Origin of the sequence: Lysinibacillus mangiferihumi (assembly GCF_003049665.1) — a bacterium.
GTDB classification, from domain to species: domain Bacteria; phylum Bacillota; class Bacilli; order Bacillales_A; family Planococcaceae; genus Lysinibacillus; species Lysinibacillus mangiferihumi.
The window spans coordinates 57672-115342 of record NZ_PYWM01000015.1 but is presented as its reverse complement, the minus strand read 5'-3'; the positions used below and the strand labels follow the sequence as shown (position 1 = coordinate 115342).

Here is a 57671-nt window from a genome sequence, read left to right as displayed (position 1 = left end):
CCACTTTTACACACCCAAGACCTAGCAACACTTGAATTTTTTATCAATTCATTTTTGGAGGAGCTCCATGCTTTAGCAAAACCGATTCAAATTGTATTTGATGATTATCATGTAATCGATAATCCGGTAATTCATCAACTTATGACACAATTTATCGAGTACTTACCTTTAGAGATACACGTCTATCTAACGACTCGAACAACCCTAGCCCTCCCTATTGCTAAGTGGCGTGTGAAACAATGGTTACAAGAATTCGATGCGGATCATTTACGCTTTACGTTCCAAGAAACGAAGCAATTTTTTTCCTGCAAACAGGTAACACCACTCAATCAACAATTTTTACAACAAATGTTGGACAAAACGGAAGGATGGGTAGCGGGCCTATTATTAACACGCTTGGCAAATGAACAACAAGTAGACTTATTCGATCATATCGCACAACCGTTTATTTCCGAGTTTCTATGGCAAGAAATCATTCAAAACCTTCCGACAACAACGCAAAAATTTCTTATAAAGACTTCCCTACTGCACGAGCTAGAACCAGCGATATGTGACCAGCTAACAAAGCAGTCAAATAGCCTTGAACTGTTGGAAAGTTTAGAAGCAAAAGGTCTATTTATTATTCGTCTCCAAACAAAAAAGCCTGTTTTTCGCTACCATCATTTGTTTGCCGAAGCTTTACAAGTAGAACTAAATAAACAGTATTCCGTGCAGCAAGTACAGGCTATTGTCCAAGAAGTCTCACATGCTATTTACAATCAAGGAAATTATCATTCTGCCATTGAGCTTGCACTTCAATATGAACAATATAACCTAGCTGCTTTATGGATTGCAGAACATCTTGTCCAGCTATACGCTTCCGGGCAAACGACAACATTCATGCGCTGGTTGCATCAACTTCGAAGTGCTCATTATACCGTTTCTTATGAAATGCTTGTTATCGGCTTTTTAACTTCTATAACAACAATGGACACAAAAATAGCTACTTCTCTAATGGAGGAGCTTGAAATACGACAGCATGTAGAACAATGGATGGCGCAAGAAGAGCATGCTGCAATGGCCTATATATATGAAAGCGCAAAGGCGTACGCCATTGTCGCTTCCGGCGGAAATTTACAATTGGTAGAAGAGATTATGTGCAACCTGCTCGCTAACGGTCCTGCTCCTTCTCGCTGGGATAATGTTCCGATTCCCTATAATATTTTTGAATATAAGATTTCACGTACAAGTATTGGCTCTAAAGGAAAACTGCAACTGTTTGAAGAAGGCGAAGCTGTTAGCAAACTTTTTCGAGAAACAACATTACAAACTGCAAATGTGACAGCATTTAGTTATGGGGTTGCTGCTGAATCTTTATATGAGCGAAGTTTCATAGAAGCAGCCCAAAAAGAGTTGGAAATCGCCATTGCATTAGGTCATCAACATCAAGACCCAGGTTTATATATCCCTATGTATTTACTTAAAGCGAAAATATACGCTCATCAGCAACAGACAAATACAGCCCGTATCATGTTGTCTCAGGTGTTAGAAGATGTTTCGGAAAAACATTGGCAAACGTCGATTCAAATTATGCAAGCCTATTGTTTTATCGTCGATGGAGATAGCCAAAACGCAGAGATGCTCTTACTGGCAACAAAAACAAAGCAACCATTTTGGCAGCTCGTTTATGCTCGTTTATTGTTATTAAAGGACACACCACAGGATGCACTACCAGTAATCATTCAAGTTAAAACAAAGGCACAGCAAGAGGATCAAGTTGCAACGATGATAGAAGCAACAGTACTAGAAGTTATTTGTCAGCATCGTTTAGGAGACACTGCTATTGCATTAGATATTTTACATAAAGTATTGCAATTGGCAGCTAAATACTACTATGTTCGGACATTGGCAGATGAAAAAGAGCTACTCCCCCTTCTAGAGCAATATTTTCAATTAGAATCATTTGCAGCCAAGTGGAATCCCTACCCAGACTATTATTTTAATTATTTACAAAGCTGTACAACCAATGTAGTTCGTCATGAAGTGTTGACACCGCGTGAAAAAGAGGTATTTGATCTGTTAGCCAAGGGTGGAACCAATCGTGAAATTGCTGACATGCTAAATCTATCGGCTGGTACTATTCGCGTTTATTTGTCTACTATTTATCAAAAACTAGGTGTAAAATCGCGTTCACAAGCTATCCTCCTTGCCAAAAAGTAATAAAAAGCAACTAACCGCTCTTGAAAGCTGGTAGTTGCTCTTTTTTGTCAACTTATAGACGACACGCAAAAGCTGCATAATTCATGAATGCACATGCTATATTTTGTCGTAAAAAAGAACTGTTCCACTTTGAGAAACAGTTCTTAATATATTATTTTTGAATAAACATTTGAGACCAATAGTTGCCGTCTTTTACAAAGCCAACTCCGATATGTGTGTAGCTTTTGTTTAAAATATTTGCACGGTGTCCTTCACTATTCATCCACGCATTTACGACTTCAGAAGCTGATTTTTGACCTTTGGCAATATTTTCTCCAGCTGCTTTATACGTTATGCCAAATTTCTTCATCATTGCAAATGGTGAACCATACGTTGGGCTAGTGTGGTCAAAGTAATTTTTATCATGCATATCTTGAGATTTATATTTTGCTACTCGTGATAGCTCCCAATCTTCTTTTAATGCAGGCAGACCTGCTTTCGCTCGTTCCGCATTGACAAGTTTCACTACTTCTTGCTCTACAGAAGCTTGTTCATTCGTTGGAATATTAATTTTTTGACCTATATTTATTTGATTTGGGTTTGCTAGTTGGGGGTTTGCATCTATTAATTCTTGTACACCTGTTTGTGTTTTTACAGCAATTTTCCAAAGAGAATCGCCTGCTACTACTGTATATGAATCAGCGGCCATTGCGCTAATTGGTACTAATAAGGATAGTGATAATACGGATGCCATCGCTACTTTTTTTACTTTTCTAAACATGTAAATCATTCCTTCCTGTTTTGCTCTATATTTATGGTAAATAGATTAGTGAAATAATGCATCACTAAATATTTGGAAGGATTTTTACAGTTGTATGACATTTGAAATAATTGACGAATAGATTACGAGTTTATCAGTGTTTATTCTCAACTTGTCAGTAATAAAATTGAAATATAATTGTAACAGGAATATATTACTACAAGATTTTAAACAGCAAAGGCACCATTTCAGTCATGAACTTCATGATAAATGGAAAACTTCCCGCCCCACATTAATTGTTTGGGTGACTGGCACTAAACAATATTGCACACTGCAATAGACATAGATTGACCTGCCAGACTCCCCCTTGCAAAAAACAAGCCGATAAATAACCCTGACATCATTAAGTTTTGTATAAACGCAGCATATATCCCTTGCATATCATGAAGTTCATGCGAGAGCACCAAAATAACTAAAAAGCTTGTTGCCAATGTAAAAAGGAAAGATGTATAAAAAAGTGTTGTAGACATTGTATTTTTAAATTCTTTGCGCCCATATATTAAATACTGCCACATAATTACAAGGTCAAGGACAAACCAACTAAACGTAATGATTCTTTGAAAATCATTGTGTGGATATATAAACGTAAAGATAAACTCCCATGAAATATTGGCACAAATTGCAACCATCGGCATACCATAATGCTCATCCTGAAAGCCACGTTTTATAATAAATATGTATGTCACTATCCAAAACAGACACATGCCTATTGACAAATTAAGAGAAAGTAGCCTTGATTCATACACACACTCCTTTTTACTTGAATGTTGGTAATGTAACCTCTACTTTGCTACTGTATGATAAGGTATGAATCTATTATGTCTGTTTAAAGAAAGTCCATTTTTTATAAGTAAACACAGTGAGGTCAAATAGCCTGTAACACCAGATACATATTGCATAAGCTATACATTGGCAATCTAATCCGATATAGTTAAACGGGGTGATGATATGAAAACTAAATTTTATTACAACAATAAGCAATTCATAGCAGGAACTACCTTAAAGGACGTTTTGGAACTTGAACAAAATAATATGGCACTACATGTCTGCACAAGTACTGAGGATGTGTTAAGCAATCGAAAGAAATTAGCAGCTTCGTTGCAATGTGATATCAATGATTTTATATGTACTCAACAAACACACAGTGCTAATTTTTATCGTGCAACTGTAGCAGATAAAGGTTTAGGCGCGCTGAGGCAAGATACAGCCATTGCCAATACCGATGCACTCTATACATTTGACCAAGATGTAATGCTTTGTACTTTTACTGCTGATTGTGTACCTGTTATTTTTTATAATGAACGTAGTGGTGTCATCGGTGTCATTCATTCTGGCTGGCAAGGAACAGTCAAGGAAGTGACATTGAAACTTTTCCGTCATTTAATAGAACAAGAGCACTGTAATCCACAGGATTTCCATGTTCAAATTGGCATGGCACTTAGCCAGCAAAAATTTGAGGTTGATGGCGATGTCTATGAACAATTTAATCGTCTAGGCTATGCCGATAATTTTATGTATTTCAATGCTGACACAAACAAGTATCACATTGATAATCAGCAAACTGTGAAAAAGCAATGTGAAATTGCCGGCATTCCGTCACAACAAATTACGATTGATCAAACATGTACGTATCTTAGTGAAGAAGGTTTCTCCTACCGCCAAGACAAAACATGTGGCCGACATGTAAGCTTTATTATGCGAAAATCATTCTAAAAAAAGGCAATTTATCACTTTTTCAAATGATAAATTGCCTTTTTATAGCTTTCAAGCCCAGTAGTGTTAATGATAGTTGTAAACATATACCTGTCTATAGCGGGACTTTCTTCAATTGAGTTTTAGGTATATAATAAATACTTGTGTCTTGCTTATCCTCTTTGAGAACACAAGTCAAAATAACCTTCGCTATTGAAATCAAATTATCTCATCTTTTGTTCCTTCCAAAATATAAAATGAATAAAGTAAAAGTTGCAAATAAGAATACTATAATGGTTGTCGCTCTAGGGAAATAACCATTTTGGACTTGATGAAAAATTTCTATTAATGAAAAAGATAATACACCAAATATGATAAGTATTACTAAAATAAAATGTATCTCTTTTTTATGTTTCATGAAACCCGTAACCCACTCGCTCTTGCTGTCACCCATTCACCTGTTGCACTTGTCGTATATACTATTTTATCATTCTTAATTTCGTTAACAGGCGAAACATGCACAGATGTTTTTGAATAAATCTGTTTACTTAATAAATTTTTCTGGCTTACAAAAATATCATCTTCATTCATATCAATAATTGTTATGAAATATTCGACAAGTTCTTTAGCTACATTATCTATTTTATATTTATTAGTAGTTACAGCTTCATTTTCAATTTGCTCCTCATATAAAAAAAGGTCCCCATTTTCTAGTGTTTTATACACTACTTCTTTATCCGTAAATTTAATAATTTCCAATATGACAAAACTATCATCTTCCAATTCTTCTGAAAGAGGTATAGCAAATGACTTAGCTGGTACAAAAGTTAATGTAACTGTAGTGAATACAACTGTAGTTATGTAAATTATTGAGTTTCTAGCAAAAAAGTAAAATGTTTTTTTCATAGTACCATTTTCCTTCCCCTTTCTTAGAAAATATTCAATAAATTACTTTTTGAATAATCAGTTTTTTTATTTATAAAATAATATACACTCTTTAGTTTTTCAACAATTTTGTATGTTTTTCTTCAATTCTTTTCAAACCCTTTAAACAGCAATTTACTGTATTTATAAATCAGCCACATTAAAACTTTTGCCATTAGCCAATTCCCTTATTAAACTTCAGATCGATATATAAAAAGCCAAAAGCACTCCTTTGTTACATTGCTTAAACTTTCATTAAGTTCCTAGTTTCTACTATTTAAAATGGAGGAAAAACATAATTACGACATTATTACTTACTAAATTAGAATTGCCAGACAACGCACCTGATTTAATTGAACGAAAGCAGTTCAATAATCTTCTACAGCATCATACTTATAAAAAAATGACGATTTTACGTGCACTAGCACTCTATGGGAAAACTACCTTTTTAAGTAGCTGGTTAAAAAATAAAGAAGAGGCTATTGCTTGGGTTTCACTTGATGCTGCCGATAATGATCCCATTCGATATTGGACATACGCGGTGCATGCTGTTGCCAAAGCTTATCAGGCATTCCGTCACAACAAATTACGATTGATCAAACATGTACGTATCTTAGTGAAGAAGGCTTCTCCTACCGTCAAGACAAAACATGTGGCCGACATTTAAGCTTTATTATGCGAAAATCATTCTAAAAAAAAGGCGATTTATCACTTTTTCAAATGATAAATTGCCTTTTTATAGCTTTCAAGCCCAGTAGTGTTAATGATAGTTGTAAACATATACCTATTAATAGTGGCACTTTCTTTACTGAATCAGTTTATTTTAATGTCCCTGTACTAATGATGGATGTTTTCACCTGTACATCAATTGCTACTTTACTAATAATCTCCCGCTTCTTTTCAGTTGTCCATTTTCCGCGATGGTACATTCGGAAATATTCACTAAGACCACTTGGATCTACTTGCCATTCATTGAGTTTATCTAAAAACTTTTTAATATCTTGCTCCAACTCTTTATTCACGTCTTTTTCTAAATCCGCTAAACTTTCTATGGTAAATAAATCATTTTCTCGTGCACCTTTGTATTCACTTAATGTTCCTTTGATTGTTAATGCTATCGTGAGTTTAGGTGAATGCATATTTTTATTGCTCTCAATATGCACATCATTTTCCACTAAGTCAATCAATAACTTTTCTTTGCCATGCCCCTGTTCCATATTAATATCCAATGGCGCAAGATTTTTTTTCCCTTGAATTGCCTGAATAATGAGTGCCTCATTTGGCGTGATCAATTCAATCATCTGGTTACCTTTAAATACAGCAATCCCTTTTATTTCGATTTTGTCACTATTTTTATCAATAAACGGTATAGTAGGATCAAATACCGGATTCGAAATGGTATACATAAAATCATGGATGTTCGTATTAGGATTAAATGCTGTATTAATGCTAGGTTGCAATAAATCGTTTAAATAGAAATTAATATTCGGTTTATCGGGATAATTATATTTCAGCATTTCCTCTCCTTTTTCCTTCACAATGGCGATAAGTACTTTATTACCAACTTCGGCATTTCGGTATAAATGCTGAAGCACTTTTCGAATATTGCCTTGACGTGCGAACTCTTCATTAAACAACACAACGCGTAACTGATTAAAAACAATTTTTTTGTCTGAAAGTTTTTCTATTTCCACAATGCCATTTGAAACAAGCTCCGTAGTCACAGAAAAAGTTTGCGTACTACGTTGCGCTTCAGGTGAATATTGAGGAATGGCGACGGTTAATTTCATACTATCCTTATCAATATAATCAAATGCGATAATGCCCACCATTCCGACATCTTCAAGCGGAACTTTTATTTCTTTTTCCGTACAGGCGGCTAAAACGAATAGTTGGATACAAAGAGTTACATAAAGAAGTTTTCTGCTCATACTTGCACCTGCTTCTTTTTTCGAAGTACATAAACCATCATTAATAATACTGGCCAAAGAATTAACATATAGCCAACATAATTGGCACTTGTAAATAATTTATCTTGAAATTCTCTGGAAGATGGCATTTTTACAACAAAGAAAATAATCGCAACTAAGATGTACAAATAAACATTACTTTTTTTAGATACTAAAGTCTCTACCCCTTTTTTTGCACACCATAAATAGGCAGCCACTGTCGATAAAATTAAAAAAACCCATAATGTAATGCCAAAAATATCAATTCTCTCAATAAACGAAAACTCTCCAGCTTTAAACAAGTTTAGTACTGAAAATTCCACATATTCTAGCTGCCATTCAGAATAATACATAACACTAATCGCTGTCGTAATAAAACAAAGTAAGATACTAATCCAAATGCCAATTAACGAATGACGGAATGCTTTTTTCTGATCGACAATGTAGGGAAAATAAAACATGACTAATTCATAACCTAGAACTGATAAATACCCTCTTTTTAATGCCTCATAAAAGTCATTTACACTAAAAAAATTAAATAGAGGTAAAAAGTGACTCATATCGCCCTTTTCAAATGCCCAATGTGTAAAATATAGAAAACCTATCGTTAGAAAAAATGTCATGATACAAAAACGGGCAATTGATTTAATGCCTCCACTGACAATATAAATAAGCAATAATAAAAAACAAAAAACAGGTCCCGTAATGGTTTGTTCTTGAAGAGCAGTACTTTGAATTAGATGCATATAATTACTAATAATACCTGCAATAAAAACGAGAAATTGAATAACGAAAAAAAGATTGATACATTTCCCTAACCATTTACCTAGTAGGATTTCATTGATACGAAATAGGTTGTCATTTGGAAATTTAGAATTAATCCAAATCATTGGGTAAAGTGTAACACTTGCAATCACACCAAAAATCAATGGCATCAATGCTTGGCTATAGCCTAAAGAACTAAGTTGCTGAGGCAGGGAGAGAATACCAGTACCAATCATGACGCTTTGTGCTAAAAACACAACATGATATGCATTTAATAACTTTTTCTTGCTCTTACCTGTACTCAACTAAAACCACCTCAAATGCTACAAAAGCTGTTATTTTTTTTGTGCTCTAGAAATACCCTTCTTAGTTTTTAAATATTTGGTTGGAAATCGAATAATACTATCGAATAAATCACTGGCATTACGAGGAACAACCGGTGACATATACGGTGTTCCTAATGAATTTAATCGTAATAAATGAGCAAATAGCCATGCAAATGCTAGCATTAATCCGTATAACCCAAACAGACCAGCAGACAAAATAAAAATATAACGAATAAATCTACTTGTATTACTCAATAAAAAGATCGGTGGTAAAAATGACAGTAAGGCAGATGTCGCAACCAATACAATTAGAATATTACTAAGCAATCCCGCTTCAACAGCTGCTGTACCGATCACGATACCTCCAACGATACCAATCGTTTGACCAACTTTAGCAGGCATTCGCGAACCTGCTTCACGCAGCACTTCAATAATTAATTCAATAAACAATACTTCTATTAGTGGCGGAAATGGAACTTTACTTCTGGATTCCTGAAGATTTAACAAAAGCTCATAAGGTAATACTTCAGGATGAAATGTTAAAGCAGAGATATACATCGGCGTAATCATAATGGTTAGGAAAAAGCCAAAAAATCGAAGCATTCGTAATAATGAGGCTGTTGTCCAACGGTTATAATAATCTTCGACCGAAACAAACATTTCAAAAAAGGATGTAGGACAAACAATCGCAGCCTGACTATTGTCCATAAAAATCACGATTCTTCCATCAATAAGATACTGACTAACACTATCTGGTCGTACGCTCATATAATGCTGTGGGAAAGGAGATAACGGATTATCTTCAATCAGTTGCTTGAGCTCTGATATATCTGTAAAAAAAGGGAATTGTATTTGATTGATTCGCTCTCGCAGCGTGTCTAAATTTTCTTTATTTACGATATTGTCTATATATAAAATTGAAATTTTAATATTGGTTTCCGTTCCTACAGTGCGTGTTTCATTTTTTAACATTGGATTTTGAATCCGTCTTTTTACTAATGAAATATTGGTCTCTAATGATTCAGTAAAAGCATCTTGTGGTCCAATAACTGTTGACTCTGTTTCTGTATTTGTAATCGAACGTGTAGGGGCACTATAGGTGTCAATCACTCGTAGTTGCGCTGTTTTATGAAAAAACAATAAGGTTTGGCCTGCATCTAATTTTTGCAAAATCAAATCCACATCATCTAATTCTAATGCTTCAGATACTTGAAAAATTTGATTAACATGGTTCGCTAACGGTATGAAAACCATCGATTGTAATGTCATTTTCTCGATAAGAGAAGAGAAATAGATAATTGTAGCATCTCCTACATCCGTAACCATCTCTTTTATAACGACATCATCAATTTCTTGAACCTTGTCCTTTATCTGGTCAATTACTTGCTGTTCTCTTTCTTCCATGCCATTCCAACCCCCGTTAAACGCCTGTATGTATCATGGACACAACATATTTCTTTATGTAGCTTATCCCTTTTTTGAATAACTATGTATGAAACCTCTCTAAAAAAATCTTGATTCTACTATAAAAAAAGGATGTATCTCAAATTAAAGAGATACATCCTTTTTCGATTATTTAGTACGCTTGTCAGCAGGTCTTTCTTTTCCAATACCAAACACATAATAACTAAGTGTTACAAGTATCAGGAAAGCAATCCCTACAATTAACGAAACACGCGTATCCTCATTAAACCACATACCGATAAGCACCATAACTAAAAACGCGATGGTTGCGTAGTTTGTCAAAGGAGCTAAAGGCGTTTTAAATGGGTGGTTTTCCATTTGCGCTGCTTTTACTTTTCTAAACCGAATTTGACTAATTAAAATAATAAACCAAGGAATCATCCCAGGAAGTACGCTGGCACTATAAACATAAACAAATAGGTTTTCTGGTGCAATATAACTTAAAATAACACCAACGACTAACCCAACTAATACGCCAGCAGTACCTAAAATGGGAACACCGTTATTTGAAATCTTTGCAAAAAACTTAGGTGCTTGACCATTCATAGCAAGTGTATAAAGCATACGTCCCGCACTGTAAATACCACTATTACAGCCACTCATAGCTGCTGTAATTACGACAAAGTTAATAATACCAGCCGCTGCCGTAATCCCTACCTTAGCAAAAGTAGCAACAAACGGACTACCAATCGTTCCTAACTCATCCCACGGGTAAACCGTTACAATAACAAAAATCGCACCGATATAGAAAATTAAAATGCGCCAAATAATACTTTGGATAGCATTGGTAATGGTTTTTTGCGGATTTTTTGCTTCTCCAGCCGTAATCCCGATAAGCTCTACCCCTTGGTAAGCCGCCACGACTAAAGATAATGCAAAGAAGAAACCTGTCCAACCACCTGTGAAGAAGCCACCATGTGACCACAGATTGGATAAACCGATTGGCATACCGTCATTTCCAAACCCAAAGAAAATAAGGCCAACACCAGCCACAATCATAAGCACAATTGTGACGATCTTAATCATTGCAAACCAAAATTCGAATTCCCCAAATGATTTAACAGAAATAAAGTTTGCTACACCTAGTATAACCATAGCAATTAACCCAGGAATCCATGCTGGTAAATCAGGATACCAATATTGCATATATGTTCCGACTGCTATAATTTCAGACATCCCAACGATAACCCACTGAAACCAGTTACTCCACGCAGTTAAATAACCCGCCAATGGGTGAATATATTTATAACCGAATGTTGCAAAAGATCCAGTACTTGGCTCTACATAGAGCATCTCACCCATAGCTCGCATGATGAAAAATATAAAAATGCCCGAGATAGCATATGCAAGGAGCACGGATGGCCCAGTCCACTGGATAGCGCTAGCGGAACCCATAAATAGGCCTACACCAATCGTACCACCTAGAGCGATCATTTGAATATGTCGCGCCTCCAGCCCTCTCTTTAATTCTTTGTTTGCCACTTGAATACGCCTCTTTCTATCTTAATATAAGAACGATAAATTACTTTATAAATAATAATAAATTCTTCTCAAAAACACAAATGTATTTTTAGGAAAAACAATATTTTTTAAATTTTAATATAATAAATACACGATTTAATACCCTCTTTGAAAACAGTTTTACCTAGACACTACTAAAGAAGTCAACAATCCATATGTATCAAGTTATAAGCACATAATAAATGTTCTATAGAAACAGACATTCTTAAAATTACTACCTGCTTTTCCCATGTATAACGCACGCTCAATTACTATATTAGTAGCGTAATAATATCGTTAAAATTCCTTCTCTTTTTAACGGTATTAATATTTCGGAATATTCATAATTATCATTTTTATACTAAAAACCTTCTTTCTTTTCTTTAGATTTTAATATTTCTTAAAATTCGACCAATTTCACTTCGAATTCGTAAAAATAATTGACCTGAATGTCAAAAAAGTATAAGATTTTTACATATTTCTAAGAAAAAGAGGCTTTCATGTGAGAAATTTATTATTTAGAAGAAAAAATATAGCGGATTTATTGAAAAAGGAAGGAACCATTCAGCTCAAACAATCGTTAGGTGCTTTTGACCTGATTTTGCTTGGGGTTGGCGCAATTGTTGGCACAGGGATATTTATCTTGCCTGGAACGGTGTCAGCTACCCATGCAGGGCCAGGAATTGTTTTTTCATTTATCATAGCCGCTATTGTTTGTGCATTAGCAGGTATGTGCTATTCTGAGTTTGCTTCAAGCGTACCTGTCACAGGGAGTGCCTATACGTATGGCTACATTGTATTTGGCGAAATCGTTGCTTGGCTAGTTGGCTGGGCACTGTTATTAGAGTATGGATTAGCCGTTGCAGCGGTCGCAACTGGATGGTCATCGTATTTAAGTGCGCTCCTTGCTGGCTTTAATATATCGCTGCCAACAGCAATCTCAGGGTCATTTAACCCTGCCGTTGGTACGTATATCAATTTACCTGCCATCGTTATTATTTTTGCCACAGCCTTTTTCTTAATGCTAGGCATAAAAGAATCCACTCGATTAAATTCCATTATGGTCTTTTTGAAAGTGGGCGTCATTTTACTATTTATTGGCGTTGGTGTATTTTACGTGGAACCCACAAATTGGCAACCGTTTCTACCATTTGGCGTAAGTGGTGTATTAAGTGGCGCTGCCCTTGTATTTTTCGCTTATCTTGGATTTGATGCTGTTTCATCAGCAGCTGAAGAAGTAAAAAATCCCCAACGTAATATGCCAATAGGTATTATTGGCTCCTTATTAATATGTACAGTTCTTTATGTTGTTGTTTCACTTGTATTAACAGGTATGGTGCCCTACACTGATTTAAACGTTAGTGATCCGGTCAGCTATGTTATGCAACTTGTTCATCAAGACTGGATTGCGGGTATTATTTCCCTTGGTGCAGTAGTCGGTATGATGACGGTTATCCTTGTCATGTCCTATGGAGGGACACGCTTGCTATATGCTTTAGGTCGTGATGGTTTACTGCCAAAAAGTATGGCTGAACTGAGTCCTAAGTTTAAAACCCCTGTAAAGAACACTTGGGTATTCGCTATCCTTGTAGCCTTTTGCGCTGGCTTTGTCCCGTTATCAAAGCTTACGGAACTTGTCAATATGGGGACGCTAGTAGCTTTCACAATCGTTTCGATAGGCGTCATTTATTTACGCAAAAACAAAAATATTCCATCAGGTGGTTTTAAAGTACCGTTCTTCCCTGTACTACCGATTCTGTCATTCTTGATGTGCTTATTTTTAATTTCCCAGCTATCTATTCATACATGGATTGCTTGTGGACTTTGGTTTGTATTCGGTTTAATAGTGTACTTTGTATATGGCCGAAAGCATAGCACGATGAATTAAATGCGTGCCAGTCACTCAAACAATTTGCAAACAATTTAAAAGCTGTGTTGCCCTTGTGGAAACGCACAAAACGTAAGCCGCAACAATCTGCGTGGTAGCAGAGGTTGCGGTTTACGCAATAGCTATTGCAATAAGGTTTGTTCCTGAAGTTTTGCGGCGAAATATTTGCGGGCATCCGCTGTAAGAATTTGCAAATGTACAACTTCTTCCTGCCGTGCAAACTCTACAAACATGCCACTTAAGTTTTCATAGACATATTGTATTTTAAAGCCGCTGTCTAAAAAGTCATCAACTTTCTTTATTTCTTCCGTACTTTGTAAAAAATCTGACATGCGCTCACCCCTTCTCTCTACTAATCAGCACCTTTTATTTCTAAAAGTGGTTCCGTTTAATCTACTGTCTCCACGTCATCTGAGCCACCTGTGGGCTGTGGCATCCAATCTTGCCCAAAAAGTTCATCCAAGTTATGACCAACTGTAATCCCTAAATACTTCGCATCACTTGGATCTTCTAATTCAGCTTGAGGATACTTTTTAAACCACCAGTACTTCGCTAACACATAGTAAACCAACGCTCCAACGATAAAACCAACTAGTGATGAATAAGCAGAGAAAATATTTGCAATAACACCGCCGATAACCCAAGCGATTAAGCCAGCTAAATTAAAGCCATTCATATATTTGAATTGACCGTTTAGCTCATACAAATCTTTGACATTGATGCGTCGTTTTCGAATTAAATAATAATCTGCGTATAAAATACCAACAATGGCTGTTAAAATACCACCTATAATTAAGAGCGCATTGACTAAAACATTAAATAAGCTCCATGGCTGTGCAAGAATTCCTATTACACCCGCAATTACAACGCCAACCCAGAACGGTACTTTTGGGCCGCCAATATTAGAGAAAATAGTAGCTGCTGGAATCACATTAGCAGAAGTATTCGTTGACCATTGTGCTAAAACAATCATTAATAATAAAATTCCAAGTATCAAGCCACTTGCACTTTGCTGTAATGCATTGATTGGATCTGCAGATGCTACAGCCATATAACAAACGGCGCCTATTGTAACGATAAATGTATTGGTGATGGGCATGACAATTAAAGAACCGACTAACTGGGTTTTGTTCCGTTTAAACCAGTTGCGCTCATTTTTTGGTGCTTTAAAGAAGCGAGACAATGATGGCATATCAGCGGCTAACGTAGCCCAGAATCCCATATTTGCCATGATAACAATCATAAAGGCTGTAAAAGCCGCTACACCCGTAGTTGGCGTCTCAACCCAAGACCACACATCTTTGCCTTGTGTTGTGGCCGCATCTGCTAATGTTATATACATCCAGCAGGAAATTAAAATAATAATGGGCGCCGCTAAATCTGCAAATCGCTCAATTGATTTAATACCTAACGAAGTATTAAGTAATTGTAGGGCAGCAAAGACTAGAAAACATAGAAACCAATTATTAAAACCAAAAAGTAAATTGAGAATGCCATTGATAGCCAGAGCTCCGAAATAGGTGTTTATACCAAACCAACAGGCTGCTGTCACGCCTCGCACTAACGATGGAATATGTGTTCCAAATGTACCGAATGGAGCACGCATATATACAGGAAAGGATAAGCCATGCTCAATCCCGATATCACCAATTAATGTCATAAATACACCGATTAAACAAGAGCCAATCAATGTAGCTAAAATAACCATTGGCAAAGGTAAACTCATAATAGCAGAACCACCAATTGCAAATGCGGCTAGTACAATAGCCATTCCTATCCAAATGACTGCAAAACCGAATGTTCCAATATTTCTTTGTTGATGTGTCACTGGAAGTAAATCAGGGGATTTCAAATAATTCCTGTCATGTTCCATACATTTCGCTCCTTTTTGAATAGATTATGCATCGGCACAAGGAATCCGAATAACGTTCGTACCATGTACTGACAGCATGCATTTATCCAGACATCGAATCATTATCCCCTGAAATCTAGCATTTTGTTCCAGTTAGCTCTTACATGGGGAAAATGCTCTACTGAATAAACGAGATTTCCGTGACAACTCCATGAGGCTTTCCTCCCTTTTCGAAATCATTCGTAGGAAGGTGGAAAAACAGTTAATCATTACACAGTTGAACCTTTTATTTAGATAGACTATTCATTAACAATTGACGCTCATTCCAAGTCATTGGCGCAATAGCGGATTGTCTTTCGACCATGGATATTGCTCCATCAACCGGACAGACAATCGAACATAAATTACACCCAACGCAATCTTCTTCGCGAACCTTTAGCATTGGCTGCCCATTTTCCGTATACAAATCGATGCATTGATGGGACGTATCTTCACACGCAATATGACACTTATTACAGTTAATACATACATCATTATTGATTTCTGCAACAATTTTATAGTTTAAATCTAGATTGCCCCAGTCTGAATAACGAGGCACCGAGCGACCAACTAATTCCTTTACCGATGCAATTCCCTTATCATCTAAATAATGATTTAGTCCATCAATCATATCTTCGACAATACTAAATCCGTGGTGCATGGCTGCTGTACAAACTTGCACACCAGTTGCACCCATTAACATAAACTCTGCTGCATCTTGCCAATTGGAAATACCACCTATACCCGATATCGGAACCTGAATGTGAGGATTACGAGCACACTCTGCTACCATATTGAGTGCGATCGGCTTAACTGCTGGACCACAATAGCCGCCATGAGCACCTTTACCTGCAACATGAGGTATCGTATTCCATGTATCTAAATCAACACCTGCCAAGCTGTTGATTGTATTAATCATACTAATAGCGTCCGCTCCGCCTCTTGTCGCCGCTTCTGCTGTTACTGTTATATCCGTTATATTTGGCGTTAGTTTCACAATAACTGGCGTACGTGCTACTTCCTTCACCCAATACGTTTGCTTTTCCACCAATTCAGGTACTTGACCAGAGGCGGAGCCCATTCCTCGTTCTGCCATGCCATGTGGACAACCAAAGTTAAGCTCAAGACCATCTACCCCCACATCTTCTACGCGTTTGACAATTTCATGCCACTTTTCTTGCTTTGGTTCTACCATAAGGGAAGCAATAATGGCGTGATGAGGATACCTTTTTTTCGTTTCATAAATCTCTTTTAAATTTACCTCCAACGGGCGATCGGTTATTAATTCAATGTTATTAAAACCTGCCACACGTTGCCCGTTATAACTAACCGCTGCAAAACGTGAAGAAACATTTAAAATCGGTTCACCCAATGTTTTCCAAACTGCCCCACCCCATCCTGCTTCAAATGCACGCTGCACTTGATAGCCTGAGTTCGTAGGTGGTGCGGATGCGAGCCAAAATGGATTGGGTGATTTTATCCCCGCTAAATCTATTCGTAAATCTGCCATGTCACTGCCCCCCTTATGCAATCTCGCTTGGTTTTCTTAAACGTTCATGAATCTTATAAGCAGCATCTTTTCCTTGTTGAACCGCTGTTACAACCATTGCCTCTCCTTGTCCGTTGCCAAAAACAACATCCCCACATGCAAACACTTTTTTATTCGATGTTTGCATCGTCGTTTCATCAATATCAACAACGCCATTTGTATGCTGTAAGCCAAATGCTTCAATTAATGACACAAAACGCGTTTGACCAATTGCTTTAATAACTGCATCCACCTTTAAAATAAAATTGGATCCTGCAACCTCTTCTGGTCTTTGACGACCATCTGCTCCTACCTCACCGAGCTTCATGTGAACGCATTCAATGCCAATCACTTCACCTGCATCATTGCCGATGATTTTTTTCGGCGCTGTTAACCATTGAAACTCCACGCCATCTTGCTTGGCAAATTCAAATTCAAATTTGTATGCGGTCATTTCTTTTTGCGTTCTTCTATAAAGTATTTTCACATTATCCGCACCTAATCGCACGGCACAAGTAGCACCATCAATTGCGGTATTCCCAGCACCAATAACTGCAACACGTTTCCCTACTAAATCAGTTGGAAGCGCTCCCACTTTTGTTTGTTTTACAAATTCAATGGCATCATGCACGCCTAACAGACCTTCTCCTTCAATGCCCAGATGTGGCACAGCCCCCATACCAACTGCTAAAATGACACTGTCATATTGTGCTAATATTTCTTCTGCAGAAATGTCGCTACCTACTGTCGTATTTGTTTGAATGTTCACACCGAGTTTGACAATTTGCTCGACTTCCCAATCCGCTACCTCATTTGGTAAGCGAAACGACACGATACCATAGCTTCCTAAACCACCTGCCTTTGCTTCAGCCTCATAGATTGTGACACTATAGCCAAACCGACTAAGCTCACGCGCCGCCGAAAGACCAGCTGGACCCGCTCCAATAATGGCTACTTTCAGTCCATTGCTTTCGCCTTTCTTAAATAGCTGTGCACCTGTCTCCATCGCCCAATCTGTCGCATAACGCTGTAGTTCTCCGATTTTTATTGGCTTTGTTGAGGAATTTAACACACATGCCCCTTCACAGAGCTCTTCTGTTGGACAAACTCTTGCACAACTTGCCCCAATTGGGTTTGCTTCTAATATAGTAGTGGCAGAACCCTTCATATTCCCTGATGCAATTTTTTTTATGAAATTTGGGATTTGAATGCTTGTTGGACAAGCTTTAATACAGGGTGCATCATAACAATAAAGGCAACGATTTGCTTCTTCCAGTGCCTCATTTTTTGTCATTCGACTTGTTAACTCAACAAAATTACGCTGAAGTAGCTTGGTCATTGCATGCTCTTGCATCGGAACCATTTCCACATCCCCCTCATGTGTTCTTGTTGAACTTGCCATTGTTTAATAGCCGATTGTTTTGTTCTCCAGTCAAAACAATCGGCCATGTATTACCTATTGCTAATTACACTTTGCATCATTGTTTAAATCCTGCTTGAAAGGTGCTACATTGAATGTGTGACAACAGTGTTGAAGCCACACGGAATATTTGCAAAAACAAGTTAGATTTTTATCGTTTCCGCAGTCGTTTTCAGTTGGCGTTTGATATAGCGACCACTGCCTAGTACACCAACAAATTCTTTCTCTTTAATAACATATTCCCCACGGACAAGCACAGTAACCGGTTCACCAGTCACTTCCCAACCTTCATATGGATTGTAGTCCACATTCATATGGTGGGTTTTTGCTGAAATTTCGCGTTTTACATTAGGATCAAAAATCACGATATCTGCGTCAGAACCTATAGCAATTGTCCCTTTTTGTGGAAACAGACCAAAAACTTTTGCAGCATTTGTAGCAATCATATCCACAAATTCATTGACTGTTATTTTCCCTTTGGCAACCCCTTCTGAATATAAAATACTAAAGCGATCTTCAATAAACGGTCCACCGTTCGGAATTTTAGAAAAATCATTTAACCCTAATTGCTTTTTGCCGTTAAAACTAAACGAGCATTGATCTGAACCAATTGTTTGTAATTGCTTCGCTTTTAAGGCATTCCATAAATGCTCCTGATGGTATTTCGGACGAAGTGGCGGTGACCATACATATTTCGCCCCTTCAAAGCCTGGTTGTGCTAAAGCAGACTGGTCTAATGTTAAATAAGGTGGACATGTTTCGCCGTAGACGTTATAGCCTTTTTCACGCGCTGCGATAATCTCGTCTACCGCTTCTTTACAAGTTACATGGACCACATAAAGCGTCGCACCTGCTATATGCGCTAGTTCAATGGCACGTTTTGTGGCTTCTCCCTCTAATTGTGCTGGACGCGTAAGTGCATGATAAATCGGTTCTTTATGTCCCGCACGTCTTGCCTCTTCGACAAGCTCATCGATAACTGAGCCATTTTCACAGTGCACCATAACAATAGCACCAACATCTTTTGCAATTTTGAACGCTTTAAAAAGCGTGCGATCTGTCGCTTGGAATTCTTTTGCATAGGCCATAAAAACCTTTACAGAAGTAATTCCTTCTTGCTCTAGTAACACAGGTAATTCCGCTTCTGTCTGTGGTGTTAAATCGCCAATCATTAAATGGAATCCATAATCAATTGCAGATTTCCCTTTTGCTTTTTCATGCCATTTTGCAACAGCAGTAGAAAGTTTCTCTTCACCTGCTGTTAAACAAAAGTCTAAAATCGTTGTGGTGCCGCCAAACGCAGCCGCTATCGTACCCGATTTCCAATCATCGTCTGTTACTGTATTATTAAAAGGCATATCTAAATGGGTGTGCGGATCAATTCCTCCTGGCATTACGTATTTACCAGTAGCATCAATGATTTCCGCACCTGCAACAGATAAATTTTTACCTATCTGTACAATGATTCCGTTCTCAATAAGAATATCTGCTTCGTAGACATCTGAAGCAGTTGCGATTCTTCCACCTTGAATGATTTTTTTCATACTATCCTACCTTTCGTGGTCGATATTCAAGTAAACTATTTTCACTTTCTTCTTTTAACTTGATTCATTGCAGCATCACTTTGGCAGCTTTCTAGTTAGTAATAGAGACGTAACAATCATGATAAATTTCAAATTTTAATGTAAGCTGTACGTTTGCCCCATACTGTATTTTGTTTGCATCGTTAATACTGTTTCGAGGAGAATATCTGCTCCCTTTGCGCAATCTTCAAATGAAGTTTCTTCCTCCTCGCAATGACTCTTCCCATTAATACTCGGTACGAAAATCATTGCTGAAGGTATCATCGTGGCTATATATTGCGCATCGTGCCCTGCTCCGCTAAACATTCGATGAGAGGTATAGCCAAATCGTTGGCAAGATTTTTCGATTTCATCACAAATTTGTCGATCAAATAATACTGTGTCTCTTCCCCACAGTTTCACAGGTTCTATACGACACCCTTTGTCTTCTGTAGGCAAGTTTTTCAATACTTCCTCGACCTTTTGCATAATAGCAGGATTTTGATGCCGTGAATCAATTGTAAACGTCACTTTATTTGGTATAACGGTATGAATATTAGGTAAAACATGCATCCGCCCAAAGGTAAATACTAGTTGCTCATCAATCTTGCCAAGCTGTTCATGTAAAAATACCATTGTTTTTGCGGCAACAATCATCGGGTCTTGGCGCATTGCCATCGGTGTTGTTCCTGCATGATTGGATTGGCCTGTAAAGGTAATTTCATAACAAACCATTCCTAGTACCCCTTCAACAACACCTATCTCCATTTGCTTTGCTTCTAAAACGGGCCCTTGTTCGATATGGAGTTCAATATAAGCAAGGGCTTCCTTTAAGCGATGTTGTTGCTCACCCTCATAACCACTAGCTTGGAGTGCAGCTTGAAAAGTCATGCCATTGTTATCGACAGACTGTAGCATTTGGGCTTTTTCAAATTTTGCAGCAATGACGCCTGAGCTCATCATCGCCGGATCAAAGCGAGCCCCTTCTTCATTCGTAAAATTCACAATCATTAATGGCACATCTAACTCTATTTCATTGTCCTTTAATGTTCGAATTGCTTCCAAGGCTGTTAACACACCTAAAACACCATCAAACTTTCCACCCTTTTCAACTGAATCTAAATGAGAGCCCATAACAATTGGCGGAACTTCTTTTTTGCCTGGTAGTATCGCATAGATATTGGCCATATCATCTACTTTGATTTCCATCCCTAATTCTTCACAACACTTACAAAAATAATTTCTAGCTAAAATATCTTCTTTCGAAAGAGATAAACGCGTGACACCACCGTTTAAAGTAGCTCCAAACTGACTAAATTGTTCAATCGAATCTTGCAATCGTCTACTATTACATTTATACATATGCAAGTCCTCTCTTTCACAGTAGTTACTAAACATTCTAAAATAGATAAATTTTATGAGATATGGATATAACACTAAAAAAATATGTGCATCTGCACATGATATATGGTAAGTTATGTTCATAATAAGGGGGGAAACGATGGGAACGATTCGCAAAATTGTGGAGGGAGTTCAATTCCCTATGCTTACATTAGTAGCTGGACATAGTGGTTTACATCGAAGAGTTACAGGTATTAACGTAGTAGAGAGCATTGATTTAATTATGTTTTGTCGGCCAAATGAATTGGTCGTCACGACAGGTATTAACTTATCACAGCAGGAAGATTCCTTAGAACAACTCGTACAGTTAGCTTATAGCAAAAAAGTAGCAGGATTTATTATCAATATCGGCCCTTATATTTCTGCCATTCCTGAATCTATCATCGCTTTTGCTAACGAGCATGATTTCCCTGTTTTTCAAATGCCTTGGCATTGCCGCGTAGCTGATTTATTAAAAACTACTTTTCAATTTATAGCTAACCATCATCAAGAACATTCCATTGAAGAAAAGGTACTTTTCAATTTACTTTTTCACTCCAAAAAACAGATGGATACGACGAAAGTACAACTGGCGCAACTTGGATTCCCACACGGGAGAGAACTTGCTATCATCACTTGCACAACAATAGGTACACAATCTAGCATTGACCGCTATGAAGTGATGATCCAATTTGCCTTTCAACATCGTTATAAACGCTTTTTAAAACTAAAACATAAAAATCACCTCATTTTTTTAATTGACCGAGCGCAAATTAATACACCGAACATCCCCTTCTCAAAAGTAGTTGAAGAAATCTATGAAAAAATCAAACAAAAAAATGGCTTTCTCGATATCATTATTGGCAAAGGAAACTTTCAAAAAGAACATGAAAATATACGTAAAAGCTATGAAGAATCGTTAACCGTTATCCAATTAGCACAGCTTCATAACAATCGTTTTTTGTACAAATATAAAGATATCGGTGCCTACCAAATTATTATGGCCGTACAAAACCAGCCATTAATGCAATCCTTTAGCCATGATATTCTAGGTCAATTACGACGATATGATGAACTGCACAATACGGATTATGTAACATTTTTACGCATATTCCTCGAAGAAAATGGAAGTACAAGTAAAATTTCCGAACGGCAATTTATTCACCGTAATACGGTTCTATATAAAATCAAAAAAATAGAATCACTGCTAGATATGGATTTAACAAATTCATTTACCAAAACCAATCTCTACTTAGCATTTTTAATTGAAGATGTCTTAACACATCAATAATGAATGAGATACTAAGTCCATACACCTCGTTTTATATATCAGAATTTTCGATTAATAGATAACCCTTCTAAATTATTTTTCCTATTCATATAAAGTATTATTGACGTAGCCTTTAAACGTCATAGATTATCCCCATCTGTTGCTATAAGGGAAGTTGCGACAATAGGGTACTAGCAAAGTTAAACAGATAAAGCATAACAAAACTACTTATTCGTCGCATCGTTTTTACAATGAATAGAGTCATAATACCTTATGTAATGTTTTTAGTGCATATAAACGAAGGAGGAATAATGAGGATGGTAACGAATACAGACGTAAAAGAATTAGGGCATTTTATTAATGGCACCGTAGTGGCGGGTCAAAGCGGGCGCTTTTCTAATGTCTATAACCCGAGTACAGGAGCTGTCATTGCCCATGTCCCACTTGCTACAAAGGAGGAGGTTCAACAGGCAATCGCTACTGCTCAAAATGCCTTTCCAGCTTGGCGCGCACTTTCAGTTGGCAAACGGGCGGAGATTGTACTGAAGTTTCGACAATTACTAACAGCACGTATGGATGAATTAATTGACATGATTTGTACTGAAAGTGGCAAAACGATTGAGGATGCTAAGGGTGAAATTATACGCGGTTTAGAGTCAGTGGATTTGGCAATTAATGCTCCTCATTTAGTTAAAGGGGAATATTCGGTCAATGTAGGCGGAAACATTAATGCCTATTCTACAAAAGCGCCCCTTGGCGTTGTAGCGGCAATTTCTCCTTTTAACTTCCCAGTGATGGTGCCACTTGCCATTACAAGCATGGCAGTTGCAGTAGGAAATGCCGTTATTTTAAAACCGTCTGAACGTGTTCCTTGCTCTGCCCTCTTGCTTTCAGAGCTGTGGAAGGAAGCTGGCTTGCCTGATGGGATTTGGACGGTCATCAATGGTGATAAAGAGACGGTAAACGAATTATTAGAAAATCCTTCTGTTGAAGCGATTTCTTTTGTCGGATCAACACCAGTTGCTGAATATATTTACGCAACAGGCTCAAAATATGGAAAACGAGTAACAGCATTAGGTGGTGGTAAAAACAATATGGTGGTCATGCCTGATGCCGATTTGGAACAAGCTGCAAATGCCTTTTTAGGGGCGGCATATGGGGCGGCTTCTCAACGTTGTATGGCGATTTCGACAATTATTCCAGTCGGTGATACAACAGCTAACAAGCTTGTTAAAATATTAGCCGATAAAATTGCCAATTTAAAAGTAGGCCCTTACACGGATCCAGAAGTAGATTTTGGTCCTGTTATTACACAACAATCGAAGGACTCTATCATCGGCTTTATCGATCGCAGTCTTCAAGAAGGTGCTACAATCGTGTGCGATGGTCGCCAACCAGACATCTCAAAAAACTCTAAAGGATTTTACTTAGGGCCAACTCTATTGGATAACGTCAAGCCAGGGATGGAAATTTACGAACAGGAAGTATTTGGACCTGCACGAAATGTCGTACGTGTACAAACATTGGAAGAGGCGATAAGCTTAATTAATAACCATGAGTTAGGAAATGGCGTCACGATTTTTACAAATAATGGTGCTGCTGCGCGTAAATTCACTTCTGAAATAGAAGTTGGGATGGTAGGCGTTAACGTACCTATTCCAATTCCCGTTGGCTACCATAATTTTGGTGGCTGGAAACGTTCAAAATTTGGCGAAGGTCATATGTTTGGGCCAGACCAAGTACGCTTCTTTACAAAGGCTAAAACAATTTCCGAAAAATGGTTTGAGGATACGAACGAGTCTGCATCCTCTTTTGCCTTCCCAAGTAATAACGACTAATAGGAGGAGCCGTTTCATTTTTTTGAGGCGGCTTCTTGTTATTAAAAAACTGACGCACCCAAAGGGCCATCAGTTTTAAAAAGCTTACATTTTTTTATTTCCTGAATCCTTTTTCTTCGCTTTTGGCACGTCTGTAAAATCGGCTTCTTCCCCAGCTTCCATACCATAACTCGGATTGTTGTGAATACGAGTATGTGCATCGAAGTCTTCTTCCTCATCTAAACGCTTCATAAGGATTGGGATTGATATAAGCCCAGCAATTCCGACAAGTGCATAAATCCATCTCGACAATACGGCTGTTTGACCGCCAAATAAATATGCGACTAAATCAAATCTAAAAAATCCTATTAGTCCCCAGTTAATTGCACCAATAATTACGAGAACTAAGGCAATCCTATATACTACACCCATTTGTAGCACCTCCTTCCTTCTGTTGTTGTGTGAAGCAACCATTGTATGGTAAAGACAAACCTTTACCATTCTCAAAGGCAACGCTGTTATAACTGTCTTGGCGATAAAGCCAAAATTACTTGCCATTTCGTGAATGTGCCATGTAAATTATTTACAACACTCATGATGACGGTCTTATTTTTTGCAATAACCGTTTTTTTATACAATGCGCAATTTCAGCTCGTCGAGAAGAAATTGTTTTCATCAAAATTTTTTGCAATACAAAAATGCACTAATAAAATGACTATAAATAAGCATTCATTAGTGCGTAAATTCCATATAGAATGATGAACGAAGGGTGTTCAACGTTTAAGCATTTTAGAATGTAATATCCTAAAAAATACAACACGATTAGTGGAGACAGAGAATACATCATTTTTATAAAATTGCTGAAAAAGAAGAGGTACTTATTGGATAGTAACGTAAATCTTTCGTTAGATAAAATAGGAATGAATTCCTTAAGTTGCTAAGTATTACGTATCATTCTAGATACGATTAATTGAATGACTTATTTATGAAACGTAAAGTAGCTTTGGCGTGACGGCTTATATACATGGTGATATTTAACTACTTTGTTAACAAGATGTGATCATGCATTGTATCAGGCGAAAAATCTGGCTCGTTTTTATTTGATTGGTTGGTCAGTTTTACTAGGGTCTGTTATGTTAGTTTTTTATACATCACAATATGTGGTCCAATCGGTGGATAATCAAAAACTTCACCATGTATGTTAAAACCTAATTTACTGTAATATTCCTTGACTGAGGTTCTTGCTTTGCACCATAAGAAATCAATATTTTGTTCTATCAATATATTTTTGGCATAGTCAATAATTTGTCTTCCAGCTCCTAACATTCTGAATTTTGGAAGCGTCGCCATTCCTCGTAAGCGATATTGATTTTCAATGCTAAAATCAGGATTTTTTTCGATACAAAAAGATGCTATACTAATAAGTTCTCCCTTAGAAAACGCACCTATATGAAATGCACCATCTTCATGATCCGTAGCATAAACACAATCAGCTACTGTCATATTAGGACGCAGGATTTTTTGCCTAAGGAAATAAGTCATTTCAGGTTTGATTTTTTCAACTGTTATCATAAATTACCTCCTATAAAATTATATATTTGTCTACCTAATCATTTACAAAGTTTAAAAAACTTGTTGGCTATGACTCCCATTGTAGGTGTAAATTCAAATTTTTCACCTAAAGCTAATAATAAATTTGCACCTATTATATCAATACCTTTAGCAGCCGAAACTAAGTGACTCGTAATACCACCACCACCTAATCGACCGTTTATCTCAACAATCTTACAACCCTGTTTTGTAATCATTACTTCTGCATGAAATCCCGTATTATCCAACTCTAAAGCTTTAATGCCTTTACTTGTAACATCTAATATTTCCTTTTCTAAATCAATTGTTACCCTAGCAGGAAAAGCATGTTGCGGTTCGTTAAAATACTCATCAGTCCATTTTTCTGTAATTCCAGCAAAATATATAACTCCATCTGAAACCACACCTTCAATGCTGACCTCTTTACCTTCCATAAATTCTTCTACAACATATTCTTGATGATAAAAAGAAAACATAATATCTTTCTCTATCGAGGTAGAGTTAATCAGTATTTCAAATGTTTTATATAACTCACTTGGATCAGAAATCTTAAAAATACCTTTACTTGCTGAAGCACCTACTGGCTTTACAATAAGTGGGTATTGTAATCCAACGCACGCCTTATTCAATTCTTCAAAAGTAGAAAATTTACAGAATTTAGGATGTGGAACATTGTGTATTTTTAGTGCTTCGCGCATTTTCCACTTATTGCGAGCACGTTCAGCAGCCTCAATTGGACTTCCTTTTAAATTAAATTGATTAGCTACGACTGCAACAGGAACAACATCTCTATCCCAAAAAGTTACAACTCCATCAAACGGATTTTCTTTCATTGCTTTTTTTAATGCTGTTATTGTTTCATCAATATTATATGTATCCGCTTTAATGTAAAAATCAACATAGTGTTTAGACCAATCTGGTAATTCAGGTCCAACTACAGATACTGTCAGATCTAATTTTTTTGCTGTTTGTAAGGTCGATATTTTTTCATCATATGTTGCATTTAAAAATAAAATATTTTTTTCATATTTTCAAGCTCCTAATTTTTCATCCATTTTAATTTATTCTTAAGTTTTCCATTAGAAATTGACATAGACTCAACAGAAACAATCTTCGAAAAAAACTTTTAGAAAATATTTTTAAAACCCAATCCAGGAATATTGACCATTGTAATCTTATTCTCGTTAGTTAATGGTCCTCCATCGAATGAATCATTCTCATAAAAAAGATGCGAATCTAAGTCACATTTAGTTATTATACTTTTAGCTGCTGCAAGGTGAGCTGCCGCACTAATACTAATTTTACTTTCATTTGTACAACCTATCATACATTCAACACCGTAAACCTCAGCAATAGTACATATTTTAAGCGCATTATAAATTCCCCCTGTTTTAATAAGCTTAATATTAATCAGGTCTGCCGCTCTATGTTGAATTAAATTTAATGCATCTATTGGATTATGTACACTTTCATCAGCCATAATTGGTGTGTGTACATTTCTAGTAACAAAAGCCATTCCATCAATATCTTGAAAGTAAACAGGTTGCTCCACTAACTCTATATCTAAGTCCAAATCCTCCATTTCCCTTATTATCTTGACTGCTTCTTTTGGCTTCCATCCTTGATTGGCATCTACTCTCAATTTTATGCTTTTTCCAACCGCATTTCTAATTTCTTTAGTTCGTTTTATATCTAATTTGTGGTCCATCCCAAGCTTAATCTTTAGAGTTTTAAACCCCTTACTGACTGCATCTATACTATCACTTACCATTTCGTTTACTTCATTTAAACTAATCGTTACATCAGTTTCAATTTGATTCCGATAACCGCCAAGTATTTTGTATAATGGTTTATTTTGATATTGCGCATATAAATCGTAGACAGCCATATCCACTGCTGCTTTAGCACCTGTATTTTTTGAAATACAATTGTTTATTTTTATCATTAACCCTTCAAAATTTTCCATATCCATTCCCAAAATAGCATGCTTTATATATTTCAGTGCTGCCAAAATTGAACCATTTGTTTCTCCTGTTACAAAAGTATGAGGCGAAGCCTCTCCGTATCCAACCATTCCATTTTCTGTAACAATTTTAATGATAATATTATTTAAACTGTCTACAGTTCTAACGCTAGTATTAAAAGGCTTTTTTAAAGGCACATTAATTTCACTAAACTCCATATCAATAATTTTCATTAGTGTACTCCTCGTATATTAGTAGTAAGAGCTCTTTCCGATAGAATTTCCAGTTGATCCGGACAACTGGGGAATCTGTTGGATTTCCTATAGGAGATGAGTCGCCTTTTGGCTCCCTCACTCTTTTTTTATGTTTTACCTGTTTGACCCTGGTTTACACGAGGGACCAAGCTGATTTTTCTGTTTCTAATGATATAGAAGGTGCGAACACCTTGATTCAAAAGCTTTTGAAAACAGCGGAAAAGAATCAGCTTACACAATTAAAAATTGGGATGGAATCAACGGACCAATATAGTTGGCACCTAGCCCATTATTTGAAAAATCAACTACAGGGCTATGCACCCTTGTTTCAAACAGCGGTGTTTATGCTCAATGCTCGAAAAGTAGCACGCTTTAAAAAAGGCTACGATACGTTACCGAAAAACGACCGAATGGATGCCTGGGTTATTGCGGATCATTTACGCTTTGGACGCTTGCCATATGATATGCAAGAAACCCTTCAACACGAGGCGCTTCGCCGTTTAACTCGTACACGTTTTCACATGATGCATGAAATTGCGCGTAATAAAACGTACATGCTGAATCAACTGTTTTTAAAATTTAGTGGCTTACGCCAAGATAATCCGTTCTCTAACACATTTGGTACGACGAGTTTAGCCGTCATTGAAGAGCTCGACCCTGAAATGATTGCAGAAATGCCACTAGAAGAGCTAGTAGAGTTCTTACAAGAAAAGGGCAAGAATCGTTTTGCGGAACCAGAAGAAATCGCAAAATATCTTCAAAAGCTGGCTCGCAACTCCTTTCGTTTAGACAAAACAATGGCGGATCCCGTTAATTTATCACTATCTGTGATTTTAAGTACGATTCGCCATATGGAAGCCCAAGTCAAGCGCTTAGATAAAGAAATTGAGCGTATGATGAAAGGATTCACTCAAACATTAACATCGGTAAAAGGTATCGGACCCGTGTACGCAGCGGGATTACTCTCTGAAATTGGTGACATTAAGCGTTTTGATGATCATCACGCTTTAGCGAAATACGCAGGACTTGTATGGTCACAATATCAATCAGGTGAGTATGAATCAGAAAACACCCATCGTGTGCGAACCGGTAATAAGTATTTACGCTACTATCTCGTTCAAGCCGCTGATGCCATACGAAAACATGACACTGAATATAAAGCCTTTTATCAAAAGAAATTCAATGAAGTTACGAAAAATCAACACAAACGTGCTCTCGTCTTAACCGCTAGAAAACTTGTACGCCTCGTGCATTCGCTACTACGCACGAATCAGCTGTACATACCAGCCGAAAGGAGAGAGTAAATTTACCTATTCTCTTTCTTTCAAACCTTTGAACCGGCTTCCATTTACGCCCTTTTTTTGCGCGAAAAATGCGAGGTTTATTTGAGTATACTTAAAAACAGTTTTTTAGATGTTTAGTAGCTTAAGAATTTCCAATTCCGATGTTTTTTATGGTTGACATATCACCACTGGTCTTGTACATTATTAAAAGTATTATTTAAAATTTATTTTTGAATAGCCCCATATTTTTTTATTATATAGAATTAAAAACCAATTATAATGAATCGAAATAGTAAAGCTATATTAACTCCTCGTAGCTATAGTTATACTATCTCGAGTTTAATAATAATTTATCATTGAGAACATTTCTCAATCAATAGTAAAATTACTTTATTTTTTTGTAAAATTCAGATATTTTTTAATAATAATTTTTGTATTATGTAAAAAATATTATCTATTAACTTCTCTCCTTATATTTTTGGGTTCTAAGTCAAATGTTGGGGTGCTGTACTCTTTCAGCACGTTAACCCAGATGAACCCCGATTCCTTTATACTTTAAATTTAATAAGATTTTTGCTCGAAAGTGATCGAAGCGTGGAAAGCCATATGCATTCCGTTTCATCACTTTTGTTTTATTATTAATGCCTTCTAAGAAGCCATTGGAATAATCAAAACTAAAGCTATTTAAGATTTCTACTTGCGAGTTTTTCAATGTTTGAATTGCTTTTAAGAAAGCGGGTAATTTTGTCTCTTCCACTTTACGGTAAAAAGCTAGGTATCGCTTCTTTACTTCTACGACATCATTCTGTGTCTTTGCCCAATCAAACCATTTACAATAGGCTTCCTTTAATTCGTGAGCTACTTTTAATGTTTCAGACATTTCTGTATAGCGTTGTAAGTACCACTGTTGTTTCGGTGATAATTTAGATGCACGTTTATAAAATACATGACGCATACATTTACACTTTGTGCGATTGTATTTGTCCCATTCTTTTTGTACTTGTCGGCGCACTTCATCCATTGCCCAATAGATATAACGGGTATAATGAAAACGGTCTGCCACGATAACAGGTCGACCTAGCGCTTGGTGAACAGCTGCTTTAAAACTTGGATTCATATCCATGACCACTATCTCAACATCGGCTCCATACTGACTTAAGTAATTTTTTATTGTTTCTTTTTTACGATTCGGTAAAATATCAATCGGCTCGCGTGTCTCCGCATTCGCAATTATTAGTTGATATGTACCTGCATCTGTATCACCTTTATACTCATCAATCGCAATCGCTTTTGGTAAACGTACACCCTCTACCAGTTGTTTATTCGCTACCTTTTTAAAACGACGAATGACCGTCGTGGTTGATGTGCCTAGTACTTCTGCAGCTTCTTTAAACGTTTTGGCTTTAATAGCACGTATACTCACTACTTGATTCCATTTCCATTCCTTTGAATAACGTTGATATTTATCTACGAATGGGGATTTTCAGAGAAACGTTTTCCACAATCACAAACATAACGACAACGTTTATAGAAAAGAATTGTTAAACGTTCAAACCATTTTAAGTGATTGATTTTCTGTATACGATAATCGTGAACCTTTGATGTTTCTTTTTTACAAACTGGACATTGATGCGTACATTTAGGCAATTGCACATACAATGCGATTAGATCGCCTACTTCTTCTACTTTTGTAATCTCTACATCTTTTAATCCTGGAATATTCATGTTAAAATTCATTTGCACAGTTCACCTTTCTATTACTTGTTTCTCGACAATTCAAGTATATATAAATCGGTGAATCTGTGCTTTTTTTATGCGTGGAATTGTGTGAATACCCCAACAAATATTATAGAACCTATTTTTGCTGCAAGAACATATAAAAAACCACCCCAAAAGTTAGTTTTTTAACTCTAACTTTTGGGGTGTAGCACCACTAGGGGGTTTAATATTTATTTCTTCCAATAATTAAGTTCTTTTAACAACTCTGGGAGTTGTAATTTCTTCACATCGATTGGCGGTAATGCATGAATAAATTCTTTGCCATAAGATTTTGTGCTAATACGGCGATCTAGCACAATAAATGCGCCCTTATCTTGGGATGATCGAATTAAACGGCCAAATCCTTGCTTAAAGCGCATAATTGCTTCCGGTAAAGATAGCTCCGTAAAGGAGTTGCGCCCTTGTAATGTTAGATGTTTGGCTCGCGCCTTGAACACTGGCTCCTCTGGTGAAGAAAACGGTAGTCGTACAACAATGACAGAAGAAAGTGCATCACCAGGAACGTCTACCCCTTCCCAAAAGCTGTTTGTGCCAAATAGCACTGCTTGGTTGAACTTCTGAAATGATTTAAGAATGCGCATGCGACTACCACCTGTGACACCTTGTGCAAAGAGCATATAGTCATCGAGAAGCTCACTATCTTGAATCAGCTCAACCGTTTTTCTTAACATATCTTGGGCAGTGAATAACACAAAGCAACGTCCTTCTGTCATGCGAACCGTGCGTGTAATCGCATGCGCCACTGCTTCAATATACTCTGCCTGCGTCACCTGTTGAATATCTGGCATATCTGTGACAATAAACGCTTTTGCACCGGAATAATATGATGCTGGTGCTTGTAACTGCATAACTTGCACACTATCTGAAATGCCAAGCTGACGCGTAATAAAGCGTTCATTTCCTGGTACCGTTAAAGTGCCTGAAGTCCAAACGATACTTGCTTGTTTACGAAGTGGCGCCATTACTTTTTCTATAATTGGTGTAACATTAACTGGCTTCTTATAAACATGCAGACTGCCAGGGACACTGCGTAAATCAAATTCAAACCAAACGGAATGTTCGTCCTGATGTAAAAGGAAAATTTCCTCCCATTCCGCAATTCTTAGCTTCAACTCTCGAATCCAATAGTGCCACTCAGATAAAATAAAAACCTCATTTTTGTCTAACTGTTCAATATTATTTTCAAAAGCTTTACCAGCTTCCACCGCAAGATCAAGCCAGTGCTGTAATAGTTTGCTGACTTGTAAGAGCGGCTCTTTTGCTAGTGATACATCCTCTAAGAACAGGGTACATTTGCTACTAGCCTGTTTGCCTCGAACTTGCTGTTGCATTTTTTGTACAGCATGCCCAATGGTGTCATCGAAAACACGCTGTAATCGGATAAATTGTTTGTCAAGTTGCTGTAAACTTTGCATTGGAATGCGCTGTTTCTTTTTAGCTGCCTGACTGAATTGTTGAAAGAGCGCTGTATCTTCCATTGTTCCAATTTGGCCAAAAATATATTTCCATTGTGTGTAGGAAAAGACGGTTTCATCTTGTTGCATAGCTGCTTGAATAACTTGATGCGCTTCATCGATAATCCACCCATCGATTTGTCTAAAGATTGGTGTTTGACGAACTAAATCACTAATGACCATCGAATGATTTGTCACGATGCAATCCGCTGTCGTACTATTTTTTAATGCTTGCTCATAAAAATCAAAGCCCTTTGTCGGTTTCTCCTCAGGCAATTTGCGAATTTTTTCTAAAAAAAGCTGTCCCCCACCGGAAACATTAAGTTCACTTAATACGCCTGTCTGCGTTTTTGTCAGCCAGACAAGCAACTGTAAAATGGTAAATGTATCATCATATGATTCATCTGCATATGCCATACACTGTTCAAAGCGAGCAAGGTCGATATAATGTTGCATACCTTTCAGTACAGCAACGTTTACTTTTGTATCAAGAATTTTTTCGATTTTTAGTAGTTCTTCTTCTACAAGTTGCTCCTGTAGATGTGCTGTATACGTACTAATCGCAATTTTTTTATTGTTCGCCCGCGCATATAAAATACTAGGTAAAAGATAACCGACTGTTTTGCCGATGCCCGTCGAAGCCTCAATCACACATTCTTCTTTGTCATTTAATGCTTGCCAAATTGTATCCATCATCGTAAATTGGGCAGGTCGTTGCTCGAAGTTTGGCATAGCTTTTGTCATCAGTGCTTCTTTTTCATTTATTGTTTTTGGATAAGGTGCTAGCTCGGATTTTAGAACCCGTTTTTGACGACCATCACAAATTGCAATATTGCGATAGTACGTAATATTTTCATCAGTTGTTCTATGATGACGTTTAAGTTGTAATGCTTCAAAGAAAAGCTGGGACAAATTAGATTTTAAACGGAATGAACGTTTATGCATTTGCTCGAGCGTTAGTTGTGGAAGGCTTAGAAGCTCTTTCCAACTACGTTTAAAAAGTTCAGCCGTTGCCAGCGCATCATCATCCGCTCTATGCGCATTTTCAAGGTCAATATTTAAGTCTGCGGCTAAATCACCTAGCTTAAAGCTAAGTGACATGGGAAATAAAATTTTTGCTAGTTCAACTGTATCCATTTTCTTACCATGCCATTTTGGTAAACCCGCTCGTTTAAATTCTGCTTGTAAAAAGGATAAGTCAAAATCCGTATTATGCGCGACAAAAACACAATCGGAAATTAATTCGTATATGTAGTCGGCATGTGCCTCGAACGGCAAGGCATCTTTCACATCCTCGTCCGTTATATGCGTTAAATCTTGAATAAAGGACGGAATCGATTTCCCTGGATGAATAAATTTTGTATAGGTGCGTTCTATTTTCCAATCCTTCATAATGACAATGGCAATTTGAATCATTCGGTCACCATTTGCTGGAGAATGACCTGTCGTCTCCAAATCAACTATTGCATACTTTTGACTTTCCATCATACATCTCAACTCACAGTTCACATTAGATAGATGAATTTTATCATAAATACATCTCGCAGGTCATCCTTGCGCCATTTCAATAAAAAAACGCGCGAGAATCATATGAATTATGCGAATTTTACGAATTGTTCTGGTGACTGGCACCAAAAAAAATCCACTGCGCTTGTACACCGTAAGCGCAGTGGATTTTACTAAAAGAATTGTGTGGGTGACTGGCACTACAATACAGTTGCTTCTGGCTCGTAGGCAATCATTTCTTTAATGGTATTGCCTTCTCCCATAATGGCTACTGTCGGTTTATGGTCCTTGGCCTCTGCATTATCCACATAAACATATGAAATAATGATTACAATATCTCCACGTTGTACGAGACGCGCTGCTGCCCCATTGACACAAATCACGCCTGATCCGCGCTCACCTGCAATAATATACGTTTCAAAGCGCGCACCATTATTATTATTCACAATATGCACTTTTTCATTTGGTAACATTCCAACGGCATCTAAAATATCCTCATCAATTGTAATCGAGCCTACATAATTTAAATCCGCTTCCGTTACAGTAGCACGGTGGATTTTACTATTCATCATCATTCGTAACATGTTATTTTCCTTCTTTCACAATAAAAATACAATTATCAATTAAACGTGTTTGGCCGATGTAGACGGCGGCTGCCAAAAGAACTTGTTCCGTTTGGTCTGTTACAGGCAGGAGATCGGGATAAGCCAATAATTCTATATAGTCAATTTTGCCATGTGTGCGTGCTGCGATATGAGCTTTTGCCTTTGCAAGGGCTGCTGTTGCATCACCATTCGCTAAAAAGCTATGTTGAGCCAGTTGCAAAGCCTCATAAATAGCCGGTGCTTCTGTGCGGTCCACCTCGCTCAAATATACATTGCGAGAAGACTTCGCTAAGCCATCTTCCTCTCGGACAATTGGTACAACACGAATCTCTAAAGGAAAATGGTAATCTCGCACCATCGTAGAGATAAGTGCCACTTGTTGGGCATCCTTTTGTCCAAAGTAAGCACGTGTTGGCTGTGTTAAATGAAACAATATTGAGACCACCTGTAAAACACCATCAAAATGTCCTGGACGGCTTGCTCCGCATAGAAGCGTTGCCTGCTCACCTGCGCGGATACGAATACCACCATCATGCGGATATATCTCTTCCACACTTGGTGCAAAGATTATGTCTACACCGACAGACTGTGCTAGAGCAGTGTCCCTTGCCAAATCACGAGGGTAACTTTCAAAATCCTCATTTGGCCCAAATTGTGTTGGATTAACAAAAATGCTCATCACAACAAGGTCATTTTCTGCACGAGCTTTTGATGCTAATGTTAAGTGACCTTCATGTAAAAAACCCATTGTTGGCACTAGTCCAATTGTTTTTTGCGCTCGTTTAGCTGCTTGAATTTCTGATGTCAGTGCTTTGATTGTAGTAATGACTTTCATTTACTTTACGCCTCCGTATAGCTGATCCAATGCTTCTTCTTTCATCGTAAAGGAGTGGTTTAATGTTGGAAATGTCCCTGTCTTCACAGCATTCACAAAACTTGCAATGCCACTGCTGGCTTCACTTCCCATATCAGCAAATTGTTCTACAAATTTTGGCACATGATGCGAACCATAGCTGAGCATGTCATGGAAAACTAATACTTGTCCATCAGCCTCAATACCCGCCCCAATACCAATTGTCGGAATCGTAAGTGCTGCGGATACTAAATCCGTTAGTTGATGTGGAATACATTCTAAAACAACTGCACATGCGCCTGCTGCTTCACATTGTTTGGCATTTTCAATAAGTTGAGCTGCCTGTTCCGCGGTTTTCCCTTGCACCTTATAGCCTCCAAGCACGCCTGCTAATTGCGGTTGCAAACCTAAATGTGCAACGACTGGAATACCTGCTGATGTTAATTTACTAATCACTGGCACTACATCTCCTGCACCTTCAACCTTAAGGGCATCTGCACCAGTTTCTTGCATCATGGATACCGCTGTTTTTAACGTGTCATTGACATCCCCGTGATAAGAACCAAATGGCATGTCCACGACAACAAACGTATTTTTTGCCCCACGACGGACAGCTTTTGCATGATGAACCATATCGGCTACTGTCACTGGCATCGTAGAAGAATAACCGAGTACAACCATTCCAAGTGAATCTCCCACTAAAATCATATCAACGCCGGCTTGCTCGGCAAATGTTGCGGAAGGATAATCGTAGGCTGTTAGCATCACGATTTTCTCCCCATTTGCTTTCATTTTTAAAAAATCTGATGTTGTCTTCATTGTGTAGTCCTCCTTTTTTAAGGAAAGAAAACAAAAAAGACCTTTCTATTCCTAAATTTGGACAGAAAGGTCATGAGTTCGTTCAGTACCGTTTTTTCCTCACTGATACCAACACATCATCTAAATTTTGTTATCTGGATAAAACAAAATTGAAGTGATGCATGATGAGGTTTTAACGTTAATTAGGCAGATAAAAACTAGTCGCGACTTATCATTTGCGATTAGGTTTCCCACTCAATCAAGTTAAATTTTGAACGTATCGTTTTCTTCCGTCCCTGTCTATAAAAGATCAAGGCAGATATTTGTTGTAAATTGTTAAACGCTGTTGAAGGTGCCGTTCACAAGGATACTGCCCTTCAGCCATTACTATAACAGATTCATTAGCTAATCTTCAAATAGTTTTTTCTAGCAATTCACTACAAGGAGCATTTATTTGTAAAGATAATGGTAAAAAAAATTGACAAATATATACTATACGTCATATACTATCCACATACTATACAACATATAATATAAAACCTTGTATAGGTAATAGAATGTGAGGTGGAAAGATGACATTTCAGCTTGGCTCCGCATTACTTGACGCTTGTGTACTTGCCATTGTCGATAAAGAGGATGCATACGGTTACTCGTTAACACAGCAAGTACAATCTGTGATGGATATATCCGAATCAACGCTGTATCCGGTATTACGTCGTTTACAAAAAGCTAACTATCTAACAACGTATGACCAACCCTATCAAGGACGAAATAGACGGTATTATCAAATTACCGAGCAAGGGCGTAAACGATTGCTAGAGCTTTTACAGGAATGGCAAATGTATAAACAAAAAGTTGACTGTGTACTTTTAGGAGGGAAATTAGATGGATAGAGAAAGCTATTTAAAAAAGCTACGAGGGAAATTACGTCGTCTTCCAGCGCATGAACTAAATGCAGCGCTTGTCTACTATGAAGAGTATTTTGATGAAGCAGGCGTAGAAAATGAGCAACAAGTTATACAACAACTAGGCTCTCCTTCTGTTGTGGCCTCACAAATAATGGCTGATTTTGCCTTAAAGGATTTAGATGCGACACCCTCTTCTACAAAGAAAAATATGACTGCTATTTGGCTTATTATTCTTGCGATTTTATCGGCACCACTATCTTTACCATTACTTGCTGTAGCGGTAGCACTTATTATATCGGTTGGAGCAGTTATTTTTAGTTTTGTTATTGCAATCGTTGCAATGGTATTAAGTATTTTCTTTGGCGGTATTGTAGCACTTATTTCAGGAGTGCTCGTATTAACCGAACACTGGCCAACCGCATTACTCTTTATAGGGATAGGATTAGTGGTAACAGGTTTAGGCGTCCTGCTTTTCCCAATCGTTGCCCGCTTACTGAAGAAAATTGGTATGGTTTGCGTGGAAGTACTAGCAAACTTGTTCCATAAAATGACGAAAAAGCACAAGGGGGGACTATAGATGACTTCACGACATAAGCTCATCGCTTTTAGTATGATTACTTTAGGGATTTTACTTGCCGTCATTGGTTTTACCTCTGGTGGTAAATGGGTGATTGTAAAAGGGGATAACGGCTTCTCTGTACCAAGTAATAATGGGCTCGAAAAGAATTCCCATACCCTCGAAGCATTTTCAGATATTCATGTAATAAACAACTATGGAGATGTCGAAATACTTCAGGGCGATAGCTACACATTAGAAACAAATGTTGTAAAAAACACAGATGTATCTTATAGCATGGACAATGGTACATTAACAGTTGAAACAAAAAGTAAAGGAAAAAATGGCGTCACATTTGGCATTGGAACGTTTAAAACACCTTCGATCATCATTACTGTGCCAAAAGATGCAAAGTTAAATTCGCTTATAGTAGACAGTGATTTTGGCGATACGATGCTTCAAGGGCTACACTACCAACAACTAACTATCAAAGGGGATTATGGCGATATCCTACTCCAAAATATTACTAGTGAGAAAACGGAGATTACACAGGCTTTCGGGGATTTGACTCTCGAACAATTCATCAGTAATGGCTTTGTTGTTGAAAGCGAGCATGGAGAAATTGATATAGAAGGAACACTTAACGGTCAATCACAAATCACCTCTAACTTTGGGGATACAACGTTAGACTTGCAAAATAAAAAAAGTGAACTAGGCTTTGAGTTAAAAACAAGCTTTGGGGAGATTACAGTGAATGATCGTGAGCACAATAGCAAGGCTTCACAACTTCTTGAAGGAAATAATCAGCTAAATGTGTCTCTGTCACATGGGGATTTAGAATTATCTTTAAACTAAACGTCACATAGCCTAAGCGCTAATAATGAAACGTTATCTTACTTAAAAACAAAGAGGCTAGGACAAAACTAAAAAAATTTAAGGAACAGAGGAAAGCTGTTCATAAATTTTTGCTATATGGGGACCTTAGCTATTCTTGCTTTTGCAATTAAAAAAATTAGAAGTGTTCACTAGTTGTTGGTAGCGGAGGTGGTGACTCCAGCTCCGAACAGCACATAATGTAAGACGCGGGCATACGCGCGAAAGCAGAGGGTTGCGGCTTACTGTGCTGAGCGGAAAGCATCGCCGTAGCGGACAACAACGGCATAGCAAAAAAGTGTTAGATTGATTGGGTTCAATCTAACACTTTTTCTCTTATGTCCCAGCCTCTTCCGTTTTTTATAAAATTTTAATATCACCCGAATAAATCGTTCGTATTGTCCCATCGTTTTGCGTTAGCTGAAGCACGCCATCATCTGTAATACCGCTGGCAATTCCTTCAAAGCGTTCTCTTAAAGTTGTCACTTCGATGCGTTGACCAATCGTGCACGACATCTGCTCCCAAAGCGCTTTAATACTAGAGAAGCCCTCTTTCACGTATAGTGCAGTAAACTGCTCTAAATATTGCAAAATTGTTGCGACAAGTGCAGCACGGTTAATTTCCTCCCCTGCCGCAATACGTAAAGATGTCGCAATATCTGCGATGTCTGGTGAGAAATCGCTTTCTAGCTGGTTGGCATTGATGCCGATTCCTACAAGTAATGCTTGTACAAGGTCTGCCTCTGCCTGCATCTCTGTTAAAATACCTGTGCATTTCTTACCGTTTATCAGTAAATCATTTGGCCATTTAATAGTGGGCTCTACATGTTTATACAATGTTTTAATCGCCATTGTAACCGCAACCGCTACGACAAGTGTGAACGAAGATGCTTGCTGTGGTGAGACATCTGGTCGTAAAATAATGGTCATCCAAATACCCGTACCATTTGCTGATTCCCATGGTCTTGCCATACGTCCACGCCCCGCTGTTTGTTCTTCACTAATCACAATTGTGCCATCTGGAGCTCCTTCCTGTGCAAGTTTATGGGCAATGGTTTGTGTGGAATCGACTACATCAAAATAGTGAATTTCTCGCCCAAAACGCTCTGTATTTAAAAATAATTCTATTTGTGTGGGACTTAAACTATTCGGTACACCAGTCAACATATAACCTTTTTTCTTAACGGTTTCAAAGGTGTAGCCTTCCTCTTGCAACGTCTGCATATGCTTCCAAATTGCCGTACGTGATACCCCTAGTGAATCTGCCAACTCCTGTCCTGAAACCGCCTCACCGCTAGATGCTAATAATCTTTTTAAAATTTCATCCTTCATGGACATACTCATACTCATACTCAAACCAATCCTTTAGTATTTTTCTTCATTGCAAACCTTAACCCATAACCTATCTCATTAGCACGAAATGCGAATAAGATTTACCATTCATGCTTTAAAATACTGAATAAAAGAGAATCTCGCCAGCCATCTTTTAGTAGCAAATCTTGCCGTATTCTACCTTCGTAAGTCATACCGATTTTTTCTAACACTTTTGCCGAGCCTAGATTTCTTGGGTCACAAGTAGCAAAAATACGGTGTAAATTTAATGCACTAAATCCAAATTCAATCAGAAGCTTTGCTACTTCAGTAGCGTATCCCTTTGCCCAATTATCTGGATGAATAATATAGCCAATCTCACCTTGTCTATTTGTAAAATCCCGAATATTCATTTCTCCAGCACCGATGACTCGATTCTTTTCCATAACAGCAAAAACGAAGCGACTTCTCGGAACGTTAGCCGCCTCCAAAACTACTTGTGTTACAAAATCTTGTGACTCTTTCTCGGAATTCGGACCCCAAGGTTGATATTGGCAAACAATTGGTTGCGATGCATATGCATGCACAGCGCTCCAATCTTGTTGTTCCATTTCTCTCAGTATCACTCTCTCACCTTTTAAATGGTTCATGTCAATCATCACCCAAACACCCCTTGATTGAAATTTACTACACGTTGTTTATGTATAAAGTGTGTGCTATGTCCCAAAAAAGATAAAGCAAGTGACCCTTTTAATGACGTATTTTCATGGTCACTTTTTGTCACTTGCTTAATTTACTTTATATCATCAATGATTCATCCTTTATGGACATACGCACGCTCAAACCATTCCTTTATGTGGTTTCGCTCATTCATTAGCTCCCCGTTAACAACAGCCGTTAGAATCATTTGCAACGCTTCTTTTAACCAAGGACCACGTTTTTGTTCAGACCATTGTAGTAAATCCATTCCATTCACTACAAGCTCTTGGCGATTTCTTATTGGTAATCTTGCCTGTACTTCACGTATACTGTGCTGCGAAATGGTAACTTGCTCTTTCAATTGTGCAAAATAGTGTGCTGTTTCAAGCTCCTCTAGCGAATACGTAAAATAGTCCATACTCGTCCAGCCATTCTGTAAGGCATAGAACGCACTTAAAACAGCCTTCACAAATGCCATTTCCTTATTCGATAAACGATAAGCACGCAACACTTCCTGCCAATTTTCTTTTTGTCCAAGAGCAAAATACGCCCAACCGCAAGTTGCATTTTCTACAGCAAAACCACGCCAATGGTCTACTTGGAAATCCCCTTGTAAATAAGACACCAGTCCACTTTCTTTAAGCTTTTTAATGCCATTATATACATCTTTTCCTATCCATAGCTTATCAAGTTCAGCCTTCATGCGCTCTTTGGCAACCCATGCAATATCGGGGGCCTTTTGCTGCATTGCCTGAAGGGTAGCCGCTTCAATCGAAAAGCCAAGCTGTGCTGAAAATCGCACAGCTCTTAGCATTCGTAAGGCATCCTCGGCAAAGCGCACCTTCGCCTCCCCTACAGCTCGAATCACGCTAGCCTCAATATCACGTTGCCCACCGTAAAAATCGACAAATGAACCATCTCTACGCATGGCTATAGCATTCATCGTAAAATCACGGCGCTGTAAATCTTCTTTCAAGGAACGTACAAAATGAACTTCCTCAGGTCTTCGATGATCTGTATACTCTCCATCTGTGCGATAAGTTGTTACTTCAACAGGCCCTTCTGGCACAATGACAAGTACAGTACCATGTTGAATACCGATATCAACGGTACGATTAAAAACAGTTTTAACTTCTTGTGGCAATGCATTTGTCGCTACGTCAACATCATGTGCAGGACGATTTAAAATTGCATCTCGCACAGCGCCACCTACGACAACTGCCTCATAGCCAGCCTTCTCCAATTGCTCAATAACTGTGAAGGCTGCTTGCCATTCTTTAGTGTTTTGCATGGTTTATTTCCGCTACCTTTTCATACAGTTGTTCATACTGCTCGACAATTTTAGATGAATGGAATTTTTCATTGACTGCGCGCATTGCTGCTTCACGGAAACGAAGTAATTTATCTTCATCATTTAATAATTCTACAGCATACTCAGCTACAGCATCTGTATCGCCTAATTCTACTAAGTAGCCATCGACACCATGATCAATGACTTCTGGTATTCCACCAACGTTCGAACCGATACATGGCACACCACAAGCCATTGCTTCTAGCAGTACAAGGCCAAAAGATTCCTGCTGGGACAGTAATAGCTTTAAGTCACTAATAGCGTATAATTCAGCTAAATTTTCTTGCTTGCCTAAAAATAAAACATCCTTAACATATGGACTTTCCTTTACTTGGTCCATCACACGATGCTTTTCAGGTCCATCTCCTACTAACAATAGTTTCGCTTTCATATTAGCACGGATTTTCATAAAGGCATCGACAATATGAGGAAGGTTTTTAATTTTACGGAAATTTGACACATGAATGATAACTTTTTCATCAGCTTGAATACCAAACTGTTCTTTTAAGTTACCAGCGTCAAGTGGACGATATTCACGCTCATCTACAAAGTTATAAATTGTTTCAATTGGTTTTACTGTATCAATTAGTTTGTAAGTTTGTTCTTTGAGTGACTGTGATACTGCTGTGACAATATCAGATTTATCAATGCCGTATTTAATAGCTTGTGAAAGCGTTGAATCCTGTCCAAGCACGGAAATATCTGTGCCGTGGAGCGTTGTCACAATACCAATATTTTGCCCACTCATTTCTCGGGCTAGCACCGCACATACAGCATGTGGGATGGCATAATGTACATGGAGCACGTCTAGCCCTTCATCTTTAATCACGTCCGCCATTTTACTCGCTAATGCAATATCATACGGCGAATACTGAAATACTGAATAATTATTTACTTCTACTTCATGGAAAAAGACGGTCGGATAAATTTTATTCAATCGAAATGGTACGCTGGAGGTGATGAAATGTATTTCGTGTCCTCTCTCTGCAAGCATTTTTCCTAATTCTGTTGCAATCACACCAGAGCCTCCAACAGTTGGATAACAGGTAATGCCGATTTTAAGCTTTCTCATTCGATGATCATCCTTTCTAAAATCACGTCTTTTAGTCTCGTCTTTCTTGAATCAGTCTCCAATCCACAAAGCCCTCTTGTAGGCCTTTTAGTAATATTTCTGCAGTTCCCATATTTGTTGCCAGTGGCACTTGGTAAACATCACAAAGACGGATAAGTGCAGAAACATCTGGCTCATGTGGTTGTGCTGTTAATGGATCACGGAAGAAAATCACCATGTCCATATCATTATTGGCAATCATAGCGCCAATTTGTTGGTCTCCTCCAAGAGGACCTGAGCGAAAACGTGTAATTTCTAAGCTCGTAGCTTCCATCACACGTTGCCCTGTTGTACCTGTAGCATAAAGCGTATGCTCATTTAAAATATCGCGGTAAGCAATAGCAAACTGTACTAGATTATCTTTTTTGCGATCATGTGCAATCAATGCAATTTTCATAAGTATTCCATCCGTTCTTTAGATGATGTTTTCTAAACCATAAACGAGCTGATCCATTTTCATAACTTCTTCTACACAAAAAGCAACGCCAGACATAAAGGAATTACGATTTAATGAGTCATGACGGATTGTTAACAGTTGGCCGTCTCCTCCAAATAATACTTGCTGGTGTGCCACTAAACCAGGTAAGCGAACAGAATGAATGCGCATGCCATCAAAATCTGCTCCTCTTGCTCCTTCAATCGTTTCTTTTTCCTCTGGATGACCTTGCATTTTTTGTGCACGCACCTCTTGGATCATTTGTGCTGTTTTAACCCCTGTACCAGATGGTGCATCTAACTTCTGGTCATGGTGCATCTCAATGATTTCTACATCAGGTAAATATTTTGCTGCTTCTTTAGCAAATTTCATCATCAGAATCGCGCCAATCGCAAAGTTTGGTGCAATAATACAACCTAACTCCTTCTCATTCGCAAGTGCTGATAATTCTTCTAGTTGTGCATCTGTAAAACCTGTTGTACCAATCACTGGTCGTACATTTAAATTTAGTGCTTCTTTTGTATGATGATATACTGCATGTGGATTCGTTAAATCGACTAAAACATCAGGGGCCGTTGCCTCTACTAGTTCATGCATATCTGTAAATATTGGTGCTGTATAGCTTGCTGGGAACATTTCTAAATCAGCTAATGTATGACCAACCTCTTTATAATCTAGTACAGCTACTAACTCCATTTTGGCATGTTTCATGACTGTATGTACAGCTTCAGCTCCCATTTTTCCTCTTGGCCCTGCAATGGCTACACGAATCGACATTATTCCTCTTCCTTTCTTGTCCAGCGATCCTTATCTCTCGTCTCAAATTTATGTATGACACGCAACAGTGCCTCATCTAATTTTATACCTTGTGCATTTGCAAAGCATACTAAAACAAAGAAAAAGTCACCTAGTTCTTCTTCAATACTATTCGTTTCTTCTGTGCTCTTTTTCTTTTTTTGACCGTAAACGTCCTGCACTTCGCGCGACAGTTCTCCAAGCTCTTCCGTTAAACGTGCGAGTAGTTCAAAAGGTGGGAAATAACCTTCCTTAAATTGCCCAATGTAATCATCCACACGTTTTTGCAAGGCTTGCATCGTAATCTGTTCTGTCATCCAATATCACACTCCTAATTACCATCGTATAAAATTTACACCATTGTTGTCAAAAACAATAAAATGACAGATAATAGAATCCACTACTTCATAGCTAAGAACTACAGGAGGTCTTATGTTTAAACAGATTAAAATACGTAATATTATCGCAATAATGCTCGGAGCAGCCATTTTTAGCTTTGGTTTTGTACACTTTAATATGCAAAATCATTTAGGTGAAGGCGGTTTTAGCGGAATTACCCTTGTTCTTTATTTTACACTAGGTTGGGACCCCGCATTACTTAATTTACTGTTGAATATTCCAATGTTTATTTTAGGTTGGCGCTTACTAGGTAAAAAATCTTTTATTTACACATTAATTGGTACAATTTCAGTATCAATTTTTCTGAAAATATTCCAGAAATACCAATTCACTATTCACTTAGAGGATGATTTATTTCTCGTGGCATTGTTTGCCGGTATTTTCGTTGGGCTTGGACTAGGCATTGTGTTCCGCTTCGGTGGTACAACTGGTGGTGTGGATATATTAGCACGTCTCGGACATAAATATCTAGGCTGGAGTATGGGGAAAACAATGTTTATATTCGATGCCATTGTTATTTTATTATCTTGGCTAACATTTTTAGATGCACGTTCAATGATGTACACGCTTGTCGCTGTATTCGTAGGTGCTCGTGTTATTGATTTTGTACAGGATGGCGCCTATTCAGGGCGTGGCGCACTCATTATTTCAGAAAAATCTAGTGCGATAGCGGATATGATCGCTTTGCGCATGGAACGAGGTGTCACGATTTTAGAAGGTCACGGTCACTTTACAAAACAAGCAAAAGAAGTAATTTACTGCGTTGTCGGACGCAATGAAGTTGTACGCTTAAAATCGATTATTCATGAGGTCGATCCGCATGCTTTTTTCTCTATTTCAGAAGTTCGGGATGTTGCTGGAGAAGGCTTTACGCTGGACGATCAAAAGCAACCTTTACATTAAGTAGGTTCACACCTATTGCAGTAGCAAAGATTAAATAGATTCTAAAATACTAGCTATGTAAATAAATTAAAAAAACTTGTTATAGTGGTTAACCCACTATAACAAGTTTTTTAGTCGTCACTACGCATATTTGTAAATATTAATATTAAACGTAATAATTCTAATACAGCTACTGCTGCAGCTGCCACATAAGTTAACGCAGCGGCACTTAACACTTTACGTGCAGGGCGTTCTTCTTCATTGGTAATAATACCAAGGGAATTCATTTGCACTAATGCACGCTTCGATGCATCGAATTCAACTGGTAGCGTAACTAATTGGAACACTACGCCTGCTGCTAATAGGACAATACCTAGTAATAACATGTTTGATAACCCGGAAAAAATACCAATCATAACGATTATCCAAGATGCGTTTGATGAAATATTTGCGACTGGTACAAGCTTACTACGTAAAGTAAGCATTGAATATGCCTCTTTATGCTGAATAGCATGACCTACTTCATGGGCAGCAACTGCTGCGCCAGCAACACTTGCTTCATAGAAATTGCTTTCTGATAATGCGACTGTTTTTGTCGCAGGATTGTAGTGATCAGATAACACACCTTGGGTTGGCACAACTCGCACATCGTACAAGCCGTTCGCATCTAAGATCGCCCTAGCTACCTCAGCACCAGTTTGTCCCTTCATGGTACGTTCCTTTGCAAACTTTTTATACGTACCTTTTACCTTCATCTGTGCGTACAATGGTAGCAGCATAATAATCGCAAAATAAACAATATACATGCTTGTTGACAATTTTCTAACCCCTTTCTATCTCGATACTATAATTTTATAGAGATTTCCCTAATTGGGCAAATATTTGCGCCACCTAATTGAGAAAATGGCGATAAAAATACAAGCAATTGATAACCAAAATGTAAAATAACCAATGACACTTGTATAGTCTGCTAAATCACGATACATTGGCATTTGTCCAAATACATAGTCAATGACATCATTGTGCAAAGTCCATACCGCAGCAAAAGCAACATGCCAATATGAAAATACATATTTACCGATATAAAGAACACCTTGGACAGCCATCCCAAAATGCGAAGCAATCAGCATCCAACCTTGCCAGCCTATAAAGCCCGTCTCAACTAGCGTCCAAAGATTCATCACATCCGCCCAGATTCCATATTTAACTAATGTTACAAGCGCTAATACTTCCATCAATGGCCATCGTTTTCCTACAATCCATGCCAGCAGCACAAAACAGAAAAATAAACTAGCAGTGGGACTATCTGGTACAAAAATATAAAAAATGGGCTTTGTTATCGCAAGTTGCCCACCATACCAGTAATAGCCGTAAATGGTTCCTACCAAGTTAATAAGCAGTAAAATGATTAAAAATGTTTTATGCGTAAGGAGATACCAAATGTTTGCAGGCGTTATTTGCATGATTAAAACTCCTTTACTATCCGTCTATTCTAAGATGTCTTTTTCCTCGATTTTTATGTATGATGTGACGGCTGCGCTTCTTAGTCCACTATGTCATATCATAGTTTCCTTTCAAAGCTGTGCCTTATTAAGTATATCGTAAGCATCCATATAATTTTGATAAAAACTAGAAAAAAAGAGTCAGTTTCCTGACTCTTTTTGAAATTATTCAGCTTTTAAGCTTTCGATAAACTCAGCAAGCTTTTGAAGATCTTCATCAGATCCTGTCCATAGACCTGCTGGCATTTTACCGCTAGGCGTACCATTGTGTGCGATGTCAATTATTTCATCAGCCGTTAAGCCAGTGTTCATAAGTGTTGGCGCACCAGCACCACCTTCTAAGCCTTCACCGTGACATGTAATACATGCAGAGCCGGCATAGATTTGATAACCTTCTGAGCCTTTATCGAACTCTACAGTTTCAACGATAGCACCTTGAATTTTTTGAGCTTCCCAGTCATGATTAACAACTGACTCCCAAGTTAAATAGAACATAGCAGCCAATGTTAATAACATAAACGCAGTTGGTAACGGACGTTTAGACGGACGGCGTTCTGGACTCTTATCTAAAAATGGCATTAATAATAGCGCTCCAAATGCTAGACCTGGAATGACAATTGCTCCGATAACATTATATGGACCAGAAGCAAATGAGTATTTTAAGAGTTGGTACATGAATAAGAAGTACCAGTCCGGTAATGGCGTGTATGCTCTTGTTGGATCAGCTGGCCCTTCAAGTGGAGATGGGTGAGCGACTGTTAACAGTAAATAACCGATTAAGAAAACAGCACCTACCATCCATTCTTTTAGTAAGAAGTTCGGCCAGAAAGCTTCAGTTTTACCTGGATATTCGGAATAATCCTTTGGAACGTTCGGCATTCTGTGATTCGCTTTGATACGAGAATCGCCGACAAATTTCATTCCTTTTCCGCGATGCATAGTGTCCCCTCCTTTAAAAAATCATCGAACCGTCAAGAAGTATTACAACGGCCCTGAAATTCCTTGACGACGAATCATGATAAAGTGTGCTGCAAGTAACCCAAACAATACTGCAGGCAAGAAGAATACATGAATCGCAAAGAATCGTGTTAACGTTTGAGCACCAAGAATAGTACTGTCACCCGCTAATAATACTTTAATCATCGAACCGATAAACGGTACAGATGCTGCAATTTCGATACCTACTTTAGTAGCGAATAATGCTTTCATATCCCATGGTAATAGGTATCCTGTAAAACCAAGACCCATCATTACTCCAAAAATACCTACACCAACCATCCAGTTTAACTCACGAGGTTTCTTATAAGACCCTGTGAAGAATACACGAAGCGTATGTAAGAACATCATTACAATTACTAATGAAGCTCCCCAGTGGTGCATACCGCGCACGATTTCACCAAATGCTACTTCGTTTTGTAAATAATAAACTGACTTCCAGGCATTCACGACGTCTGGTACATAGTACATTGTTAAGAACATACCAGAAAGAATTTGAATTACTGTGATGAAAAATGTTAATCCACCAAAGCAGTAAACGAATGCTGAAAAATGGTGTGCAGGGTTCACGTGCTCTGGCACTTCGTGGTCGGCAATATCACGCCAAATTGGTGTAATATCTAATCGTTCATCGACCCAATCATAAATTTTATTTAGCACTGAATTCGTACCCCCTTACAAATTAAACTAGAGTATTTGCTCTTGCTGGACCAATCATTAAATAACCATCTTTTTCTTGTACTTCAAATTCATCCAACGGACCTAGAGGTGGTGTACCTGCAATGTTTGCCCCGTTTTTCTCGTAACGCCCTGCATGACAAGGACAGAAGAATTGATCTGGGTATGCTTTATCGCCACCCCAGTCCACCATACAACCTAAATGCTTACAAACTGGTGATAGAGCAATTATTTGGTCGCCACTTTTGTAAACCCAAGCTACGTTTGTAACGTCAGATTTGTACCATGCGTCAACTTGTTCAAAAGTAAAGTCAACTTTAATTGGCTCTTCAGTAATGTCGGCGACTTTATGTTCGGTTTTGATAAAATCCCCACCTTCATGCTTTTGTAAAACTGGGTCAATTGCAAAACGAACCATTGGCATCAACATACCTGCCGCCATAAATCCGCCAACACCAGTAAGTGTGTAGCTTAGAAATTGACGACGTGAAACTCGATTGTTACTCATCCTTTTCCCCCCTCTAACTTTAAAGGTCAGTCCAACGGACATACTTTTACAAATAGTAATACTAGGACATATCTATGATATATCAAGTCCATAGCTTGGTCAATATAGCATTCTGTGGAAACCTGGAGAATGTGAACATTTATTGAAACAAATTGCTAAATTTGTGACCATTTAGTCGAAAATATAGGGATTACTTGCCGTAACTGATCTTCGAGAATGGTGTTTTTCACGCCTTTATCCATGGATTCTAACGGAATAGCTGGCAACCAAATGATATTTACTACATCTCCAATATTTGTCCAAAAACGGTCACAAGTAATGAAGAACACATGCTTAAAACCAGCAGTATGTAATTGTGCTTCTAATTGCGCTGGCAATTCTTCGTTTTTCAAGGTCGTACTATATGAAAATGGTGGCATCACTAGTAAGCGTCCTTTAAACTGTTGTTCAATAAAAGCCGTTAACGATAATAAGTAATCTGCTTCTGCGCCACTTTGCTTCAACTTTTCAGCAGCAAAATCGATTCCTACGAGTGGTACAATCGCTGTATCGATAAAATCCTTTTGCGCTAAAAAAGATGTAACATCGTTTGCATTAAAATACATCCAACAACCCCCCTTACGATTACAAAATAAAAATGCCCTTTTCCACTCTTTAATAGGATAGCCAATAAAAAGTGAAAACAATCATTCACTAGTCATGTTACCATATAGAGATGGAGAAAGGGCATTCAATTTTTACCTATTCGGCTTGAGATTATTGTAAATTAGCAGTTTCCTTTAAAACTTGTAACAAATTAGACAATTCATAAAATCGTTCTTCATCGCCCTTATCTAGAGCTTCATCAATTTGCGCAAGTAATTTTTCTTCTTGGAATACGAGTAAACTATTGGAAAGTAACTCTTCAGCCAGTAAACGATCCTTTTCACTAACAATCAATGTTTCTGGCATATAAGGGTTTTCTTCAAGAACTGCTAAGTATTGGGCACTTGGCGGTATATTTGGAAAGTTCAATTGTATATACATATCTTCTTGCTCATGTAACCGTAAGTCATGGAAAGATTTCTCGGCATCGGCTGTCATCACATTGCCTTTATAAAAACGAAATGGTACACCTGTTGAGTCTACTGTAGACATCACCATTGCTCTAGGACAATAGTGTGCTTCTTCTACAAACCGTATTCGTTTTAACAACTCATCATTACTTAATAAGTAATTTAAAATCCATACACACTCACGACGTTTTAATTGGTAATTTTTCAAAAACCAGCGAACAAATGCTTTTTTATCGACAACTGATACAGAAGCAGTCATACCCACTCCCTCCTTTACTCTAATTCTAAGCCTTCTAACATCTCTTGCCATTGTGGTTCACCTGGCTGAAGCTTGATTAAATGACCGATTACCTCTTTAACCTCTGAACGCTTGCCTTCTTCTAATAAGAAATAAACATATTTTTCTAAAAATGCTGCGTCTTCCTTAAAATCAGTATATGCCAAACGGTAAAATTCGTATGCACGGTCGTACAATTCTAAATTTGCATATGCGTCGGCAGCGTAAGGGTATAAAGTGTTCCACTCAAAATCATTTTTTTGTAATGTCTCAAATAATTCAACAACATCTTCAAAACGTTCTTGCTGTGTCAGTATAGAGATAAGTGTTAATACTGCCTCCATATATTCAGGATCCAAGGCTATCGCTTCACGCAAATAACTTTCAGCTTCATTTGGCAATGCATTTTTCAATGCCATTTTACCTGCGAATAAGAATAATGATTTGTCGTACTCATCACGCTTTAAACCTTCTTTAATGGCAGCATATGCTTTTTTATTGTCTTCCGTCATAGCATAACTTTCCGCAAGCAATAAATAAGCAGAGAAATAATCAGGATCCAATTCCTTTAAGTCCTCTAATTGCTTAATCGCCATTTCATATTTTTGTGATTGGAATGCAGCATATGCTGCGCCAAATAAAATATCTGGCTTCACTTCGTCCTCAAGTGCTGCTAAATAATAGTCTAAAGCTGTTTCATAGGCAGCGCCTGCACGATATACTTCAGCTAATCGTTCAACGAGACTGATACCTGCAAAGTCTTCCTGTTGTTCATGTAATTCTTCATAAAGGCGTGCGGCCTCTAGAAAACGCCCTGTCTCAAATAACAGCTCGGCTTTAGCAAATTGTAGTAGTGGCTCATCAGGTAAGATGGCTAGCGCTTCATTAATGCGCTTTTCTGCTACCTCAAATAACCCTTGCATTTGATAATAATCAGCTAGCACTAGTAATGCTTGCGGGTACTCTGGAGCGGTATCTTCGACTGCTAACAACATGTCTAACGCCTCGTCCTCATCACCAAGCTCCATTAAAACATTGGCACGATCAATTTTTAATTGTGCCTCTTCAGGGAATAAAAATTGCAAATGCTCCAGTACACGGTCCGCTTCTTTCATATACCCATATTGCATAAAAACTTCCGCCAGTGCGTAAATTTCCTCAGGTAACTCCTTCATTAAAAAAGATTCGAGTAGCTGGTCTATTAAAGCTAAATCCCCTTGCTCAAGTGCTTGCATCATTTCAGTCATCGCATTATTCACAGTCATTCACCTATTCTTTCTTGTATATCTTTATGCTACAAAATATTTTCTTTCGAAACAAGAAAAAACTCCCCAAAAGGATTGGGGAGTCCAGACTTTAGACAACCCAAAGAATGACGCATTTGTCTACTGTCTTGTTTGATTAAAAATACTTTTACATTATTACTGCCTGTATGAATTGACAAACTACTGTAAAATACTAGAATTACAGCCAACTGCTACATCAACTAAACTATCATGTAAGAAATTTAAACGATAGAGAATGGCAATAGATGAAAGCATACATTTGCAGACTATTTCTTCACAGCCTCAACATGCTCGAAAAACGATGGATAGGATACAGCGATGCATTCCGCATCATCTAATGTCACTGCACCATTAGTAATTAACGCTGCCACAGCACCCATCATACCGATACGGTGGTCTCCGTATGTTTTTAGGCTAGCCCCTTGTAATGGCGTTGGCCCTTCAATCACCATGCCATCCTCAGTTGCTTCAATACGTGCACCAAGTTTTTGTAGTTCATCCACCACAGCCGTAATCCGATCTGTCTCTTTAACCTTAAGCTCCTCAGCATCTTTAATAATGGTTGTACCATGTGCTTGTGTTGCTAAAAGTGCAAGAATCGGAATTTCATCGATTAGTCGTGGAATTATATCGCCTTCAATAATTGTACCTTTTAATGTAGACGTTTCAATTGTAATTGTTGCTGTTGGCTCAGATTGATCGTCTTCATTTGGCACTACTGTCATCGACGCCCCCATATTTCGAAGCACTTCAATAACCCCATCACGCGTTGGGTTAATGCCCACATTTTCTAAAACAACTTTACTATCTTGACAAATAGCACCCGCCACTAAGAAAAATGCTGCGGAAGAAATATCTCCTGGTACCGACACATGTGTTCCTAATAGTGTTTGTCCACCTTCAAATGAGATAACGCCTTCCTCCACAGTTAGTTGTGCCCCAAATTGACGTAACATGCGCTCTGTATGATCGCGAGAAATTTCCGTTTCGCGCACTACTGTTGTGCCTTGCGCACGTAAACCTGCTAGTAAAATAGCAGATTTCACTTGTGCACTCGCAACAGGCATTTGGTAGTCTATCGCTTGTAGCGTTGTACCCTGTATGGCAAGAGGTGTATATTGTCCATCTGCACGTCCCGTAATATGAGCACCCATTTGACGTAGTGGATCGATGACACGTCGCATCGGACGCTTCCCAATTGATGCATCCCCTGTTATTACAGAATGTACGTTAGAGCCTGCTAGAATGCCAAGCATTAAGCGAGTCGTTGTACCGGAGTTCCCTGTATAAAGCACTTCGCTAGGCTCTTGCCATGCTTCCATTCCTGCACTTTCAATTGTTACATTTGTACCGTCCACATCAATTTTGACGCCAAGCTTGCGGAAGCAATCAATTGTGCTTAAACAATCCTCTCCAAGTAGAAAGCCATCCACCGTTGTTTTCCCTGTTGCGATAGCGCCAAACATAACTGAACGATGTGACACTGATTTATCACCTGGGATTGTTAAGTGCCCTTGTAATGATGGTTTATGATACTGTAATACTTTTTCACTCATCGTTATCTCCCGCCTCCATATGAAGATAGAAAGCGCCGATATATCGACGCTTTCTTCATTATTAGTAATCCAACGTCTGTTCTTAACGTGAATGCACTTTCCTATGAAATATATGTTTCAAATTTTGCACGCTGTTGAATACATGCAGCTGCACGCTCACGATCACTTTCACTTTGCAAGCTAATGACAAGTATACCGAAGACATCTTCGCGAGATTCTACGATACGTAAATTAGTAATACTAATTTTTTCATCCGCAAGTAAGCCTGTTACTTCAGAAATTACCCCTGGGTAGTCAGGAACATCGACATACAAATCAAACGACGTGAACATTGCCCCAGCACTAATTGGTAATTCATCACGAAGCTCCTTAGCAATTGCAAAATAGTTTTCAATATCAGCAGAGCTTCCATTTAGTAAAAGCTCCTTCACACGATTCATTTCGGATTGCCACCCCTCAAGCTGGGCTACTAATTCATCACGATTTTGTAGTGTAATATCACGCCATAGTATCGGATTAGAAGATGCAATACGCGTGACATCACGGAAGCCCCCTGCTGCCAGTGAGCGTGTCATCGGATATTCACCATTTTCTCCGCCTAATTGATGTACAAGAGATGCCGCAATAACATGCGGGAAATGGCTAACTACGGCTGTCATATGATCGTGCTCACGTGCAGATACACTAACAACTTTGGCATGTGTGAATTTCAATAGACTTTCAAGCTGGGCCATATTGATAATTTCTTCACCCGCTAGTGGTGTTAACATATAGTACGCATTTTCAAAAAGATGAGCCTTTGCCGCTAAAACACCACTTTTATGAGACCCTGCCATCGGGTGTCCACCGATAAAGGTAATGCCTAATTCACGTAACTCCCCAGCTTTTTGCATAATCATTTTTTTCGTGCTACCTGTATCTGTTACAATCACTTTATTTTTTAACGGCCATGTTTTTAATTGTTCCATCCACTCAAGTGTAGCGTTAACAGGAGTCCCAAATATAATGATATCAACTTCTGCTGCAACATCTTGTGGATTTGTCACAATGTCATGAACAATATTTAATGTTTTAGCATGTTCACGTGTTGTTTCGTCCATATCATAGCCTATAATTTTTGTGTCAGGTGCTTTTTGTAAAGCAAGAGCAATCGAGCCCCCAATTAAGCCTAAACCAATTACGAGAACTTTGCGTGTCATGCAAAAACTCCTTGTTCTTTTAACACAGCTTCAAGATGCTGTAATAATGCCGCATTTTGCGCTTCAGTACCAATTGTTACACGAATAAAACCAGGGGCACCTAAAGCGTTCCCACTGCGAATAATAAACCCGCGCTTCATAAGCTCCTGAAAAACAACATCACTATTAGCTTTCGTGTCAAATAAAATAAAATTCGTATCAGATGGGTAGTATTTCAAATTATGCTTTTCACAAAAATCAACATATTGCTTTTTACCTAGTTCATTTGCTTTACAGCAATTTTTGATATAGTCTTGATCACTTAATGCAATCGCCGCAACCGCTTGGCTTAAAATCGTATTGTTAAACGGTGCACGCACTGGATCCAGTTTAGCAATGACTTCAGGTTGACTAATTGCGTAGCCTACTCGGAAGGAAGCAAGACCGTATGCTTTTGAGAATGTGCGCATTAATAGTACGTTTGGATACTCGTTAATTAATGGTAGTGTTTCTTTATGACCAGGGTGTGTCACATATTCGATATACGCTTCATCTAACACGACCAGTACATCGCTTGGTACTTTCGCTAAAAACGCTCGTAAATCAGTATCTGCAATGACAACACCTGTTGGATTGTTCGGGCTACATACCCACACAATGGAAGTATGCTCGTCAATTGCTGCCGCCATAGCATCCAAGTCATGTGCGCCATCAATACAAGGAATTTTACGAACTTCCGCCCCTTCAATTTCTGCATTATGAGCGTATTGTGAGAATGATGGATCTGCCATGATTGTATTCACACCTGGATACAACAGCGCACGAGTAAGAATCGCAATAATATCATCCGAGCCATTGCCAAAAAGAAGCTGTGTTTCCTTGACACCTACATGATTTGCTACAGTTGTACGTAAGTTTTGCGCATAGCCGTCTGGATATAATGCATGGTTTACTGCACTATTGTGTAAATATGCTGTTACCTTAGGGGAGCAACCAAATGGGTTTTCATTTGATGCTAACTTTACGACTTCTTGTAAGCCAAATTCACGTTGTACTTCTTCAATTGGTTTACCTGGCTTATATGCTTGCATCCCGTCCAATTGTTGTTTCCATTTCATCTCAAACATCTCCTCTTATTATTTAGCTTGGGCTAAATCTGGTCTTAATTTGATTGCATCATTTAAATAAATATGCTTTACATCTTTTTGCGCCATTTCGACATTCGCATGAATTAACACGCGTATGCATAATGGCAAAGCTCCAGGCACGTCCATTTCATGCATACACATGACAGGAACATACTGCCACCCTTCCATTAACCTAACAGCACGCGCTGGAAACGCTGATGTAATATCCGGCGTTGTCGAAATGACAATAGAGGCAATATCCTCTACCGCAACACCGTTTACTGCTACTACTTCACGTACTAGTCTAGCTGTCTCATCCCATACAAGCTCTGGCTTGTCCAATTCAATTGTAATTGCGCCTCTTAAACCACGAATCATCCAAGCACCTCCGCTAATAATTGGCGGAATTCAGCATCTATTTCTTTGCATTCTGCTAACTCAATTGGTCGCACAAAAGGTTTCCCGATTTCTTCCAGTAAAACAAATTGTAGTACGCCATATTCCGCTTTTTTATCTTTTAATAAATACGCTGTTAACTGTTCAAATGAATAATCATTCACCGCTTCGAAAGGATAGCCGTTTTTTACAGCAAAATGTAAAAATGCTGTTGTAAAGTCACGATCCAGCTTACCATATCGCTCACTCAGTAAAAGACAATACACAAGACCAATCATTACTGCCTCACCATGTGCGACTTTCCCATAACCTGCTGCTGCTTCAATAGCATGGCCATATGTATGACCTAGGTTTAAATATTTGCGCACAGATTGTTCCGTTTCATCTTCAGACACAATTTTCGCCTTTACCTCAATGCCAGCCTTTAGCTGTTGAGCCAATTCCGTTGTACTAAAATGAATGACTGATTCAGCCCCCATTAATTGCTGTAGCCAGGAAGCACTTGAAATCATCGCATGTTTTATGACTTCAGCTGTTCCCGAACGCACCTCACGCTCAGGCAAACTCTCAATAAAGAGCGTATCGTATATGACCCCTTCAGGCTGGTAGAAAGCACCAATCATATTTTTGCCTAGTGGATGATTGATAGCTGTTTTACCTCCCACTGCTGAGTCATGTGCTAAAATCGTCGTTGGGATTTGAATAAACGGTACTCCTCGCATATAGGTAGCTGCAACAAAGCCTGTTAAATCGCCAACTGCCCCGCCACCAAAGGCAAAAACAAATGATTTTCGTGAACATTTTTGTTCAAGTAAGAAAGTTTGTGCTGCATTGTATTGTTCAAAAGTTTTACAAGCTTCACCACCCGGTAGCACAAAGACCTCAAAGTCATATGGGAAATGGCCCTTAAAATATTCCCCTTGGGCAGCCCACACATTGGCATCTGTAAAAACAATGAGTTTATCTGCTTTTTGCAGTTTATCGTCAAATGTTTTGACTGCTTCAGCTAAAAAATTATGCCCAAGCACTACTTCATACTGATGTGATGTTGTCGCTACTGGTACACGCATATATCAAAACTCCTTTGCGTAACGGCGTTGTTCTTCAATTTGAGCTTGTAGTTGTGGCAATTGATCTCCGTGGAATTGTTCCATAATCGCATTTGCTATTTCCCAGGCAATAACATGTTCGGCAACAACTGATGCCGCCGGTACTGCACAGCTATCAGAACGTTCAACGCTGGCTTTAAACGGTTCTTTTGTTTCAATATCAACACTTTGCAAAGGTTTATACAGCGTTGGAATAGGCTTCATAACACCGCGAACGACAAT

At 38.2% G+C, this 57671-nt stretch carries 51 protein-coding genes and 3 pseudogenes (2 of these 54 cut by a window edge); 11 read left to right on the top strand and 43 right to left on the bottom strand.

Features of this window, described 5'->3' with window-relative positions; translation table 11 throughout:
- Window positions 1-2199: the 3' portion of a winged helix-turn-helix domain-containing protein gene (locus C9J37_RS29555; protein ID WP_167397323.1), read on the top strand. It extends 297 nt beyond the left edge of the window; only the last 2199 of its 2496 coding nucleotides appear in the window; the start codon falls outside the window, past its left edge; the stop codon is at window positions 2197-2199.
- 151 nt (window positions 2200-2350) lie between these two features.
- On the opposite strand, the gene C9J37_RS15045 is transcribed toward C9J37_RS29555, so the two are convergent.
- Complete coding sequence (locus C9J37_RS15045; RefSeq protein WP_107895984.1) at window positions 2351-2959, bottom strand: YkwD family sporulation-associated protein; 609 nt, start codon at window positions 2957-2959, stop codon at window positions 2351-2353.
- Between the two features lie 293 nt (window positions 2960-3252).
- Window positions 3253-3744, bottom strand: coding sequence for a transmembrane-type terpene cyclase (locus tag C9J37_RS15040; protein ID WP_456085532.1), 492 nt, complete (start codon window positions 3742-3744; stop codon window positions 3253-3255).
- Window positions 3745-3946: 202 nt separating this feature from the next.
- Between C9J37_RS15040 and pgeF the strand changes: the two genes are divergently transcribed.
- The gene (gene pgeF / locus C9J37_RS15035; RefSeq protein ID WP_107895982.1) at window positions 3947-4711 is read left to right on the top strand and encodes a peptidoglycan editing factor PgeF; all 765 of its coding nucleotides are present in this window, start codon (window positions 3947-3949) and stop codon (window positions 4709-4711) included.
- A 393-nt stretch (window positions 4712-5104) separates the two neighbouring features.
- Here the strand turns inward: pgeF and C9J37_RS15025 are convergent, their stop codons facing one another.
- Window positions 5105-5596 carry a hypothetical protein gene (locus C9J37_RS15025; protein ID WP_107895980.1) on the bottom strand — a complete coding sequence of 164 codons (492 nt, stop codon included), beginning with the start codon at window positions 5594-5596 and terminating at the stop codon, window positions 5105-5107.
- 579 nt (window positions 5597-6175) lie between these two features.
- On the opposite strand from C9J37_RS15025, the pseudogene C9J37_RS15020 reads away from it, so the two are divergent.
- Window positions 6176-6307, top strand: a pseudogene (locus C9J37_RS15020) (laccase domain-containing protein); the annotation flags it as partial.
- A gap of 125 nt (window positions 6308-6432) precedes the next feature.
- Here C9J37_RS15020 and C9J37_RS15015 read toward each other — a convergent pair.
- From C9J37_RS15015 to C9J37_RS15000, 4 genes are all read right to left on the bottom strand, one after another.
- Window positions 6433-7545 carry a Ger(x)C family spore germination protein gene (locus tag C9J37_RS15015; protein WP_107895978.1) on the bottom strand — a complete coding sequence of 371 codons (1113 nt, stop codon included), beginning with the start codon at window positions 7543-7545 and terminating at the stop codon, window positions 6433-6435.
- Window positions 7542-8633 (bottom strand): GerAB/ArcD/ProY family transporter, encoded by a 1092-nt coding sequence (locus tag C9J37_RS15010; protein ID WP_024364230.1) that lies wholly within the window; start codon window positions 8631-8633, stop codon window positions 7542-7544. Before C9J37_RS15010 ends, C9J37_RS15015 begins: the two co-directional genes overlap by 4 nt.
- Before the next feature lie 30 nt (window positions 8634-8663).
- Window positions 8664-10058 (bottom strand): spore germination protein, encoded by a 1395-nt coding sequence (locus C9J37_RS15005; protein ID WP_107895977.1) that lies wholly within the window; start codon window positions 10056-10058, stop codon window positions 8664-8666.
- 168 nt (window positions 10059-10226) lie between these two features.
- Window positions 10227-11600, bottom strand: coding sequence for an amino acid permease (locus C9J37_RS15000; RefSeq protein ID WP_107895976.1), 1374 nt, complete (start codon window positions 11598-11600; stop codon window positions 10227-10229).
- A gap of 520 nt (window positions 11601-12120) precedes the next feature.
- Here C9J37_RS15000 and C9J37_RS14995 point away from each other — a divergent pair.
- Entirely contained in the window at window positions 12121-13506 is a 1386-nt protein-coding gene (locus C9J37_RS14995) for a branched-chain amino acid transporter BcaP (RefSeq protein WP_107895975.1), read from the top strand.
- Window positions 13507-13628: 122 nt separating this feature from the next.
- Here the strand turns inward: C9J37_RS14995 and C9J37_RS14990 are convergent, their stop codons facing one another.
- The 6 genes from C9J37_RS14990 to C9J37_RS14965 form a co-directional block, all read right to left on the bottom strand.
- Window positions 13629-13838, bottom strand: a complete 210-nt coding sequence (locus tag C9J37_RS14990) for a hypothetical protein (protein ID WP_069511721.1) — start codon at window positions 13836-13838, stop codon at window positions 13629-13631.
- A gap of 56 nt (window positions 13839-13894) precedes the next feature.
- Window positions 13895-15379, bottom strand: a complete 1485-nt coding sequence (locus C9J37_RS14985) for an NCS1 family transporter (RefSeq protein ID WP_107895974.1) — start codon at window positions 15377-15379, stop codon at window positions 13895-13897.
- A gap of 265 nt (window positions 15380-15644) precedes the next feature.
- Window positions 15645-16907, bottom strand: a complete 1263-nt coding sequence (preA, locus tag C9J37_RS14980; protein WP_107895973.1) for an NAD-dependent dihydropyrimidine dehydrogenase subunit PreA — start codon at window positions 16905-16907, stop codon at window positions 15645-15647.
- Between the two features lie 13 nt (window positions 16908-16920).
- Window positions 16921-18288: an NAD(P)-dependent oxidoreductase gene (locus C9J37_RS14975; RefSeq protein ID WP_107895972.1), complete on the bottom strand. Its 1368-nt coding sequence runs from the start codon at window positions 18286-18288 to the stop codon at window positions 16921-16923.
- A gap of 200 nt (window positions 18289-18488) precedes the next feature.
- Window positions 18489-19889: a dihydropyrimidinase gene (gene hydA / locus C9J37_RS14970; protein WP_107895971.1), complete on the bottom strand. Its 1401-nt coding sequence runs from the start codon at window positions 19887-19889 to the stop codon at window positions 18489-18491.
- A 135-nt stretch (window positions 19890-20024) separates the two neighbouring features.
- The gene (locus C9J37_RS14965; protein ID WP_107895970.1) at window positions 20025-21269 is read right to left on the bottom strand and encodes a Zn-dependent hydrolase; all 1245 of its coding nucleotides are present in this window, start codon (window positions 21267-21269) and stop codon (window positions 20025-20027) included.
- Between the two features lie 139 nt (window positions 21270-21408).
- Between C9J37_RS14965 and C9J37_RS14960 the strand changes: the two genes are divergently transcribed.
- Entirely contained in the window at window positions 21409-22578 is a 1170-nt protein-coding gene (locus C9J37_RS14960) for a PucR family transcriptional regulator (RefSeq protein WP_107895969.1), read from the top strand.
- Window positions 22579-22874: 296 nt separating this feature from the next.
- Window positions 22875-24395, top strand: coding sequence for a CoA-acylating methylmalonate-semialdehyde dehydrogenase (locus C9J37_RS14955; protein ID WP_107895968.1), 1521 nt, complete (start codon window positions 22875-22877; stop codon window positions 24393-24395).
- 84 nt (window positions 24396-24479) lie between these two features.
- On the opposite strand, the gene C9J37_RS14950 is transcribed toward C9J37_RS14955, so the two are convergent.
- The 4 genes from C9J37_RS14950 to C9J37_RS14935 form a co-directional block, all read right to left on the bottom strand.
- Window positions 24480-24806: a DUF378 domain-containing protein gene (locus tag C9J37_RS14950; RefSeq protein ID WP_024364242.1), complete on the bottom strand. Its 327-nt coding sequence runs from the start codon at window positions 24804-24806 to the stop codon at window positions 24480-24482.
- A gap of 699 nt (window positions 24807-25505) precedes the next feature.
- Window positions 25506-25946, bottom strand: a complete 441-nt coding sequence (locus tag C9J37_RS14945) for a GNAT family N-acetyltransferase (RefSeq protein ID WP_107895967.1) — start codon at window positions 25944-25946, stop codon at window positions 25506-25508.
- A 38-nt stretch (window positions 25947-25984) separates the two neighbouring features.
- The gene (locus C9J37_RS14940; protein WP_268808011.1) at window positions 25985-26914 is read right to left on the bottom strand and encodes an ATP-grasp domain-containing protein; all 930 of its coding nucleotides are present in this window, start codon (window positions 26912-26914) and stop codon (window positions 25985-25987) included.
- Between the two features lie 176 nt (window positions 26915-27090).
- Window positions 27091-28161: a dipeptide epimerase gene (locus C9J37_RS14935; protein WP_107895965.1), complete on the bottom strand. Its 1071-nt coding sequence runs from the start codon at window positions 28159-28161 to the stop codon at window positions 27091-27093.
- Between the two features lie 170 nt (window positions 28162-28331).
- Here C9J37_RS14935 and C9J37_RS14930 point away from each other — a divergent pair.
- Window positions 28332-29486: pseudogene (locus C9J37_RS14930) on the top strand (IS110 family RNA-guided transposase); the annotation flags it as partial.
- Between the two features lie 502 nt (window positions 29487-29988).
- Here the strand turns inward: C9J37_RS14930 and C9J37_RS14925 are convergent.
- From C9J37_RS14925 to panB, 5 genes and pseudogenes are all read right to left on the bottom strand, one after another.
- A pseudogene (locus tag C9J37_RS14925) lies at window positions 29989-31208 on the bottom strand (ISL3 family transposase).
- A gap of 206 nt (window positions 31209-31414) precedes the next feature.
- Window positions 31415-34186, bottom strand: coding sequence for an ATP-dependent DNA helicase DinG, 3'-5' exoribonuclease type (gene dinG, locus C9J37_RS14920; RefSeq protein ID WP_107895964.1), 2772 nt, complete (start codon window positions 34184-34186; stop codon window positions 31415-31417).
- A 218-nt stretch (window positions 34187-34404) separates the two neighbouring features.
- Window positions 34405-34788: an aspartate 1-decarboxylase gene (gene panD / locus C9J37_RS14915; protein ID WP_024364245.1), complete on the bottom strand. Its 384-nt coding sequence runs from the start codon at window positions 34786-34788 to the stop codon at window positions 34405-34407.
- Window position 34789: 1 nt separating this feature from the next.
- Window positions 34790-35644 carry a pantoate--beta-alanine ligase gene (gene panC, locus C9J37_RS14910; RefSeq protein WP_107895963.1) on the bottom strand — a complete coding sequence of 285 codons (855 nt, stop codon included), beginning with the start codon at window positions 35642-35644 and terminating at the stop codon, window positions 34790-34792.
- Entirely contained in the window at window positions 35645-36481 is an 837-nt protein-coding gene (gene panB, locus C9J37_RS14905) for a 3-methyl-2-oxobutanoate hydroxymethyltransferase (RefSeq protein WP_107895962.1), read from the bottom strand.
- 551 nt (window positions 36482-37032) lie between these two features.
- Between panB and C9J37_RS14900 the strand changes: the two genes are divergently transcribed.
- From C9J37_RS14900 to C9J37_RS14890, 3 genes are read left to right on the top strand one after another with little or no spacing between them, the layout of a single operon-like run.
- Window positions 37033-37353, top strand: a complete 321-nt coding sequence (locus tag C9J37_RS14900) for a PadR family transcriptional regulator (RefSeq protein WP_024364248.1) — start codon at window positions 37033-37035, stop codon at window positions 37351-37353.
- Entirely contained in the window at window positions 37346-37945 is a 600-nt protein-coding gene (locus C9J37_RS14895) for a DUF1700 domain-containing protein (RefSeq protein ID WP_107895961.1), read from the top strand. Before C9J37_RS14900 ends, C9J37_RS14895 begins: the two co-directional genes overlap by 8 nt.
- Window positions 37946-38779 carry a DUF4097 family beta strand repeat-containing protein gene (locus tag C9J37_RS14890; RefSeq protein WP_107895960.1) on the top strand — a complete coding sequence of 278 codons (834 nt, stop codon included), beginning with the start codon at window positions 37946-37948 and terminating at the stop codon, window positions 38777-38779. It begins immediately after the preceding gene.
- A 378-nt stretch (window positions 38780-39157) separates the two neighbouring features.
- Here C9J37_RS14890 and C9J37_RS14885 read toward each other — a convergent pair whose 3' ends face one another.
- The 7 genes from C9J37_RS14885 to C9J37_RS14855 all read right to left on the bottom strand — a co-directional run bounded on the left by C9J37_RS14885 (window position 39158) and on the right by C9J37_RS14855 (window position 44817).
- The gene (locus C9J37_RS14885) at window positions 39158-40141 is read right to left on the bottom strand and encodes a biotin--[acetyl-CoA-carboxylase] ligase (RefSeq protein ID WP_107895989.1); all 984 of its coding nucleotides are present in this window, start codon (window positions 40139-40141) and stop codon (window positions 39158-39160) included.
- 89 nt (window positions 40142-40230) lie between these two features.
- Window positions 40231-40767 (bottom strand): GNAT family N-acetyltransferase, encoded by a 537-nt coding sequence (locus C9J37_RS14880; RefSeq protein WP_407656251.1) that lies wholly within the window; start codon window positions 40765-40767, stop codon window positions 40231-40233.
- A gap of 155 nt (window positions 40768-40922) precedes the next feature.
- Window positions 40923-42098 (bottom strand): CCA tRNA nucleotidyltransferase, encoded by a 1176-nt coding sequence (locus tag C9J37_RS14875; protein WP_107895959.1) that lies wholly within the window; start codon window positions 42096-42098, stop codon window positions 40923-40925.
- The gene (bshA, locus tag C9J37_RS14870; protein ID WP_024364254.1) at window positions 42085-43230 is read right to left on the bottom strand and encodes an N-acetyl-alpha-D-glucosaminyl L-malate synthase BshA; all 1146 of its coding nucleotides are present in this window, start codon (window positions 43228-43230) and stop codon (window positions 42085-42087) included. Before bshA ends, C9J37_RS14875 begins: the two co-directional genes overlap by 14 nt.
- A gap of 31 nt (window positions 43231-43261) precedes the next feature.
- Entirely contained in the window at window positions 43262-43666 is a 405-nt protein-coding gene (gene mgsA / locus C9J37_RS14865) for a methylglyoxal synthase (protein ID WP_024364255.1), read from the bottom strand.
- A gap of 18 nt (window positions 43667-43684) precedes the next feature.
- Window positions 43685-44482: a 4-hydroxy-tetrahydrodipicolinate reductase gene (gene dapB, locus C9J37_RS14860; RefSeq protein ID WP_024364256.1), complete on the bottom strand. Its 798-nt coding sequence runs from the start codon at window positions 44480-44482 to the stop codon at window positions 43685-43687.
- Entirely contained in the window at window positions 44482-44817 is a 336-nt protein-coding gene (locus C9J37_RS14855; protein WP_024364257.1) for a nucleotide pyrophosphohydrolase, read from the bottom strand. Before C9J37_RS14855 ends, dapB begins: the two co-directional genes overlap by 1 nt.
- Before the next feature lie 115 nt (window positions 44818-44932).
- On the opposite strand from C9J37_RS14855, the gene C9J37_RS14850 reads away from it, so the two are divergent.
- Entirely contained in the window at window positions 44933-45802 is an 870-nt protein-coding gene (locus tag C9J37_RS14850; protein WP_107895958.1) for a YitT family protein, read from the top strand.
- A 110-nt stretch (window positions 45803-45912) separates the two neighbouring features.
- Here C9J37_RS14850 and C9J37_RS14845 read toward each other — a convergent pair whose 3' ends face one another.
- From C9J37_RS14845 to aroC, 14 genes are all read right to left on the bottom strand, one after another.
- Window positions 45913-46587: a zinc metallopeptidase gene (locus C9J37_RS14845; RefSeq protein ID WP_107895987.1), complete on the bottom strand. Its 675-nt coding sequence runs from the start codon at window positions 46585-46587 to the stop codon at window positions 45913-45915.
- Window positions 46588-46647: 60 nt separating this feature from the next.
- Window positions 46648-47244: a lipoprotein heptaprenylglyceryl N-acetyltransferase LhaT gene (gene lhaT / locus C9J37_RS14840; RefSeq protein ID WP_107895957.1), complete on the bottom strand. Its 597-nt coding sequence runs from the start codon at window positions 47242-47244 to the stop codon at window positions 46648-46650.
- Between the two features lie 204 nt (window positions 47245-47448).
- Window positions 47449-48222, bottom strand: a complete 774-nt coding sequence (locus C9J37_RS14835) for a menaquinol-cytochrome c reductase cytochrome b/c subunit (RefSeq protein WP_024364261.1) — start codon at window positions 48220-48222, stop codon at window positions 47449-47451.
- Window positions 48223-48264: 42 nt separating this feature from the next.
- Entirely contained in the window at window positions 48265-48939 is a 675-nt protein-coding gene (gene qcrB / locus C9J37_RS14830; RefSeq protein WP_024364262.1) for a menaquinol-cytochrome c reductase cytochrome b subunit, read from the bottom strand.
- A 22-nt stretch (window positions 48940-48961) separates the two neighbouring features.
- Window positions 48962-49465, bottom strand: a complete 504-nt coding sequence (locus C9J37_RS14825; protein ID WP_107895956.1) for a QcrA and Rieske domain-containing protein — start codon at window positions 49463-49465, stop codon at window positions 48962-48964.
- 155 nt (window positions 49466-49620) lie between these two features.
- A complete protein-coding gene (locus C9J37_RS14820) occupies window positions 49621-50070 on the bottom strand; it encodes a DUF2487 family protein (protein ID WP_107895955.1) in 450 nt (149 codons plus the stop codon).
- Between the two features lie 151 nt (window positions 50071-50221).
- On the bottom strand, window positions 50222-50779 hold the full coding sequence (locus C9J37_RS14815; RefSeq protein ID WP_024364265.1) for a ReoY family proteolytic degradation factor: 558 nt from the start codon (window positions 50777-50779) through the stop codon (window positions 50222-50224).
- 14 nt (window positions 50780-50793) lie between these two features.
- On the bottom strand, window positions 50794-52062 hold the full coding sequence (locus C9J37_RS14810; protein WP_029747404.1) for a tetratricopeptide repeat protein: 1269 nt from the start codon (window positions 52060-52062) through the stop codon (window positions 50794-50796).
- A 287-nt stretch (window positions 52063-52349) separates the two neighbouring features.
- Window positions 52350-53639, bottom strand: a complete 1290-nt coding sequence (aroA, locus tag C9J37_RS14805) for a 3-phosphoshikimate 1-carboxyvinyltransferase (RefSeq protein WP_107895954.1) — start codon at window positions 53637-53639, stop codon at window positions 52350-52352.
- A 101-nt stretch (window positions 53640-53740) separates the two neighbouring features.
- A complete protein-coding gene (locus C9J37_RS14800; protein WP_069511766.1) occupies window positions 53741-54838 on the bottom strand; it encodes a prephenate dehydrogenase in 1098 nt (365 codons plus the stop codon).
- The gene (hisC, locus tag C9J37_RS14795; protein ID WP_107895953.1) at window positions 54835-55935 is read right to left on the bottom strand and encodes a histidinol-phosphate transaminase; all 1101 of its coding nucleotides are present in this window, start codon (window positions 55933-55935) and stop codon (window positions 54835-54837) included. The genes C9J37_RS14800 and hisC overlap by 4 nt, the downstream gene beginning before the upstream one ends.
- An 18-nt stretch (window positions 55936-55953) precedes the next feature.
- Window positions 55954-56322: a chorismate mutase gene (aroH, locus tag C9J37_RS14790; protein WP_024364270.1), complete on the bottom strand. Its 369-nt coding sequence runs from the start codon at window positions 56320-56322 to the stop codon at window positions 55954-55956.
- Window positions 56319-57410, bottom strand: a complete 1092-nt coding sequence (aroB, locus tag C9J37_RS14785; RefSeq protein WP_107895952.1) for a 3-dehydroquinate synthase — start codon at window positions 57408-57410, stop codon at window positions 56319-56321. Before aroB ends, aroH begins: the two co-directional genes overlap by 4 nt.
- Before the next feature lie 3 nt (window positions 57411-57413).
- Window positions 57414-57671 carry the final stretch of a chorismate synthase gene (gene aroC / locus C9J37_RS14780; RefSeq protein ID WP_024364272.1) on the bottom strand. 924 nt of this gene lie beyond the right edge of the window, so only the last 258 of its 1182 coding nucleotides appear in the window; its start codon lies beyond the right edge, outside the window; the stop codon is at window positions 57414-57416.

What these genes read in the sequence shown, in the direction of transcription:
- C9J37_RS15045 (WP_107895984.1), bottom strand. Translation starts at nt 2,959, where the DNA reads ATGTTTAGAAAAGTAAAAAAAGTAGCGATGGCATCCGTATTATCACTA.
- pgeF (WP_107895982.1), top strand. Translation starts at nt 3,947, where the DNA reads ATGAAAACTAAATTTTATTACAACAATAAGCAATTCATAGCAGGAACT.
- C9J37_RS15025 (WP_107895980.1), bottom strand. Translation starts at nt 5,596, where the DNA reads ATGAAAAAAACATTTTACTTTTTTGCTAGAAACTCAATAATTTACATA.
- C9J37_RS15015 (WP_107895978.1), bottom strand. Translation starts at nt 7,545, where the DNA reads ATGAGCAGAAAACTTCTTTATGTAACTCTTTGTATCCAACTATTCGTT.
- C9J37_RS15005 (WP_107895977.1), bottom strand. Translation starts at nt 10,058, where the DNA reads ATGGAAGAAAGAGAACAGCAAGTAATTGACCAGATAAAGGACAAGGTT.
- C9J37_RS14990 (WP_069511721.1), bottom strand. Translation starts at nt 13,838, where the DNA reads ATGTCAGATTTTTTACAAAGTACGGAAGAAATAAAGAAAGTTGATGAC.
- C9J37_RS14985 (WP_107895974.1), bottom strand. Translation starts at nt 15,379, where the DNA reads ATGGAACATGACAGGAATTATTTGAAATCCCCTGATTTACTTCCAGTG.
- preA (WP_107895973.1), bottom strand. Translation starts at nt 16,907, where the DNA reads ATGGCAGATTTACGAATAGATTTAGCGGGGATAAAATCACCCAATCCA.
- C9J37_RS14975 (WP_107895972.1), bottom strand. Translation starts at nt 18,288, where the DNA reads ATGGTTCCGATGCAAGAGCATGCAATGACCAAGCTACTTCAGCGTAAT.
- hydA (WP_107895971.1), bottom strand. Translation starts at nt 19,889, where the DNA reads ATGAAAAAAATCATTCAAGGTGGAAGAATCGCAACTGCTTCAGATGTC.
- C9J37_RS14965 (WP_107895970.1), bottom strand. Translation starts at nt 21,269, where the DNA reads ATGTATAAATGTAATAGTAGACGATTGCAAGATTCGATTGAACAATTT.
- C9J37_RS14960 (WP_107895969.1), top strand. Translation starts at nt 21,409, where the DNA reads ATGGGAACGATTCGCAAAATTGTGGAGGGAGTTCAATTCCCTATGCTT.
- C9J37_RS14955 (WP_107895968.1), top strand. Translation starts at nt 22,875, where the DNA reads ATGGTAACGAATACAGACGTAAAAGAATTAGGGCATTTTATTAATGGC.
- C9J37_RS14950 (WP_024364242.1), bottom strand. Translation starts at nt 24,806, where the DNA reads ATGGGTGTAGTATATAGGATTGCCTTAGTTCTCGTAATTATTGGTGCA.
- C9J37_RS14945 (WP_107895967.1), bottom strand. Translation starts at nt 25,946, where the DNA reads ATGATAACAGTTGAAAAAATCAAACCTGAAATGACTTATTTCCTTAGG.
- C9J37_RS14935 (WP_107895965.1), bottom strand. Translation starts at nt 28,161, where the DNA reads ATGAAAATTATTGATATGGAGTTTAGTGAAATTAATGTGCCTTTAAAA.
- dinG (WP_107895964.1), bottom strand. Translation starts at nt 34,186, where the DNA reads ATGATGGAAAGTCAAAAGTATGCAATAGTTGATTTGGAGACGACAGGT.
- panD (WP_024364245.1), bottom strand. Translation starts at nt 34,788, where the DNA reads ATGTTACGAATGATGATGAATAGTAAAATCCACCGTGCTACTGTAACG.
- panC (WP_107895963.1), bottom strand. Translation starts at nt 35,644, where the DNA reads ATGAAAGTCATTACTACAATCAAAGCACTGACATCAGAAATTCAAGCA.
- panB (WP_107895962.1), bottom strand. Translation starts at nt 36,481, where the DNA reads ATGAAGACAACATCAGATTTTTTAAAAATGAAAGCAAATGGGGAGAAA.
- C9J37_RS14900 (WP_024364248.1), top strand. Translation starts at nt 37,033, where the DNA reads ATGACATTTCAGCTTGGCTCCGCATTACTTGACGCTTGTGTACTTGCC.
- C9J37_RS14895 (WP_107895961.1), top strand. Translation starts at nt 37,346, where the DNA reads ATGGATAGAGAAAGCTATTTAAAAAAGCTACGAGGGAAATTACGTCGT.
- C9J37_RS14890 (WP_107895960.1), top strand. Translation starts at nt 37,946, where the DNA reads ATGACTTCACGACATAAGCTCATCGCTTTTAGTATGATTACTTTAGGG.
- C9J37_RS14885 (WP_107895989.1), bottom strand. Translation starts at nt 40,141, where the DNA reads ATGAGTATGTCCATGAAGGATGAAATTTTAAAAAGATTATTAGCATCT.
- C9J37_RS14880 (WP_407656251.1), bottom strand. Translation starts at nt 40,767, where the DNA reads ATGATTGACATGAACCATTTAAAAGGTGAGAGAGTGATACTGAGAGAA.
- C9J37_RS14875 (WP_107895959.1), bottom strand. Translation starts at nt 42,098, where the DNA reads ATGCAAAACACTAAAGAATGGCAAGCAGCCTTCACAGTTATTGAGCAA.
- bshA (WP_024364254.1), bottom strand. Translation starts at nt 43,230, where the DNA reads ATGAGAAAGCTTAAAATCGGCATTACCTGTTATCCAACTGTTGGAGGC.
- mgsA (WP_024364255.1), bottom strand. Translation starts at nt 43,666, where the DNA reads ATGAAAATTGCATTGATTGCACATGATCGCAAAAAAGATAATCTAGTA.
- dapB (WP_024364256.1), bottom strand. Translation starts at nt 44,482, where the DNA reads ATGTCGATTCGTGTAGCCATTGCAGGGCCAAGAGGAAAAATGGGAGCT.
- C9J37_RS14855 (WP_024364257.1), bottom strand. Translation starts at nt 44,817, where the DNA reads ATGACAGAACAGATTACGATGCAAGCCTTGCAAAAACGTGTGGATGAT.
- C9J37_RS14850 (WP_107895958.1), top strand. Translation starts at nt 44,933, where the DNA reads ATGTTTAAACAGATTAAAATACGTAATATTATCGCAATAATGCTCGGA.
- C9J37_RS14845 (WP_107895987.1), bottom strand. Translation starts at nt 46,587, where the DNA reads ATGTATATTGTTTATTTTGCGATTATTATGCTGCTACCATTGTACGCA.
- lhaT (WP_107895957.1), bottom strand. Translation starts at nt 47,244, where the DNA reads ATGCAAATAACGCCTGCAAACATTTGGTATCTCCTTACGCATAAAACA.
- C9J37_RS14835 (WP_024364261.1), bottom strand. Translation starts at nt 48,222, where the DNA reads ATGCATCGCGGAAAAGGAATGAAATTTGTCGGCGATTCTCGTATCAAA.
- C9J37_RS14825 (WP_107895956.1), bottom strand. Translation starts at nt 49,465, where the DNA reads ATGAGTAACAATCGAGTTTCACGTCGTCAATTTCTAAGCTACACACTT.
- C9J37_RS14820 (WP_107895955.1), bottom strand. Translation starts at nt 50,070, where the DNA reads ATGTATTTTAATGCAAACGATGTTACATCTTTTTTAGCGCAAAAGGAT.
- C9J37_RS14815 (WP_024364265.1), bottom strand. Translation starts at nt 50,779, where the DNA reads ATGACTGCTTCTGTATCAGTTGTCGATAAAAAAGCATTTGTTCGCTGG.
- C9J37_RS14810 (WP_029747404.1), bottom strand. Translation starts at nt 52,062, where the DNA reads ATGACTGTGAATAATGCGATGACTGAAATGATGCAAGCACTTGAGCAA.
- aroA (WP_107895954.1), bottom strand. Translation starts at nt 53,639, where the DNA reads ATGAGTGAAAAAGTATTACAGTATCATAAACCATCATTACAAGGGCAC.
- C9J37_RS14800 (WP_069511766.1), bottom strand. Translation starts at nt 54,838, where the DNA reads ATGACACGCAAAGTTCTCGTAATTGGTTTAGGCTTAATTGGGGGCTCG.
- hisC (WP_107895953.1), bottom strand. Translation starts at nt 55,935, where the DNA reads ATGAAATGGAAACAACAATTGGACGGGATGCAAGCATATAAGCCAGGT.
- aroH (WP_024364270.1), bottom strand. Translation starts at nt 56,322, where the DNA reads ATGATTCGTGGTTTAAGAGGCGCAATTACAATTGAATTGGACAAGCCA.
- aroB (WP_107895952.1), bottom strand. Translation starts at nt 57,410, where the DNA reads ATGCGTGTACCAGTAGCGACAACATCACATCAGTATGAAGTAGTGCTT.